Genomic DNA, 54,224 nt, shown 5'->3' on the forward strand with positions numbered 1-54,224 from the left:
CGATCCTGTCTGCCGGGCAAGAGGTGGCGGTCTCCGACGCCCGCGCCGTGGTGCTGTCGGGTGAGGGTAAAAGCTTCTGCGCCGGTCTCGACATGGCCAGTTTCGCCAGCATGGCCCACAAGGGCCCAACCGAATGGCTGATGAACCGCAGCCATGACGACGCCAACGAAATGCAGGAGCTTGCCTTGATCTGGCGCCGTGTTCCCGTTCCAGTCATCTGTGCCATTCAGGGTGTGGCCTATGGTGGCGGACTGCAAATCGCACTGGGCGCGGATATCCGCATTGCCCACCCCGAGGCGAAATTGGCGGTGATGGAGATGAAATGGGGTATCATTCCCGACATGGGCGGCATGGTTCTGCTGCCCGAGCTTGTGCGCTCGGACGTGCTGCGCTTGCTGACGTATACTGCACGTCCAATAGGCGCGCCGCAGGCGGCTGATTGGGGGCTGGTCACGAAACTCTCGGACGATCCTTTGACCGAGGCGCTGGCTCTGGCTGAAGACATCGCAGGCCAAAGCCCTTCAGCCATCCGTGCCGCCAAGCGCCTGATCGACGTGGCCGAAACCCGTTCGCGAGCCGACGTTCTGCTGGCCGAATCTGCCGAACAGGTGGAGCTGATCGGCAAACCCGATCAGATGGAGGTTGTCATGGCGCAGATGCAGGGTCGTAAGCCGAAGTTCAAGTAGTCACCACATGAATCCCGATGCGCATCGCGGACCTGCGTGTCAGGCAGTGGGGTGTAGGCTTTGCGCATCTTTTCCAGCGTTACATGAAACGAATTCTCTGGGTTGGACTTTGGTCTGTGCTTTCTTGACCCGGCGTTCCACCAGAGTTCCCAATGATCCAAATTTAAGCTGGTTTTGCTTTGGCTGTGGCCTCAAGGCTAAGCGGCTATCGCAGCCGGTTAGTCACCAGATAGGCAATGCCACCAGCCAGCAAACCCCAGACCGCGGCCCCCAGCCCGAAGACTGTGATACCGGACGCAGTGATAGCAAAAGTCAGGATCGCCGCCTCACGCTCGGCCACAACCTCCAGCGCAGCGTGGATCGCATTTGCCAGCACGCCGATCAGTGCGACCCCGGCCAGCGTCCCCACCAGCAACGGATCGGCATGGGCGGCAAATCCGGTGATGGCCACGGCAAAAATACCAAACAGGCAATAGAATACGCCACCCATGATGGCCGACCAATAGCGCAGCGCAGGATCGGGATGACTATCCTGATTTGAACACATCGCGGCAGTGATGGCGGCAAGGCAGGTGGCGGGGGCTCCGAACGGGGCGGACAGCAGGCTGGCCCCTCCGACGGCCGAGAACAATTTGCCCGGCACGGGCGCAAAGCCAAAGCTGCGCATCACCGCGATGCCGGGGATGTTCTGTGTCGCCATAGTGACGATGAACAGCGGCATTCCGATCCCTATGGCCGAGGCCAGCGAGAATGTAGGCATGGCCCAGATCGGTGCCGCAACCAGACGCTCGGGCATGATCGTTGTATCCCCGGCGTTCAGGATGACTACAACGGCTGCTGCGATCACTGCCGCGGGAACCGCAAAAAGCCGGTTGAACCGCCCCGCGATGAACCATGTCAGGATTACGGGTAGCGCCTGCGACGGAATCTCGACGGCCGCTTTGAACGGGAGGATACATAGCGGCATCAGAACCCCGGCAAGCATTGCCTGCGCTAACGTGGTCGGGATTGCAGCTGCCAACCTTCCCAGCGGTTTCCACAACCCAGCCACAATCGTCAAAGCGCCAGCGCACAGGAACGCACCGATAGCTCCTGAGAACCCCTCGACAGGTGTAGCGGATACAGCCAACAGCGCGACACCCGGCGTGGACCAGGCGACACTGATCGGCAACTTGTAGCGCAAGCTCAGCACGATGGCGGCCAGCCCCATGGCGATGGCGGCGGTCATCAGGCCCGATGCGGCCTCCTCCGGTGACGCGCCCATCGCATCCAGCCCCTGCAATACAATGGGGAATGAGCTGAAAAAGCCGACGATGGCCACAACCAATCCGGTTGAGATGGTCTGCATTGGTGGAAATGCACGTGTCATTCTGCCCTCAGCGTTATCAACCTGCACTTGCTAGCAATCGTAAGCGGAGGTGAACAGGGCGAAATCCGGGCCGGGGAACGAAAACCCCGCCAACGCGGGCGTGGCGGGGTCTGGTATCTTGAACGGTTTGGAGCAGACGAAGATCAGGCGATTTCGGCCAGACGTGCCAGCGCCTCGTTCAGTTTCACCTCTTCCTCTTCACGGGCGGCGAGGTTGGCTTTGGCTTCGGCGACAACCTCTTCCGGGGCCGAGGCCACAAATTTCGGATTGTTCAGACGACCGCGCAAACCACCCAATTCCTTGGCAAGTTTGCCCTTGGCCTTTTCCAGTCGTTCCTTTTCGGCGCCGATATCGATGATATCTGCCAGCGGCAAACCGAACGTCGCACCCGGCGCGGCAATCGAGATCGTTCCCTTGGGAAATGCATCCACTTTGGTCAGGCTGTCGATCCGCGCCAGCCGCTTGATCAGCGCCTCGTTACGGTCCCATGCAGCTTGGCCATGCGCGTCAATCTCTGTCACCAGCATCGGTACATAAAGGCCCGCCGGAACCCGCATCTGCGCACGAGCTGAGCGCGTGTTCTCGATCACCGAAATCACCCAGTTCATTTCGCGATCCGCCTCTGGGTCGACCAGTTCGGTGCCGTAAGTCGGCCAGTCGGCGTGTACGACCATCTTGGCGCGCGTGCCTGTCAGCCCCCACAGTTCCTCGGTAACGAAGGGCATGATCGGGTGCAGCAAGACCATGCACTGGTCCAGAACCCAGCGCATGGTAGCGCGGGTCTCGGCCTGTGCTTCGGCATCGTCACCCTGCAGCAGCGGTTTGGAGAGTTCAACGTACCAGTCGCAGACCTTACCCCAGACAAAGGCGTAAAGCCCGTTGGCCGCATCGTTGAAACGATAGCTTTCCAGTGCGGCGTCGACCTCGGCCCGTACGCGGGCAGTTTCGCCTATGATCCAACGGTTTACGGCGGCCTTGGGTTTCAGATCGGCGACGTTTAGTTGCGGTACGGCGTCGGTGAAGACCTCGTTCATCTCGGCAAAGCGAACAGCGTTCCAAAGTTTTGTACCAAAGTTGCGATAGCCGGTGATGCGTTCGCGAGACAGTTTCAACACGCCGCCAATCGCCGCCATCGAGGCATTGGTAAAGCGCAGCGCGTCGGCGCCGAATTCGTCCACGATCTCCAGCGGGTCGATGACGTTGCCGGTGGTCTTGGACATCTTCTTGCCCTTCTCGTCGCGGACGAGCTGGTGCAGGTAGACGGTGTGGAACGGGATCTGATCGACCACCGCCAGTTGCATCATCATCATCCGGGCGACCCAGAAGAACAGGATGTCAAAGCCGGTGATCAGAACGTCCGTGGGGAAGTAGCGTTCCAGCTCCTCGGTCTGCTCGGGCCAGCCCAGCGTGCCGATGGGCCAGAGGCCGGAGGAAAACCAGGTGTCGAGAACGTCGGGGTCACGCCAAACCGGATAAACCAGCTTCGTCGGGTCTTGTTCAACTGCATACTGAGCAAGGCTTTCGGCGAATTGATGGATCGCTTCTTGCTTATCGGCAACTTCGATTACAGTTGCGTGGCTTAGCGGGCTGGGAATGTTTGCATTATCGTCCAGGAATTTTTCAGTCACTGCCTCCAGACTCGACGCGCATTCCATGACATTGCCACGATGCAACATACCACCTTCGTTCAGCAAACGACCCAATTCGACCAGATCAAGGTTGCCGTCGTTTTCGTCATCTTTGAAGTTTTCGGCCGACAGGTCGAGACCATACCAAACCGGAATCTGATGCCCCCACCACAACTGGCGCGAGATGCACCAGGGCTCGATGTTTTCCAGCCAGTGGTAATAGGTCTTCTCGCCCGATTCCGGGATGATCTTGACCGTGCCGTCCTTGACCGCGTCCAGCGCGGGGCCGACGACTTTTTCGGCATCCACGAACCACTGGTCAGTGAACATCGGTTCGATCACGACCTTCGAGCGGTCGCCAAAGGGCTGCATGATCGGTTTGCTCTCGACCAGCGGGACGAGTGCAGCCGGGTCGTCGTCCTCACCCAGCTTTGTGCCCAGAACCGGATTATCGGCGCGGGTCATGACGGCCAGACCGTCGGCGGTGATCTCTTCGACAACCTTGGCGCGCGCCTCGAACCGGTCGAGCCCGCGCAGGTGGTCGGGGATCAGGTTGATCGCGTCGATCTCATTCTCGGTGAATGCTTTGCCGCGTGCGTATTCCTGCGCTTTGCCCGCCTCCTCGGCGTAAGGCACTCCATCGGCCCGCATTGCGCCACGCGTGTCCATCAGACGGTACATCGGAATACCGCCACGCTTGGCGACCATGTTGTCGTTGAAATCATGCGCGCCGGTGATCTTCACCGCGCCCGAGCCGAAATCGGGATCGGGATAGTCATCAGTAATGATCGGAATCTGGCGACGATGTTCCTTTGGTCCAACAGGAATTTCACAGAGTTTGCCGATGATTGGCGCGTAGCGCTCATCTGACGGATGAACCGCAACCGCGCCGTCGCCCAGCATTGTTTCGGGCCGTGTCGTGGCGATTGAGATATAGTCGCGCTGTTCCTCAAGCACGATATTCCCGTCCTCATCCTTTTCGACATACGTATAGGTCTCACCACCCGCCAGCGGGTACTTGAAGTGCCACATATGGCCCGCGACTTCGATATTCTCGACCTCAAGATCCGAGATTGCGGTCTCAAAATGCGGGTCCCAATTGACCAGACGCTTGCCGCGATAGATCAGGCCCTTTTCGTACATTTCTACGAAGACCTTGATGACGGCATCGTGGAAATTTGCAGAATTCTCATGCCCTGTGCGCGGGTCACCCGGTGCACCTGCCATGGTAAACGCGTTGCGCGACCAATCGCAGCTGGCGCCAAGACGCTTGAGCTGTTCAATGATCGTGCCGCCGTATTCACCCTTCCATTCCCAGACTTTCTCAAGGAACTTCTCGCGCCCGAGTTCACGCCGCCCTTCGTTGCCCTGCGCCGCCAGCATCTTTTCAACCTGCATCTGCGTGGCGATGCCTGCGTGGTCCTGACCGGGTTGCCAAAGCGTGTCGAAGCCGCGCATCCGGTGCCAGCGGGTCAGGATATCCTGCAGCGTGTTATTGAACGCGTGTCCCACATGCAGCGCCCCCGTCACGTTGGGTGGCGGGATCATGATGGTAAAGCTTTCATCGCGCGATCTGTTCGCGCCCGCCTTGAAGGCTCCGGCCTGTTCCCAGGCCTCGTAAATGCGGGCCTCGGCCTCGGCCGCGTTGAATGTCTTTTCCATCGCCATTGGATGCGTCCTGCGTCAACAAATTCGGGTTAGCGCTTGCAATATCGAAAGGATAGCAAAAGGGAAAGGGCCAAGCGCCGGGGCTATGGACAATGATGCATCGCAGCCTAATGTCGCCTAGAGGCAGAGACAGGAGCGCGCGGTGGAAAAGTTTGGCAAAAGCCAGCCCGTCAAACGGACCGAGGACCAGCGGTTTCTGACCGGGCAGGGGCATTTTATGGACGATGTCCTGCCGCACGGGGCTTTGCATGCGGTATTCGTGCGATCCCAGGTGGCACATGGGGTGATTGGGGCGCTGGATCTGGATGACGCGCACGCGGCCGAAGGGGTGCGGCTCATCATGACGCTGGACGACCTGAAGGCCGCCGGGATCGACACGTGTATGAATGCGGCCATCCTGAATAACCGAGACGGTTCGAAAGCCGTTGCGCCGGACCGGCATATGCTGGCCGCGGATCGCATACGGTTTGTCGGAGAACCCGTCGCTGTAGTCATTGCCGACACCGCCTTACAGGCCCGCGATGCGGCCGAGCTGATCTGGGTCGAAACCTCAGACTTGCCCGTAAAACTGGACGTGTGTGCGGGCGGAGAAACGCTGCACGCGGAAACTCCGGATAATCGGGCATTTGACTGGGCGCTGGGCGATGAGGCGGCAACTATTGCTGCGTTTCAGCAGGCGGCTCATACCGTTGCACTGAATGTGGAAGACAATCGAGTGATCATCACGTCGATTGAACCGCGGGGCTGTCAGGCGCATTGGGTTGATGGGCGGTTGCACTTTTCCTATGGCGGGCAGGGGGTTTGGGCCATGCGTGGTCAGCTGGCGCAAAAGTTGCGACTCAACCCCGAAGATATCCGCGTCACGACCCCGGATGTCGGTGGCGGGTTCGGCATGAAGGTCATGCCCTATCCTGAATATTTCTGTGTGGCCGTAGCTGCGATGAAGTTGGACCAGCCTGTTCACTGGATGTCTGACCGTTCCGAGGCAATGTTGTCCGATCACCATGGCCGCGACCTGTCTTCGCTGGCCGAGCTGGCATTTGACAGCGATCACCGGATCACCGCCTATCGGGTGCACAGCAAGGTAAATCTTGGGGCCTATAACAGCCATTTCGGCCAGGCGATACAAACCAATCTCTTCAGCAAAGTGTTGATGGGCGCCTATGATGTACAAACCACCTTTCTGCGGGTCGAGGGGTTCTTTACCAATACAACGCAGGTTGACGCCTATCGCGGCGCAGGACGGCCCGAGGCGATATATGTCCTTGAACGCGCTTTCGACCGCGCGGCCCGAGAACTGGGAGTGGATCCCTGGGAGTTGAGGCGCAAGAATTTCATCCGGCCTGAGGCATTTCCTTACAAGACCGCGACCGGCGAAACGTATGATGTCGGCGATTTCGACATGGTCCTGTCCCAAAACCAAAGACAATCCAGCGGCTTTGCCGCCCGCAAGATCGCCGATGCTGAACGCGGTTTGTTCCGGGGGCAGGGGATTTGTTACTATATCGAAAGCATTTTGGGCGACCCTTCCGAGAACGCAAAGATCGAGTTCGTTGAGGATGGCACCTTGAAACTTTTTGTCGGAACCCAATCCAACGGGCAGGGGCACGAAACGGTCTATGCTCAGTTCCTGTCTGACCAAACCGGGGTTCCCCTGGATTGCATCACCGTAGTTCAAGGTGACAGCGACCAGCTTCCGAATGGTGGGGGAACCGGGGGATCGAGATCAGTTACGGTGCAAAGTACAGCGACGCTTGCCACGATCGACGTCATGGTTGCCGCATTCACGCCCTATCTCGCAGATAAGATGGGGGTGGAGGAAAGCGACGTGCGCTTTGATTTTGAAACCTTCCGCGCGCCGGGATCAAACCTGACGCCCACTTTGACCGAGGCCGCGGATATGGCCCGTGCCGACGGGCGCGTTGATTTGTTGCAGCATCAGGCAAGCATCACGCTGGACGACCGTAGCTATCCCAACGGGGCACATGTTGTCGAAATCGTGATTGACCCTTGTACCGGCGAAACATGGGTAGACCGCTATACTGTGGTCGATGATTTCGGTAATCTTATCAATCCGATGCTGGCCGAGGGGCAAGTTCATGGTGGTGTCGCACAAGGCATCGGTCAGGCGCTGTCCGAACATGTTGTCCATGATGCGCAGGGGCAACTGCTCACGGCATCGTTGATGGATTACGCCTTGCCCCGCGCAGCCGAGATACCCATGATTAAGTTTACCTCGGCGCCGGTACCGTCAACCTCTAACCCGTTGGGAATGAAAGGATGCGGAGAGGCCGGCACCGTGGGCGCGCTGGCTGCAGTGGCAAATGCGGTTCAGGATGCGCTCTGGGATCACGAGGTGCGGCAGGCCGATATGCCTTTTACGCCGCACAAAGTATGGGAACTGCTGAACGATGCAACTGTCGCGGCTGAGTAGAAAGGTACTGGGGTGGCTTGGACGGCCGCTGCGTTCCGAGCATTCGGCCGAAACGCGCCATCGCGAACCTGTCAGCCATGTCATCATTCTAGACGGCACCATGTCGACGCTTGAGCCCGGATATGAAACTCATGCGGGGCAGGCGCTGCGGCTGTGCTGCGAGATGGGAAGCAAGGTATCCGTCTTCTATGAGGCCGGCGTGCAATGGGAAAGCTGGAAGTCCTCGTTGGATGTGATGATGGGGCGGGGGATCAATCGCCAGATACGCCGGGCCTATGGCTATCTGGCCTCGCGGTATAAGCCCGGCGACCGTATCTATTTCATCGGCTACTCACGTGGGGCCTACGGTGTGCGCAGCCTTGCGGGTGTGATCGACATGATTGGCCTGCTCAAGGCAGAGCACGCGACCGTAAGGAATATCAAACAGGCCTACCGCCACTATGAATGCAATGCCAATGGTAGCGCCGCCGCTGCGTTTCGCCGGCAGTTCTGCCATGAAGATGTTGCAATCGAAATGATCGGCGTGTGGGATACAGTAAAAGCGCTGGGCTTGCGTCTACCGCTGCTTTGGCGTTGGGCCGAGGATCGCCACGCCTTCCACAACCATCAGCTTGGTCCCGCTACACGCCACGGCTACCACGCGATGGCGCTGGATGAAACGCGCGAGGTATTCGAGCCGGTCCTGTGGAAATGTACCCCCGATTTTAAAGGCCATATCGAGCAAGTCTGGTTCCGAGGCACCCATGGCGATGTGGGTGGCCAGTTGAACGGGTTTGAAGAAGCCCGCCCCCTTAGCAACATCTCGCTGGTTTGGATGCTGGACAAGGCAGAGCTGCACGGCCTGCCGTTGCCGGAGGGATGGAGAGACCGCTTTGTGATCGACCCTCATGCGCGTTCGGTCGGCACATGGCGCGGTTGGGGTAAGATTTTCCTACTGCGCAAGCACCGCAAAGTAGGCCGCGACCGATCCGAGCGGCTGCATGTCTCGGTTTCGCCAAACGAACTGCCCGGTTGGGTGCCGATGTTGGATTTGCCATCGCATCCAGCGCAGTAATTCGGTTCCAGCTGCGAACAAAAATCACTGGGAACATTTACTGGTTAGTGAGACCCTAGTACTCATATATTGAAACAAGTATCGGATCATCATACTCACGCCGAACACAAAGGCGAATTGACATATGGCAGACCCATATTTTTCCGAACTCAAGTACCTTGGAGGCCCACCACAGGACTTTATCGAGGTCGCTGTTGACGCGGGTGCGGATGTTTCTGGGCTTGTTGTTACGATCTACAACTCTGACGGATCCATCCGCAGCACTAACACGCTTGATGGGATCACCCCGACGACAGTCGCAGGCCGGGACGTCTATGTAATTGACTCAGCCAGTTCCGCCACCTTTACCGGGCTCGGTAAAACCAATGGTATCTCTTTATCCGACGGGTCAACGGTTTATCAGTTCAGCTCTTTCAGCGATCCCCCCAGCCCCGGCCCGATAACGGCGACAGCTGGCCCCGCCAATGGGATGAGCTCGACGGTCATCGGCGAGGCCGGGGCGGGAGATTCACTTATTTCCACCGACGATGGTGGAACCTATTCGGTGAACACCACTCCGACACCGGGCACCATACCGTGCCTTACGGCAGGAACGTTGATTGCGACCGATCAGGGCCCTGTCCTGATCGAGAGTTTGAAGCAAGGTGATCGTGTCTTGACGGATCATGGTTGCACGCAGCCTTTGTCACAAATCATTCGGCGACATGTCAGCGCGCGGGATTTGCGCCGCCATCCCAAGCTTTACCCAGTACGCATTTGCGCTGGCGCGCTAGGGCAGGGCCTGCCCAGACGCGACCTGCTCGTGTCCCGTCAGCACCGGATGCTGATATCCTCGGCGATCGTTAAGCGCATGTTTGAGTGCCCCGAGGTTCTGGTCTCAGCTATAAAGTTGGTCGAGCTTCCGGGGATATACGTCGACGACAGAATTACAGAAGTTACTTATTTCCACCTGGTGTTTTCTGAACATGAGGTAATTTATGCAGATGGCGCCCCGACCGAGAGCCTTTTGCTTGGCGATGAAGCACTGAAATCTCTACCGGCAGCAGCCATGGAAGAGCTTGTTACGCTGTTCCCCGATCTTGTCGAAACCCCGATGCAAAAGACCAACTACAAAATCCCAGAGGGGGGGCGGCAAAAGCGATTGATCGCTCGGCATGCACGGAACCGGCGGCCGCTTTTGGCAGATTACGACTCTTCTTCGATTCCAGTGTGATCGCTCTTAGATGACGCAGAGCCAAAACAGGTGTATTACCTACATTCCGGCCTGCTGCGGGCACCGCGCTCTTTTGCTAGGTGCCTGCCTTCGTCAGAGCCTTACCGCCGCCGGTCGCGACGTGAGCTCATAGGCTGGAACGCCACACCCACATGCGCTTCGCAATAAGGTTTGCCTGCCTCAACGGGCAGACCGCAAAACCAGAAATCCTCGGTCGCGGGGTCGCCGACGGGCCATTTGCAGGTCTTCTCGGTCAGTTCCATCAGTGTCAGCTTTTTGGCTTTCTTCTCAACCTCGTTGACCTTGGCCAGCGCCTCGGGGCTGATCTCGTTCGCTGAAGGTTGCGGCGGCAGCGGTTGACCGGCCGGGATGATCTGACGGCGGGCCGGAACAGCGGGCTTGGCCTCGGCTGCCGGCGCTGCGGCTGGACGTGCCGGTTCCGTCTTGGGCGTGGGTTTGGGCTTGGCCTCGGCCTTGGGCGCGGGCGCTGGTTTTTCCTTTGGCTCAGCCTTGGCGGGGGTCGCGCCGGTTGCGCGATTCGACAGGCCCAGCCGGTGGACTTTGCCGATAACCGCATTGCGGGTCACACCGCCCAGTTCCTTGGCGATCTGGCTGGCCGACTGGCCCTCGCCCCACATCTTTTTAAGCAGCTCTACACGCTCGTCAGTCCAGGACATCATTTGCCTTTCAAAAGCGGAAAGCGGCCCCGGATTCGGGCCGCCTTGGGAATTCGTCTCAGCCCCCTATTTTAAACACTGCGGTCCGAGTTACAAGCGGTCTTCGAATCAGGTAGAGGGCAGATCATGCAGAATCTCATGGATCAGGAGGCACGCCGCTTTGGTGCGGTGAACTGGATGGGTCTCTATACGCTGGCCCGGCGGGAAACTTTGCGGTTTATGGCAGTGTGGACGCAGACACTTTTGGCACCGCTGGTGACTGCGGGGCTGTTTCTGCTGATCTTCAACATCGCTATCGGGCCCAGCCGGTCTGATGTGATGGGCGTGCCATTTTTGACCTTTCTGGCGCCGGGCATCATGATGATGACGGTGATCCAGAATGCGTTTGCCAATACGTCGTCCTCGATGGTGATCTCGAAAGTACAGGGCAACATCGTCGATACCCTTATGCCGCCGCTTTCGCCGTTAGAGATTCTGCTGGGATACCTTGCGGGCGGCATTGCCCGTGGCTTTCTGATCGCTGTCGTCGTTGCAACCGCGCTGGCGCTGGTGCTCGGTATTGTCCCGCAGAACCCACTGATCGCCATGATCTTTGTAGTGCTGGGAGGGGCCTTTATGGGCGCGCTGGGCCTTTTTGCCGGGATATTCGCCAATAAGTTCGACCAGATGGCTGCGATTACCAACTTCATCGTCACGCCTTTGGCGTTTCTTTCTGGAACCTTTTACTCGGTCGAGGCATTGCCGCCGGTTTTGTACCGGCTAAGCCACGCCAACCCGGTTTTCTATCTGATCGACGGGCTGCGCTATGGTATGATTGGGGTTTCGGACAGCTCGCCCTACCTTGGGATGTTGATCTGCACGGCTGCAACACTGGTGGTCGGTGCACTGACCTGGCAGATGCTGCGAACGGGCTATCGGCTCAAGGCCTGACGGTGCCGCGCCTCGCGCCACACAAGAATCAACCCTCCGGCCAAGATGATGGCAGATCCAATCAGGCTGACCGCGTCGGGGACCACATCGAATATCGCAAAATCATATAGCGCAGCGAACAGCAGTGTCGCATAGCTTATCGGCGCTACGAAAGACGCATCTGCCCGCGCCATGCCGTTAACGAAACAGGCCTGTGCGCAAGCCATCAATGCGCCGATCCCCGCAAGGGCCGCCCATTGCGCCGGGTTGGGCATCTGAAACACGAAACTCACCGCGACTGATGCGATGGTCAGGCCCATCGCGTTGTTCACCAATAGAATTTGGATCGGGCTCTCTCGCCCTGACAGCTTTTTGATAAAGATCAGCTCCATCCCAATGACGACCGCCGCCGCCAGCGCCAGTAACGCCGCAGGTTGGAAGCTCGCAGGTGTCGGGCGCAGCAGAACCAATGCCCCGATCAGGGCCACCGCCGCCGCCAGCCAGCGCCAGGGGCCGACGCCTTCTTTCAGCAAGGGAATGGCCAGAACCATCGCAAAGACCGGGTTCAAGAACGAAATCGCCGTCGCATCCGCCATCGGTATGAACGCGACCGATGCAAACATCAGCGTGATTCCCAGCCAGCCAAAGCTTGTCCTACCGATATGCAGCCCCCAATGGGGCCGCCGCAGGGTAGGGCGCATGATGCCCACTGCCGAAACGATGACCAGGAAGGCGAATAGAAACCGCCCGTGGCTGATCTGCATTGGATGCAAAGGAGCACCTAGCGTATCTGTCCCCAAAGCTTTGGCCAGCAGGGTAGTTGCTGCAAGGAATGCACTGGCGACAAAAATCAACAGTGCCGCTAGGGGCGGGTTATGCGCTTTGGGAACGAACATGCGTAAGCGGTGCTGTACGGGTGGACGAAAGGCAAGGGGTAAAACGGTCAGGGCTGTCCCGACGGTGTAGCAAGAGCCTGTTTGGCCTGTCGCAAGCTGTCCAGAAAACGATTTGCGCGCTCGATCCGCGCCTCAACCTCTTCGATCCGTTCCTGAAGAAATGCTACGCCGTCAAAGGTTTCGGGATCAGCCGCACCAAGTTGCCCCAGCAGGGTTGCAAGTTGGGCGATACTGATCCCCGCCGCCTGTGCATCGCCGATCTGTTCCAGCGTGATCAGCGTGTCATCCGGGTAGTCGCGATAGCTGTTTGTCGCTTCTGGCCCGGGGCGCGAGGCAATCAATCCGTGCCGCTCGTAAAACCGCAATGTGTCGCGGGGCAACCCGCTTCGGCGGGACAGTTCTCCGATACGCATATGTAAAACCATTGACTATACTCTATGGTTTTGATCTTATGGTCCGTGGTCAAAGCCTGCAAGGGGAAAGATGATGGGATCCAAATGTCAAAGCTGCGGCATGCCTCTTAGCAAGGATACCGAAGGGGGCGGCAGCGAAACGGACGGAACCCGCAGCACACGGTATTGTTCACTCTGTTACGCGGACGGTGCGTTTCGACATCCCGATGCCTCGCTCGAGGAATTTCAGTCCCATTGTCTGGATGCGCTGGTGAACAAGGGCATGCCCCGCATTCTTGCCTGGGCTTTTACGCGCGGTATGGGGCGATTAGACCGCTGGAGCGAAGGCTGATACGGGGGTTGCAGCGTTGCAGCAACAAAGCCCTTTTCATCGCAAAACTTCGGCGCTATACGGCACCCATGATCAAACACGCTGATATCCTGCGACTTCGACGCCGACGCTTTGCCGCGTAACCGGCCCGTTTGATCCTTTTGCGCTGTCCAAATCGGCGCATCTCCCACCAAATCAGTTGACGAACATGGCCCTCGTGTATCACTCACGGGGCTCAACATATCGAAAAGGATGATCCGATGATCCCGTCCGTTCTGCCGACCTATAATCGTGCGCCCCTGACCTTTGTGAAGGGCGAAGGCGCTTGGCTGACCGAGGCGGATGGCCGACGTTTTCTGGATATGGGCGCGGGGATTGCTGTGAATGCACTGGGCCATGCGCATCCGGCGCTGGTGAACGCGCTGACGGAACAGGCCCACGCGCTGTGGCATGTGTCGAACCTTTATAACATCCCTCAGCAGCAGGCGCTGGCTGATAAGCTGGTTGAACATACCTTTGCCGACACGGTGTTCTTTACCAATTCAGGCACGGAAGCCTGCGAGCTGGCTGTGAAAATGGCACGCAAATATTTCTACGATAAAGATCAGCCCGAACGGGTCGACATCATCACCTTTGACGGTTCGTTTCACGGTCGGTCCTCGGCAGGCATCGCCGCTGCGGGGTCAGAGAAGATGACCAAAGGCTTTGGCCCGCTGCTGCCCGGCTTTGTACACCTGACATTTGGTGATCTTGACGGTGTCACCAATGCGATCTCGGACAAGACCGCGGCGATCTTGATCGAACCCATTCAGGGCGAGGGCGGTATTCGCCCCGTCCCTGATGCCGAACTCAAAGCGCTGCGTCAGATCTGCGACGACAATGGCCTGTTGCTGATCCTCGACGAGGTCCAATGCGGCGTTGGGCGTACCGGTAAACTTTTTGCCCATGAATGGGCGGGCATCACGCCTGACATCATGATGGTCGCCAAGGGCATCGGTGGAGGGTTCCCTCTGGGTGCGGTGCTGGCCACCGAAGACGCGGCCAGCGGCATGACGGCAGGTACGCACGGGTCGACCTATGGCGGCAACCCTCTCGGTTGCGCGGTGGGCTGCGCGGTGATCGACCAGGTTGCAACCCCCGCCTTTCTGGACGGGGTCAATCGCAAGGCGGGTATGTTGCGCCAGAAGCTCGAAGGATTGATTGCAAATCATCCGGACGTGTTCGAAGAGGTGCGCGGCGCAGGGCTCATGCTGGGTCTGAAATGCAAGGCGACCAACTTGGATGTGGTGAATGCGGGATATGATAACGGCCTCATCACCGTTCCCGCCGCTGACAATGTGATCCGCCTATTGCCGCCTTTGACCCTCACAGAGGACGACATTGCACAGGCGGTTATTCGTCTGGAGAAAACGGCCGCGCAGGTCGAAAGCAATCTGGCGTCTGCCTGAGCCCACCCGATTAGAAAAGCGAAACGACATGAAGCACTTCCTCGACATTCACAAAACCAATGCCGCCGCTTTGCGGGGCATGATCGACCAGGCTGCTGCCATGAAGCAGGCGCGTCTGGGGCAGCCAAAGGCGGCACCGGATGACGAATTGGCACTCAAAGACCGCATGGTCGCCCTGATCTTTGAAAAACCGTCAACCCGGACGCGCGTGTCCTTTGATGTAGGCGTGCGCCAGATGGGTGGTCAGACGATGGTCCTTTCGGGCAAGGACATGCAGTTGGGTCACGGCGAAACCATCGCTGACACCGCCCGCGTGCTGTCGCGCTATGTCGATATGATCATGATCCGGACTTTTGACGAAACCATCCTGACCGAGATGGCGGAATATTCCGATGTGCCGGTGATTAACGGCCTGACCGACCGCACCCACCCCTGCCAGATCATGGCCGATGTTCTGACGTTCGAAGAGCACCGTGGCCCGATCGCCGGGAAGAAAGTCGTTTGGACTGGCGATGGTAACAATGTGTGTGCCTCGTTCCTTCACGCGGCGGGCCAGTTCGGGTTTGATCTGACTTTTACGGGCCCGGCGCAATTCGACCCCGAAGAGGATTTCATGGGTTTTGCCCGTCAAAAAGGGTCCAAGATTGTTGTGGAACGGGACCCCTACAAGGCTGTAGATGGGGCCGATCTGGTTGTCGCCGATACCTGGGTTTCGATGCACGACTCTCAATCCGCGAAAGAACGGCGCCACAACCTGCTGCGTCCTTATCAGGTAAACGCCGAATTGATGGCCCATGCCAAACCCGATGCGCTGTTCATGCATTGCCTTCCCGCGCACCGCGAAGAAGAAGCGACATCCGATGTCATGGATGGGCCGAACTCGGTCATTTTTGACGAGGCCGAAAACCGACTGCACGCCCAGAAGGCCGTTATGCGTTGGTGTCTGGGCGTCTGAACACATGAAAATGGCAAGAGAGAGCCGCGTGCTCTCTCATGATTTCCGGAGTGCACAATGCCCCATATAGTCCTCGAATTCTCTCAGGGTCTTGAAGAGAAACATGATTTCCACGCGGTCTGCGAGAAGTTGTTTGCGGTGCTTTCTGAACATGCTGAGTTTGATGCACCGGCCCTTAAGATCCGTGCCAATCCGGTTACCTATTTTCGGATCGGGACCGAACCGCAGACCTTTGTCCATGCGACGCTTTTATTGATGCAGGGCCGGGATGAGGCTACGCGAGCTGAACTGAACGCTACCGTTTTGGATGTTCTGACTGTTGCCATGCCCGAGGTTGGCAGCATCACGGTGCAAGAGGTCGAACTGAACCATGCGTCTTATGCCAAACGCCTGGCGTGATTGTGTTTGGCAATTTGTCTATCTGAAGCACGGCGACTGACACCTTCTTTGGCCGCAAGCAACATTCCTTTGCAGGGCAGCAAAAATGCCCTGCATTCCCCGTCAAACAGGTGATCGGATAGCGAGCTGTCTGGATGGTTCTTTTCTCAGGTGGAATTTCTGTTAGAATTGTTATGTAATAACATTAATGATATGTCATAACGGACAAAAATCCACCGGAGTTGTGCAATTATTGAGGTTTCTTTCAGGTGCAGCGGCCTGCATCTTGCAGGGGCGAACCGTTGCCTGCCGAAAAAGGGAGAAACTGGAATGAGCTGGAACCCGTCTCACAACCCCGATCGTTTGACTGAGAACCCGTCTTTAGAGGCACTGATCATTCCTCGCGCACGTGATCTGGGTGGGTTCGAGGTGCGCCGTGCGCTACCCTCGGTCAAACGACAGCTTGTTGGCCCGTTCATTTTCTTTGACCAGGTCGGCCCTGCAGAATTCATCACAGAAGGCGGTATAGACGTCCGGCCTCACCCTCATATCGGGTTGGGCACGGTCACCTACCTGTATAAAGGGGAATTTGAGCATCGTGATAGCTTGGGTACCCATCAGATGATCTATCCCGGTGAGGTCAACTGGATGATTGCAGGACGTGGCGTGACCCATTCTGAACGCACCAGCAAGGAAACGCGCAGCAAAAGACACAGTCTTTTTGGCATTCAGACCTGGATCGCGCTGCCAGAGGACCAGGAAGATATTGCACCGGACTTCGAACATCACAAACAATCTGCGCTGCCCCATATTCAGGATGCTGGGGTCAGCGCTCGTCTCATCCTTGGCTCGGCTTATGGTGAAAGCAGCCCGGTCACGACACTGTCTGAAACCTTCTATCTGGACGTGCAGCTTGCCCCCGGGGCCTCTTTTCCTTTGCCTGATGATCAGGAGGACCGCGGTGTTTATGTGACGGAAGGAACGGTTGAGATTGCCGGCGATCAGTTCACCCAAGGTCGTATGATGGTGTTTCGGCCAAGGGATCGCCTTTCCGTTCAGGCAGGGCCGCAGGGTGCGCGGCTAATGTTGCTTGGAGGTGCGACGTTGAACGAGGATCGTTATATCTGGTGGAACTTCGTGTCGTCCTCAAAGGAAAAGATAGAAGCAGCCACCCGCGAATGGAAAACGGCGGACTGGGCCAAAGGGGCTTTTCAACTGCCTCCGGGGGACGATCAAGACTTCATCCCGATTTCAGAAGACCTTGAACGCACCCGTCCGAGGCGCGCGCGCTGACCTGGCGTCAGTTGGCCTTGTCTGACAGGCGGATCGCGGCAATCTTTGACCGAAGGGGAGGGGCGTCATGAGGATCGCAATCGCGGGGGCGGGCAGCATTGGATGTTACTGCGGGGCTTTGCTGGCCCGATCCGGTCACGATGTCACCCTGTTGGGGCGGGCACGAATCCTCGACCCGATCCGGGATAAGGGGCTGATGGTCACAGATTTTTCAGGCCTGCGGTGTCATGTAACCAACCTGTCCCTGACCGAAGATCCGGCGGAACTGAGTGATGCTGAAATAGTCATTGTCACGGTAAAGACCGGCGCGACGGAAGAGATGGCGAAGGATATCGGGAAACACGCTCCAGACGCTGTGATCCTCTCCTGGCAAAATGGACTGGAAAACGCAGGCACCTTACGTACGATGCTTCCGCACCACGATGTCCGCGCCGGTATGGTGCCCTTCAACGTCGTCCCGACAGATACTGGCGGATTTCATCGCGCGACTTCTGGTGAAATCGTTATCCAATCCGGCCTCGGCGATTTGGGCGCAAAGCTGACTGGTCCCGACCTACCGGTGTCAGAGAGTGACCAGATCGAAGCCGTCCAATGGGGCAAGCTGGTGATCAATCTCAATAACGCGCTGAATGCGTTGTCCGGGTTGACGTTGAAACAGCAGTTGCTGGACCGCAACTGGCGCCAACTGATGGCGGATCAGATGTCCGAGGCTCTGACCGTGCTGCACTCCGCCGGCCAACCGATTGTGTCAATGACGCCGCTGCCCACATGGATGACACCGTATATCCTGCGCCTGCCGACGCCCTTGTTTTCGCGGGTTGCCTCCCGGATGCTGAGCATTGACCCCTCGGCGCGCACCTCTATGGCCTATGACCTGATGGCAGGGCGCCCAACGGAAATCGACAGTCTGCAAGGCGAGATCATCCGTTTGGGCGAGCAGCAAGGCATTGCGACCCCAATCTGCGCGCAGGTTCGCGAAAAGATTGCACAGAACCCAAAATCCCCGCTTACTCCCGAGCAAATCCGAAGCTGATGGGTTAGAGAAAAGCCGTCAGTGTCCAGAAGATAGCGGCTGATAACACTGCGGTAGCGGGGACCGTTATGATCCAGGCAGCCACGATCGTCATGAAATGCGAGCGACGGACGAGTTTCCGGCGTTTTTTCTCTTCCTGTGCCTGGCGCCGCTCGGGCAGTCGTTGGTGGTTCGCGTTCTTTCTGCGCCGCTCGGCATGCCATTCGCGATAGAAGCCCACTCCGAAGACCGCGCCCACTGCGATATGGGTGGAACTGACGGGCAGGCCCAGCCAACTGGCCAGGATCACAGTGATCGCCGCAGAAAGGGCGACACAGAATGCGCGCATTGGGTTGAGCTTGGTGATCTGACTGCCGACCATCCTGATCAATTTTGGGCCAAACAGGAACAGCCCAAAGGAAATTCCCAGCGCTCCGATCACCATCACCCAGGTTGGAATTGCGACTTGTGCAGCGAAATCCCCGAACTGCGCCGTATGCACGATTGCCGCCAACGGACCAACCGCATTTGCCACGTCATTGGCGCCGTGGGCAAAGCTAAGAAATGTTGCTGAAATAATAAGTGGTAGCCCAAACAGCGTTTTCAGAGACTTCGTTCTGTTTTCAAGTCCTTCTGATCTGCGATGCACCCAAGGGACTGTCACCAGCCATGTCAGAAATCCGGTGGCCAGACCGAACAGCAAAGCGACTTCAAGCTCAACTTTGACCAGATTGTTCAGGCCTTTGACGGCCAAATAGGTGGTAAAGGTACCTGCCATGACAGCAACGAGTATCGGCACCCAACGGCGGGCAGCGGCGATCTTGTCGTCCTGATACTGAATTTTGGCATTGATCAAAGCCAGAAAGCCAGCGGCAATAGTTCCACCTAACACAGGAGAGATGATCCAACTGGCGGCAATGGCGCTCATCGTGGTCCAACTGACCGCGCTTAGGCCAGCTGCTGCGACGCCCGCACCCATGACGCCCCCCACGACAGAGTGTGTGGTCGACACCGGCGCGCCGACCCAGGTGGCCAAGTTGACCCACATGGCCGAAGAAATCAGAGCCGCCATCATCGCCCAGATAAAGACGGTGCTGTCGTGAACCGATGCCGGGTCTATAATCCCTTTCGAAATCGTCGAGACGACATCCCCACCTGCCAGCAAGGCCCCCGCGCTTTCTGCGATGGCTGCGATGACGATTGCGCCGGTCATGGTCAGCGCGTTGGCCCCGACAGCGGGGCCCATGTTATTGGCAACATCATTTGCGCCGATATTGATGGCCATATAGGCCCCAAAACCCGCTGCCGCGACAACGATCAACCCGCCATCAGCCCGCCCAAAAACCACTGCGGCCGTCAGCCCGGCCAGCGCAATAAAGGCGAAGGCGATACCCGGCGCCAGCATGGGGCGTGCCACATGGGCATTGGCATACTCAACGCGTGAGATGCGCGCCAGATCGCTGTCCAGCGATTGCCAACGGGGTTTGGAGCTTGGGTTCGACATCAGGCTATTGCGGGCGGTTTCCAAAAGAACACCCGCGGCTATACGGTTTCGCTCAGACGAGCAACCGTGGCGTCATCACTTTTTGTGGAGGTGTCACAGCTGCAGCAGCAAAGCGCGCAGTTCGGGCTCCTGAACACGTCCGGCCGCTATCACGGGCGAAACCCACTCGCGGGTCCTTTCCTCGGCCTCGGGGTAGATATCGGCCAGTTCCTGCACTTCGATCCGATAGACATTGGTCACCACAGTCTGGCTGGCCCCGTCTTTCAGGATCTTGTCATAAGTATATTGCCCAACTGGGTCTTTGGATAGGGATTGGGCGCGCACGCCGGCTTCTTCCCAGGCCTCTTGCCGGGCAGCCTCAGCGCCATCCAGGCCATCAATCGGCCAACCTTTGGGGATGATCCAGCGTCCGGTGTCCCGGCTGGTGATCAAAAGAACCTGCAGCCCGTCCTGTGTTTCGCGGGTGCACAAGGCGCCAAACTGCACCCGATGGGGGCGCAGGAACAGAGGCCGGGCGACCTCTTCCCAAATATTTCGCAGCCATTTTGTCATGTTTGTCGTTCGCGTACCCGGGTTTTACCTGAGCAGCCCACATAGCAATGAAACAGATAATCTTCAATGAACGCCCGGAATCGCCGTGCTTTCCGCATCTTCATGCCAAGAATTTTCGACGAAAATTCCCGACGGCCGCCTAATTTCGACGTTTTGCGCGCAGGGTGGGGTCGGCCTTGGTCGGATCTTCGGGCCAAGGGTGTCTGGGATATTGCGCGCGCATATCTTTGCGCACATCCGCGTATGACCCAGCCCAGAAACCGGGCAGGTCGCGCGTGATCTGGATGGGTCGTTGGGCCGGGGAAAGAAGCGTGATCTTAAGGGGCTCGCCGCCGATGACCGGATGGTGCGTGACGCCAAACAGTTCCTGCAGCCGCACCGAGATTTCCGGTACTGCACCGCCATAATCTATCGGCACCTTTCGCCCCAGAGGAGTTTCAAACGACCCTGGAGCGCGCCGGTCCAGTTCCTGCGTCTGGGCCCAGTCCAGTCGGGCGCGCAACGCTGGCAACAGGTCGAACCGTTTCCAGTCTTCAGCATTGCGGACGCCGGAAAGCATCGGCAACAGCCAGTCTTGCAGCGTGTCGGTCAACCCCTCGATCGAGAAATCAGGCAGCTCTGCGCCTTCGGTCCGGACCAGTTCCACCCGTGCCGCCAATCGCGCAGCGGCCCCGTTCAGTCGCAGGCCAAGATCACGGACGCCATCCAGCATCGCCAATGCGACCGCGTCGTCCGGAACCTCTTTCCAAACACGATCACTCAACGTGATTGCGCCTAGCCGTTCTTGTTTGCGCGCAACGACACGGCGGTCACGTTTTGACCAGTCGCAGACCTCGATCCAGGTGATCTGATCCTCGAACAAGTCACGAATTTCCTTTTCCGAGATCTGTGCGGCCATGCGCACCTTTGCTTCGCGGGGGTTGCCATCGGTATCGGTCACAACCAGATAAGGCGCGGCAGCCAGCGTATCGCTGCCATCCAGCACAACACCCTTCCCTCCTGACAACACATAACGCGGCTCATCCCCTTTGCGCCGTTGTCCAATGCGATCGGGATAGGCGAGTGCAGCTGTTGCCGCTGGGCTGAAGTCGGACAGGTTGCCTTTGGTTTGCAGCCGCTTGGTCTCGGTTTTTATCCGTTCTAACGCACCAATGTTGACCTGCCAGACACGGTTGCGTTGAAAGGCGCGCATATCTCGCATGGCTTCGAGCCTAAGCAACATATCCACCGGAGCACCCCGTAAGGGATCGCGCTCGGCCATGAGAGCGGCCAAAGGTGCGGCGGCGGGGCCGACCTGTTCCAGCATATGTCCCAATCGCGGGTGCAGAGGTAGCGCCGCTAGTGACCGCCCGTGGTCGGTGATCCGTCCCTTCCCATCCAGCGCGCCCAGCATCATCAGCAACGTGCGTGCCTCTGTCATCGTGCCCTCGGGTGGAGGGGTCAGGAAAGACAGTTCTTCGGGGCCCGCCCCCCAAAATGCCAGTTCCAGCGCCAGCCCGGTCAGGTCGGTTGCTTCGATCTCGGCCGGGGGATAGGCGGCCAGCGCGCCTTCTTCGCCCTTCGACCATAAGCGATAGCACTTGCCTTCGGCGACACGACCAGCGCGGCCAGCGCGCTGCGTTGCCTCGGCGCGCGTCACCCGCTCGGTCACTAGTCTGGACATACCCGAACCCGGATCGAAACGCGCCCGCCGAGCCTGTCCCATGTCCAAGACCACGCGAATGTCTGGAATGGTCAACGAGGTCTCGGCAATGGACGTAGCCAAAACCACTTTGCGACCGGTTTCGACCGGTGCAATCGCTTGGCGCTGGGCAGCAAAAGGCATCGCGCCGAATAGTGGTCGCACCGTAGCTTTGCTGGATAGCCGGCCAGCCAAGGCTGCCTCGGCCCGGCGGATTTCGCCTTCTCCGGGCAGGAACACCAACATCCCACCTTCTGTTTCGCGCTCGGCCTGAACCACAAGATCGACCAATGCGTCCAGCTTTCGCGCCTGTTGTCCTAGCGGTCGGTCCAGCCAACGTGTTTCGACCGGGTAGCTGCGCCCTTGGGACGTAACAACGGGGGCCTCCATCAACCGCCCCACGGGTTCAGCGTCTAGCGTTGCCGACATTGCCAGCAGGATCAGATCGTCCCGCAATGCCCCGGCGACCTCAAGGCACAAGGCCAGGCCGAGATCCGCGTTCAGGGACCGTTCATGGAATTCATCGAAAATCACCGCACTAATGCCGGGCAGATCGGGTTTGACTTGCAGCATCCGGGTCAGGATACCTTCGGTGACGACCTCGATCCGGGTCGATTTCGATACCTTCGCCTCGCCCCGCACGCGATAACCAACTGTGTCGCCCACGCGCTGTCCCAGCGTATCGGCCATGCGCTCAGCAGCAGCCCGGGCCGCCAGGCGGCGTGGTTCCAGCATCACGATCTTGCCATCGCATAGCCCCGCCTCGAATATCGCCAGCGGCACTCGTGTTGTTTTCCCCGCGCCCGGAGGTGCCTGCAGCACTGCGCGGCCCGAAGCCTTTAGGGCGGCAAGAAGGTCAGGAATAGCGTCGTCGATGGGCAGGCGTATCATGCGGGCTTTATCCGCCAACGGTACGACAAGGTCCAGTTCCGTCTCTTATGCCCGGAGAGCACATATCCCAGAGGTAAATTCTTGTGCGCTCTGGTCTGGACAAACCCCTCATTGGGACGGCAACTAGAACTGCCGCAACTGATTGGGGGCGAAATGGAACTGGACAGCCTGAGTGACAGGATTTTGAACGGAGACCGGCGCGCGCTGGCCCGTGGTATCACGCTGGTGGAAAGCGGTCGCGCCGATCATCGTGCGCAGGCGACGGAACTGCTGACCAGATTGACCAAAGAGGGCCGCCAGGCCCTGCGGATCGGATTGTCAGGAACGCCCGGCGTCGGCAAGTCCACGTTCATCGAAAGCTTTGGTATGATGCTGACAGGGCAGGGGCTGCGTGTTGCAGTTCTTGCAGTAGATCCCAGCTCAACTCGGTCGGGCGGGTCCATTCTGGGGGATAAGACCCGGATGGAACGCCTGAGCCGCGAGAAAAACGCCTTTATCCGTCCATCACCCAGCCAGTCGCACCTGGGCGGCGTTGCCCGCCGCACACGTGAGGCCATCGCTTTATGTGAGGCCGCTGGGTTCGATGTTGTTTTGATCGAAACGGTTGGTGTCGGGCAATCGGAGACGGTTGTCTCCGAGTTGTCGGATCTGTTTATGCTGTTGCTTGCCCCGGCGGGCGGTGACGAACTGCAGGGCGTCAAGCGCGGTATCATGGAAATGGCCGACATGATCTTGGTCAACAAGGCGGATGGTGACCTGAAATCTGCCGCCACTCGCACCTGCGCCGATTATTCCGGGGCGCTGCGTCTGTTGCGTAAACGCCCCCAGGACCCGGAAGGGTTTCCCAAAGCGATGACTGTCTCAGCGGTCGAGGAACATGGGCTGGCTCAAGCCTGGGAGGAGATGCAGTCCCTCAGTAAATGGCGCCGTGAAAATGGCCACTGGGAGGTCAACCGCGCCACGCAAGCACAATATTGGTTCGAACAAGAGGTTCGGTCTGCCCTTCTGGCACGCCTGGCGACTCCACAAGCGCGCTCGGAAATGGAGCGTCTGGGCTCGCAGGTCAGCACTGGTCAGCTCAGTCCGTCGGTTGCGGCGGAACATATGTTGTCTGCTTTAGTCGCTGGCTAAGGCCTTATTCAAGCCTTTGATCTCATTCTCTTTCTGATTTCGGATCGGTGGGTTATCGCCCATAGGTTGCAAGTTGACCCAAACTTGATGCAAACTCAGGTTAAGGCCGCGCATCTGTCGCCAGGCCGGATATGCGGGAACCGTCAGCTATGCCCGATATTACTGGGACCAACGGCAACGACGATATCGACGTTAACAATGACACGGGGACCCTGAACGGTTCACCGGCTGGAACTCCGATTGATAATATCCGCGGCCGGGGTGGCGATGACGACGTCGACATCAATAACAGCACGATTACCGGGAATGTCATCGGCAATGCCGGCTCCGACACGATCACCGTCACCAGTAGCACCATTGGTGGCAGGATTGCCAGCGGGTCGGATGACGACACTGTCGATATCAGTGGCTCGAGTGTTGGAAACATCCGGCTGGGGAGCGGCAACGATACCCTGAATTTCACCAGCACCAGCGTCAGTGGCGATTTGCGTGGCGGCGGCGGGACCGACACGTTGAACTTGCCGGTGGGTACCGTCATCACCGATACCAATTTTGGCGTCATTAACGTCGTAGATGGCGTAGGCTATACCCTGTCCAGCGGGACATTCACCCTACCATCCGGTATCACGGTCACATATTCTGCCTTTGAGAACGGAAGTGGCGTTCCTTGTTTTACCCGCGATACGCACATCCTGACACAGGACGGCATGAAAGCAATCCAAGCGCTGCGGATCGGGGACATGGTCCCGACCATGGGGTGCGACCCTCAGCCTATACGCTGGATCGGTCGTCGACAGTTTGACCGCGCCGCCTTGCTGGTAAATCCCAGGCTCTTGCCGGTACGAATCCTTGCAGGTGCGCTGGGCGAGGGGTTGCCGCATCGCGATCTTCTGGTCTCACGCCAGCACAGGATGCTGGTGCAGTCCAGAATCGCGGATCGCATGTTTGGCACCACCGAAGTTCTGATTCCGGCGATCAAACTGACCGCACTGCCGGGAATCTATATCGATGAGGCCGTGCAATCGGTTGAGTATTTTCACCTGCTATTTGATCGCCATCATGTCATCTTTGCCGAAGATGCCCCAACCGAAAGCCTGTTCACCGGAGTCGAGGCCCTGAAATCCCTCGGATCGGAGGCGCGGCAAGAAATTTTCGAAATCTTTCCGGAACTGATCGAAAATCATGGTGAAAACCCGGCCCGGTTCATACCATGTGGACGCCAACAGTCCCACCTGATCCAGCGGCATTTGAAGAACAACAAACCCTTGCTTCAACGCAATGGCGCCTAGGTCTTATAGAGTTTAAGATGGGTGCAAAGATTTCGCACGGCCCGTCTTGACCCTTCCTGTGATTCCCACTAAACGCATCCAACCAGTTTTCGGGCGCGACTTCGGGTTGCGCCCCTTGTGATTTGGCCACGGGTCCTGTACCCAGCCCGCAGATACAAAGGAAGAAACCATGTCGCGCCGTTGCGAACTGACCGGAAAAGGCCCGATGACTGGCAACAATGTCAGCCACGCCAAAAACAGAACTCGTCGTCGTTTTCTGCCCAACCTGAACGACGTAACCCTGCAGTCGGAAACCCTGGGTCGTGGCGTCAAGCTGCGTATCTCGGCCGCTGCCCTGCGTTCAGTTGACCACCGTGGTGGTCTGGATGCGTTCCTGGCCAAAGCCAAGGATGACGAGCTGTCCACCAACGCACTGAAAGTGAAAAAAGAAATCGCCAAGGCTCAAGCTGCGGTCTAAACGTTCTTTTTCATCAAAGATTTCGACCCTGTACCCGAACGGTGCAGGGTCTTTTCTTTTGTCTGATTGAGTTTAGACGATTTCGCCGTCAGAGCGTGATCTTGTTCACATACAGTGTTCTGATGTTTGAATATGTTTGTTCATATTCTATTGGCGGAGTTCGATCTCATGTCTTTCAAATCCTTTGATTTCCTCTCCCTGTTGGCGGCCTTTTTTGGCAAGACGTTTGGGACATGTGTGCGGATGCAGCGTCAGGTGAACAGGTTGCATACCAGCCTGACCAAAGGGTCTGTCAAACGTCCTGGATTGGACAACTGACCTCGTACTGACCAAAATGACCCGAGGGCTTCTGGCGCATTCGATTGTGCTTGAAGCCCTTTTTGTCTCGGGCGTATACCGAAGGCAGGATGAAACACTTTCGGAACAGATTTCTATCATTTGCCCTGTCGCTGCTGGTCATTCTGACCGGTCAAGGGGTGGCTGCGTCGCGTGGCGTTGATACCGCAGTCGGGCAGATGGTGCTGTGTACTGGTGTTGGTCCTGTTGTGATCTATATGGATGCCGAGGGGCAACCGGCAAAGCCCCCGCATTTCTGCCCCGATTATGCGCTGACGTTGCTGGGTGCTATTGCTGTCGTTTCACATGTGCTGCCCGATGCACCAAGTTATGCCGGGCCATTTTTAGAGCGCGGCGACAGGAGCCTAATAGCAGCGCCCGTTCCGTTTCAGCCCGCCCGCGCGCCACCTGCAAGAGCCTGATTAAATTTAACTTTTTCAGACACTTGACATAGGAGAGGCGCAATGTCCCTCACTTCCAAACTTTTGGCAGCCCTGGCTGCGGCCGCATTTGCCACCACTGCAATGGCGCAGGAAACCATCACACTAGAAGATGCCTATGCGCGCTCCGCCGGCAAAACGGCGAAAGCGGGCGCGGCCTTTATGGTGATTCAGAACACGGGCGAGGCGGATGACCGTCTTGTTCGTGCGGAATCGGAGGCGGCTGCACGGGTTGAGCTGCACACGCATCTGATCGATGCCAACGGCGTGGCGCAGATGACCCATGTCGAAGAGGGATTCGTCATCCCAGCCGGTGGTGCGCATGCGCTCAAGCGCGGGGGCGATCACGTGATGTTCATGGGATTGGTTGCTCCGTTTGAACATGGTGCAACTGTGCCTGTAACGCTGGTTTTTGAAAAAGCCGGTGAGGTTGAGATCGACGTGCCGGTTGATCTGGAACGAAAAGACATGGGCGCCCACTCGAACTAAGGTCACGTCAACCTTCAAGCCGCTATGCGGCCGTCATCCACGCGTCAGGCCGGGCTTTGCCCGGCCTGTTTGCCTATCGCTTCAACGGTTAACAACCCGCATCGAAACGCGGTCATGCGCCCGTTTGAAGCGCACTGCCAGAAAGAACATCACGGCGGCGAAAGCCAGAGCGGAAAAGGCAATGGCCCACCCCAGTGCGACCATGCCACTGCCGGGCCAGAACAACAGCACCAACCCAATGATCAGCGCAATGATCCCCGAGTTTCGCACCATCACGGCATCCGGGTTGTTGCTGGGTATCTGTCGCCATGCCAGCAACGAACCGATGCCGACGATCAGCGCCCAAGCACCCAGCAGGAAAAACGTCAGCCGCGCAACGCCCTCGGGCCAGATCAGCAGGACAAGCCCGATCAACAGTGCCCCTACACCGAAGCCTCCGATCAATCCGCGCCGTCCAAAGCCCAGTAGGGTCAGGCCGCCATCTAGAACCAAAAGCAGGCCGACCAGTCGCAACAGCAAAGAGATACTGCCCGTTGGCCAAAACAGCGCGGCGATCCCCAATGCTCCGGCCAGACATCCGCGTAACAGGAAGGTCCACCACAGATTTGCCAGTTGGTCGCCAAATGTATCGCGGCCCTCCATACTGGAATCGTCCAGGATTTCTTCGCGCGTGTGGTGGGGGTCGGTCATGGGAGCCTCTTATTTCGATTGTCGTATCAATAATTTTGGTGCCGGTCTGGCGGGTTAAGATTCGCGCAGTAGCTTTTGAACCCAGCGTGGCACGGTTTCGGATGCAGGGCCAAGTATCACCTGATCGAAACTCGAGGCGCCGGATGACGGATCCAGGTTCAACTCGACGGTTCGTGCGCCTGACATTGTCGCCTCGTGCACAAATGCTGCGGCGGGGTAGACCTGACCCGAGGTGCCGATTGAAGCGAAGATTGCAGCATTGGCCAGGTGATCGTAGATCAGGTCCATAAAATAGGGCATCTCACCGAACCATACAACATCGGGTCGGGCGGTTGGGCCACCGCAGGCGGGGCAGGGTTCACCCACCGACATCTCGGGCGGGGCGACCCAGCGGTGATCGCAGGTGGTGCATAAGGCCCCAGCGAGGGTGCCGTGCATATGGATCACATTCTCGGATCCTGCGGCTTCGTGGAGGCCGTCGACATTCTGGGTCACGATGATAACCTCGCCGGGCCAGTTGCGTTGCAGATGGGTCAGCGCGGTATGGGCCGGATTGGGTTGCGCCTGTGCAGCCTGCACACGGCGCGCGTTGTAGAACTTTTGCACCACCGCCGGATTGCGGGCAAAGCCATCGGGCGTGGCGACATCCTCGATCCTGTGCTGCGCCCACAGACCTCCTTCGTCGCGGAATGTGCCCAGCCCGCTTTCGGCGGAAATCCCGGCACCGGTCAGAATGACGATCTTTTCCATTTCCGCCTCACGCGTTACACCCGGTTGTATGACACACCGTATCCTTTTCGTCTGTTTGGGCAATATCTGCCGGTCTCCGGCCGCCGAAGGTGCCTTTCGCGCCCGTGCGCCGCATCATGCCACCGACAGCGCCGGAACCTCTGGCTGGCACATCGGAGACCCGCCTTATGGCCCAATGCAGCAGGCTGCTCATGACCGTAGTATCGACATCAGCGATCTGCGCGCGCGCAAATTCGTGGCCGAAGATTTTGACCACTTTGACCTGATCATCGGAATGGATGCAGAGAACCTTATCAATATCGAAAACTTGCGCCCCCGTGGCAACGAAACTCCGGTTCGCTTGCTGACTGATTTCGCTACTGAGACAGGCGCGGATCATGTGCCCGATCCGTATTACACCCGTGATTTCGAGGGCACGCTGGATTTGATCGAAAAGGCCGTCGCAGGTCTTGACGCACATCTGAGGGCTTAGTTGTAGACGCTCTGATGTCTTCGACATTCAGGTGTAAAATCAATCGACGCCTGCATCGGGGCCAAGCTCACCTGTTTGGTTCTTTCGAAATCACAGTGGATAAGGTGCGTGTCGTCCGGCTTCTGGTGATCGCAATCGCACCCAAAACCAAAGCGCAGGCTACGGCCTGTGGTGTTGTGATTGCTTCGCCAAAGGCAAGAAAGCCTACAGCAAACATTGTCGGCAATTCAATGCTGCCGACGACCGCAGTTTGAGAAGCGCCGATCAACGGCGAGCAGATCGTATAAATGAGCTGTGGCACAAGCGCTGTGACCAGGCCAATTCCGACGATCAAAATCCAGTCGGATTGCCCTTGCGGGAGCAACTTGGCAACATCGGCGTTCAACATCAGCGGCAACAGCCCGAGAACCGATCCCAAGGAAACCGAAGCAATGCGCGCAAGCGGTGCGATGCGGGACAACCTGTGAACCAAGACACATATGCCGAAGCCGAACCCGATTGGGGCTGCTAGCGACATCAGAAGCGTTGGTATGTGCTGTATCGGAACAGATGCGGGCGATCCTGCAATGAGTGCCGCCAAGGTAATGAGGCCCGAGGCGAACAATGCGCGCCTTGTGGGTGTATCGGCGAACAAAGCCCAGGCAATGATCAGCGTGAAAACCGGATAGGTCATATAGAGAACGCCCACAGTCGATGCGGGTAATGTCTCCAGCGCCGTCACATATCCAATCCATCCAAGGCCCATTACCGCGCCTGCCGAAAGCCCCCAAACAATCTCGCGCCAAGCGTTTCGGTGTATAAAAAGAACAGGCAGCAGCAGAATTGCCGTAACGATGTAGCGATAGAACGCGACTGCATAAGGCGCGACGCCTTGCTCGGTCAGCCCTCGGCTAAAAAAGGGAACCAACCCGAAACAAATTGAGGCGAAAAGAACGCCGGCAACCGCAATCGGATAGGGAATAGTTGGTCTCGTCTGTGTTGATATCGTTGCCATTCCAATTTGCTATCACAGGTTTGCGACTGCTGTAGCAGAGATTCGTCGAGCGGTTGCTTCGGTTCGCAAAGCTAACCCTAGTTCGGTTCTGTATGAAGATGGTGGCAGAAACACACGGCGCGTTGGTAATTATGCTTCCAATTTCTGCGGTGCCCTACACTAACTCATCACCTTCAACTGCCCGCCCAGCCACGGCACCTGCGCGACTGCCGGATCAACAATCTGGCTCCGCATCAGCCGTCGGATCATGTCTGCAACCTCTTTGGGTACTTGGTCCGACCAGTCAGAGCGGGTGAACAGCGAAATTGTGCGGGCGAAGTCACCGAACGGGACCGGGTGCGCCTCCATCCCGTCATGAAACCGCGTCGCACGCATATATCCCAGTGGTGTTGTGATCGCCCAGCCAAGCCCCTGTGCGACCATTGCCATCAGCGCCAGGTGCGAGCCGATTTCAAACCGTTCCTCGAACTCCATTTGCTGGCGCGCCAGATGCGCCTCGATCTGGCGACTGATCAGCTGATCTCGGGCGTATCGCAGAAAGGGCAGGTCCTGTATTGAATTCCCCATACCCTTTGGGGTCACCAGAATGAAAGGGTCCTGAACCAGAGGGTATTCAATCACACCCTTCAGGACCTCTCCGGAATGCGCGGATACAGCCATATGCAGCCTCTGCGCCTCCAGCTCGGCGAACAGGTTTAGACTGGGCAACGTGATCAGTTTGAATTTCGACCGGGTCAGGCTGTCGGCCAGCAAAGTCGCCAGCCGCGGGGTCAGATCGTTGTCGAAATCGTCTATCAAACCGATGGAGAGGGTGGTCAGATGCCCCAGATCCATCACGGTCAGTTCGCTTTGGGCCATTTGCAGTTCGGCCAGCACGACCTCGGCCCGCGCCAGAAAGCTGCGGCCGGCTTGCGTTAAACGCATTGGTCGTCGCCCGTGATCGACCAGATCAGTGCCCAATGCCTTTTCCAGATTGCGCAACTGCTGAGAAACCGAAGGCTGGCTGAGCCCCGTAATCTCGGCGGCCTGTGCCACCGATCCTGTCCGCGCCAAAGCCTCGAACACCTCAAGGCCCCGCAGGGTCAGCCCTTTCATTACCATCTGATACACCTTTCGCTGCGCCATTTCTGAGGTGCAGTGCGCATCAGGTCAAGCAGCGTGACCGGCTTAGTTGCAGATTGCCTGCGCCATCTGGCCAAAGTTCTTATACCGATCCCACAGCGCATCATCGCGCGAAGTCTGCGACATCTTCAACTCCTGCGCCTGATGGGGGTCGGTGAACCACTTGGCGACGGTCTTCTGATCGCCCCGCGTCAACGCCTGATCTGCGACGCGCTGAATGCAGCTGCACCGCGCCCGCGTCGCCGCCGACCGGTCCGACGCCAGACACGCCCGTTTGATCTGCGCAGCCTCGCTGGGTACCGGAGCCATCGCCGTCAGCGATGCCGCACAAAATGCGATTAGGAGGAACTGTTTCATGCTCTTGCCTCGTTTTTGCCTGCCCGGACGGGTCTGATGCCCCTCTCGGTCTGTGGCGGAGTATGAATCAAAGTGGATTTCGGATCAATCATGTGCTGCGAAAAAGTGATTGCGCACATAATTGATGTCGCGTTTTCTGGCCTGACTTCGCTTAGAACTCTAGCGTGAGACCAAAATGCTAAAGAAATACGGGCGTACATTCCACTTGCCGCAATCTCCCGGTGCTACGAGCGATGACAAGATCATGTCGAGTGTTGATGAGTTGGCATCAGCGGACGAAGTCGTCTTTACCGAAAAGATGAACAGTGAGAATACGACCATCCACAGTCAAGGCTGTCACCCTCGCAGTATCGACGCCAGATATCACCCGTCGCGAGACTGGGTGAAGGCTTTCGCAGCTGGTATCGCACCGCAACTTACTAAGGATGAGCGCATTGTTGGCGAATATCTATTCGCACGTCATTCCATCGCGTATTTGGAATTGCCGACTTATTTTTTGGGATTCGCGTGGATCAAAGCTGGCGTCGTTCAGCCATGGGATGCGACGCTGTCACGCTTTACAAAACTTGTAATCAGCCCTGTTTCCGAACTGTATCGGGGACGGTTCTCAGCTCAGGTCGTCGCTGATGTAATTGCAGTCCTAGATCTAGACACACAAGAGGGGTTTGTCGTTCGCACAACAGCAACATTCGAGGAAGAAAACATGCCCACTCATCTCGCGAAGTACGTACGTGAAGGTCATGTGCAAAGTGAGACGCATTGGATGAATGCTGAACTGGTTAGAAATGGGCTGGTCTGATCGGATCGAAGCCTAGCAACTAAAGGGTTTCGTCGGGTCTCGTCCTACCTTGACCGCAGCCCATTTCCGACGCATATCCCCAACCCATGACAGACCTCGCTCACATCCGCAATTTCTCCATCGTCGCGCATATCGACCATGGCAAATCCACCCTTGCTGACCGGCTCATCCAAGAGACCGGGACAGTCAAGGATCGTGACATGAAGGAACAGCTGCTCGACAGCATGGATATCGAGCGCGAGCGCGGCATTACCATCAAGGCCAACACGGTCCGCATCGACTACACCGCTGACAATGGCGAGCAATACGTGCTGAACCTGATCGACACCCCCGGCCACGTGGACTTTGCCTATGAGGTTTCGCGGTCGATGCGCGCGGTCGAAGGCTCGCTGCTGGTTGTGGACTCGACCCAGGGGGTCGAGGCGCAGACGCTGGCCAACGTGTATCAAGCCATCGACGCCGATCATGACATCGTGCCGGTGCTCAACAAGATCGACCTGCCTGCGTCCGATTGCGACCGCGTGGCCGAACAGATCGAGGATGTGATCGGCATCGACGCGTCCGAGGCGATTCAGGTCAGCGCCAAGACCGGGCAGGGCATCCATGAGACGTTGGAGGCCATCGTCACCCATCTGCCGGCCCCCAAGGGTAATCTGGATGCACCGCTCAAGGCGATGCTGGTCGATAGCTGGTACGACGCCTATCTCGGCGTCATCGTTCTGGTCCGCATCATGGACGGCACCCTGAAAAAGGGCATGCGCGTCAAGTTCATGTCGAACAACACCCTGCACCATGTCGACCGCGTCGGCGTCTTCCGGCCTGAGATGGAGATGGTCGACAGCCTCGGTCCCGGCGAAATCGGCTTTCTCACCGCCTCGATCAAACAGGTCCGCGACACGCGCGTTGGTGACACGATCACCAATGACCGCAATGGCGCAGAAATCGCGCTGGACGGCTTTAAACCCGCGCAACCGGTGGTGTTCTGTGGCCTCTTCCCCGTCGACAGTTCCGAATTCGAGGACCTGCGCGATGCGATTGACAAACTGGCGCTGAACGACGCCAGCTTCAGCTTTGAGATGGAAACCTCGGCAGCACTTGGCTTTGGCTTCCGCTGCGGCTTCCTTGGCCTGCTGCACCTTGAGGTCATTCGCGACCGGATTGAGCGCGAATATGATATCGAGCTGATCACCACAGCGCCCTCGGTGATCTATCACGTCTTCATGAAAGACGGCGAGATGATCGAACTGCACAACCCCGCCGACATGCCCGACCCGTCAAAGGTCGACCATATCGAGGAACCACGCATCAAGGCGACCATCCTTGTGCCGGACGAATTCCTGGGCGACGTGCTGAAACTGTGTCAGGACCGCCGCGGCATTCAGATGGACCTGACCTATGCGGGCAGCCGCGCGATGGTCGTCTATGACCTGCCACTGAATGAGGTCGTCTTTGACTTCTACGACCGCCTGAAATCGGTGACCAAGGGCTATGCCTCGTTTGATTATCAGATGACCGGCTATACCGAGGACGCGCTGGTCAAGATGTCGGTGCTGGTGAATGACGAACCGGTCGATGCGCTGTCGACCATGGTTCACCGTGACCGGGCCGAGATGCGGGGCCGGGCGATGTGCGAGAAGCTCAAGGACCTGATCCCGCGCCACATGTTCAAAATCCCGATCCAAGCCGCAATCGGAGGTAAGGTCATCGCCCGCGAGACCCTCTCGGCCCTGCGCAAGGACGTGACCGCCAAATGCTACGGAGGCGACGCCACGCGGAAACGCAAACTGCTGGACAAGCAGAAGGCGGGTAAGAAAAAGATGCGTCAGTTCGGGAAGGTTGATATACCTCAGGAGGCATTCATCTCAGCGTTGAAAATGGATAGTTAAGGTATCTCACATGATATTTGGGCACCCCAATCTTTGCAAAAGTGGGGTGCCAGCTCGTGGAAGGTTGTTATTCTAAGGGTTCATCTTGCAGGTTTTTATCCGTTTTGGGTGTGATCTCGTATCGACCGTCAACTTCAACGCAGTCCAGTCCATTTGCGTCGCAAATAGATTTTATTCCCTTCACTAGGCCATATCCAGCAAGGCCGGCCGCGACCGGAATGGCAGCTACTAGGCCAATCCCACCGAGCATTGTTCCTCCACCAATTGCTGCAAGGCCCGACGTAATCCCCGCAGCAGATAATCCACTCACGGAACCGGCCACCGAAACTGCCGCTACAGATCCAGCTATTCCTGAGGCAGTTCCCCCGACCGCGCCAAGTGTATCAAGGAGAGTTTCTCTTTCGCTGTCCGTCAGCTGGCTGAATTTGTGTCGACCGATAATAACTAGCGCCTTTAAAAGATTCATAAACTCAGGCGTTGCAGCGCTTTTCTTGGTTTCAAGTCGATAAATTGTCGATTCCGAGCATTCTAGCACCTCCGCGAGCTCTCTTCGCGACAGGCCAGAAACTTCTCTTACCAATTTCAATTTTTCCCCACAGTTGTCAGGTGTAATAGGTCCTTCCATGGCTGCTTTTTGCCTTTCATCTTCATAGCCCCACATTGAAAATTTCCTTCACAAACCCTCTCAACTCCAGTCATTTTACATTCAAAGATATGTCAAGATCAAGTCATGTCACAGTCAGTGATCAGTCATGCTCGGTTATTTGCCGATCTACGCGATGGGTTGGTCTCCAATAATGGACTGGAAATCAATGTGATGCATTCTACTCACATCGCCGGGCGGCGTCATGCTGAAAGCATGCCTCCGGAATGACCCGCCCCCGTCAAACCGAAGGTTTGCCTGCGGCAAAACTGGCGGCGCGTTTGCGCCCTGGGGCTCCGCCCGTTCGACCCTGAAACGGTCCATTGGACCATTTCCCAGACGGGCCTCACCCCCTCGGGCCGGCGCTGCCCTAACCTCTGTTGACTGAGCGTCGCAAGAGCTTTTACGAGCCAGGGCTCCGCCCGTTCGCGGCTGAATTCGTCCACTGGACGAATTCCAAGACGCCGCTCACTCTGACCCAGATCAAAGACCGCGTGTGCGCTCAATCCTAGGATCCGCGAAAGTTGAATCCCTGATATGAGGCCCCCATGCTTCCCCTGATGCTGATCGTACATATCTTCCTTGGCTCCACCTTTGCCGGGTCCGCTGTCATTGCGGTTCTGTCGATGGGGTATACGACGCTATACCCGATCCTGATCGCTGCCGGAGCTGGCTTTATTGCGGCGTTTCCGGTTTCGTATCTGGTGACCCGAAAGATCGCGGGATAAGGCCTGTTCGACCCATTGTGACCAACCTCACAGCCGCATCCCGGCTGACCTGCTAGAGTTTACCCTGCGGAACCCTAGCAGGAGGCGCAGATGTCCACATCCATGATCCCCTTCATTGCCCTCGGGTCAGCGGGTCTCTATTCCGTTGCCATGGTCGCGATGAAGTTCTGGTGGAAAATCCCTGGCTTGGGGCTTGGCCTGCTGATCGTCGCGACCCTGCTGGCCGGGGCCACGCTGGAACTCGCCGCGCTGCGCGACGAACGGTTGGGCATAATCTATACTGGCATTCTGGGGGCCGAGGTCGTTCTGATCGCCATCGCCTCATTCTTTCTGTTTGGCGAAAATTTCTCGCATCGCGAAGTGTTTGGCATTTCCCTGGTCGTGATCGGCACCGCGCTGGCCTGGGCCTAAGCGCGACAATCTGGTTAGGCTTTTTTAAAGCCTTCATGAAGCTTCCTTCAGGTAAGTTGCAACCGGCACTCAGCCACCCAATCTGTGTAAAAGGCCAGCGAAAGGCCCAGCACAGGAGGTGAGCCAGTGACAGCAAATTCAACTATCGAAGCGGTAAATGCCCCTTCATTTAGGTTGGCTGCGTGGGCTGGCGCAAGATCCTTGGGCTGTATGTAATTTTGAATTTGCGTAGCCTGCGCGATCGAACGAGTTCCGGGCTCGTCTCTGGTCTCCAGGTGAACTGAAGCGTCTCTGGTCCGGTTGGAATTTAGGGGGTACTGGCTGCGAATTGCCGCAGCGCTTAGTAGGTAACCCAACCGGGTCGGAGCGCTTCTCAAATTCAGAACAGGCTTTCAGCGCAATGTGCGGGCAGGTGGCCCTGATTGGTCAGAAAATGCCTCGGTCCTCGGAGGCCGTGGCCAAAGAGCGACCCGTTCAAGGCGGGTTTGATTCGAAATATCAGGGATCGGATCGGCGCAATCGCTCACCAAAACCCCCAGAAGGGTCGTGCAGCCCGTTTGCGCCTGCAGAAAGAGTCCAAAATCCCGGGCCAAGCACGCAATTTCACTTGTCCATTGGCAACTCTGCGCAGGAACGTAGAATCTAGAGTTATCCACATCACTCTCCAGCGAGATATCAACAGTTTATCCCCGGCTATTTTTTATGCTGCAGTGCTATTTTCTTGCCCGTTTATGACCGCGATGTAACAGTCAGGTTACCGCAGAGGTTCTTAGGATCCTGGGTGGGACGCAAAGGCCAAGGGGGTCGCTGCGGTGAAGGGAAATCTTAGGATTTTGTTCTACTGCAAAGACTTACCGGTGCGTGATCCGCTGATTTGGGCGTCAAGTTTGAAACAGGTGATCAAGCTCTCAGAAGGTTAATGCGTGCTGTGCGGGCCCCTCGGGCTCTGTTCAGCGGCTGTGGCCCCTTAGGGGGACAAAGCAACTGGATCGGGACGTCCCTCGGGCGTGTCGAACCGGTAAGGCGTCAGGGGTGTCCTTTGGGCACGTGCAAAGACCGCGTCTGCGCACCTGACGCCTTTTCCTTTTTCCGGGCCCCGGATTCATACAGGCAGCGATTTAATTCCCCCTAAAACGGGAACGGGGTTCTAGCGTTTAAGCAAGAACCCCGTGATCGTGTCAGAAATGCAATGCCGCGTCTATGCACCTGTGTCCGCAAGGATAGCGGGTGTGGGTGCAGAGGGCAACCATATCTTGTATGTCGCCCGATCTTGATCGCTACATTCCGAATGGAATCAGATGTTTTCCTGAACCTCGGTGGCTGCGCCCTGAATTGCGTCACCTGCTTTTTCAATATCTTTACCGGCGCCTTTCGCAGTTTCACATGCGGCGAGTGTGCAAAGGGCCAGTCCAATAAGTGCGGCTCGGATCATAGGTCTCTCCTTTTGTATAAGTCCCGATTTTCGTAGCAGTTTTGCTAATGGTGAACCAGAGTTTTGAACCGGCATTCTATTCTTTGCGAAAAAGTGGCCCGATGGCTGCTGTCACCAGAAAGATCACAGCTGCGGCGCAGACGATGCTGGGCCCTGCCGGAGTGTCGGCAAGATACGCACCGCACAGCCCGACAAGGGCGGCAGCTGATCCGATGATGGCGGCCCCGAACGCCATATTTTCAGGGGTTCTCACTAAAGACCGCGCGCCGGCTGCCGGGATGACGAGCAGGGCGGCAATCAACAGAACCCCTACCACTTTGATTGCCACGGCAACGGCCAGCGCCATGGTCAGCGTCAACCACACCTCCTCGCGCTTTGGGTCAATGCCGGATGCATAGGCCATGTCCGGGTTCAGCGTGGCGACAAGTAGGGCTGACCAGCGCCAGATCATGACTGCCAGGATCAACGCGCCGCCGCCCCAAATGGTTGCCAAATCGCCTTTGGTGACAGCCAGGATATCACCAAACAGAAAGGCATTTAAATCCAGCCGGACGTCGGACAGCAAGGCGACGGTGACTAGTCCTGCGGCCAGGGCTGTATGCGCTATTACGCCTAGTAATGTATCCATCGCCAACCCCTTGCCACGCAAAAGCGTGACGGTAAGCCCCATGGCAAGCGCTGACGCCACAATCGACGGCAGCATCGGAAGCGAAAACGCCAGAGACAGTGCCACACCCAGAACAGCCGCGTGCGCTGTGGCCTCGCCCAGATAGGCCATCCGGCGCCATACCACAAAGCACCCCAAAGGGGCCGCCGCGAGTGCAACGCCAATACCCGCCAGCGCCGCACGAACCATAAAATCGTCTAACATCAGTTGGTTGTTTCCTGGTCGTGGTGGTGGTCATGGTCGTGCGAATGGCTGTGTTGATGTTGGTAAAGGGCCATCATGCCCTTGGTTCCGCTGCCAAATAAGGCCCGGTATTCAGGTGCGTCCGCGACGGTATGAGGCGACCCCTCGCAGCATATATGTCCGTTCAGACATAGCACACGGTCTGAGGCCGCCATGACAACGTGCAGATCGTGACTGACCATCACGATCGCGCAACCAAGGTCGCGTCTGACCTGCTCAATGCGTTGATAAAAGGCAGCTGCACCCGGTTGATCCAGGCCTTGCGTCGCTTCATCCAAAAGCAAGACCTGAGGATCATCAAGGAGTGCGCGCGCCAGCAGAACTCGTTGAAATTGACCGCCCGAAAGCTGGGTCATTTGCCGGTTGCGCAGATCCGGGACGCCCGCTCGTTCTAGTGCATCCAGCGCTTTGCGGGCCGAGATCCGTTTGGGTAAGCCCAGGAAACGTTGCACGGTCATCGGTAAAGCGGCGTCCAAAGCCAGTTTTTGCGGGACATAACCGATGCGCAGGCCGGGTGCGCGGCTTACCTGGCCTTCTGATGGGGCAATGGCCCCAATGATCGCCCGTAAAAGAGTCGACTTACCAGATCCGTTGGGCCCCACAATGGTCACGATCTCTGCTTCGGAAACTGCCGCATTCACATGTTCAAGGATCGTGCGGCCGTCGATCCGAATGGACATGTTTTTCAATGAAATAAGGGGAGTATTCATGCCGCCGAACCTACGCATTCGGGACATAGGCCCTCGGCCTCGACCACTACTCGTTCGATTTGAAACCCCGAGGTGTTCGCCGCAGCGCCCAATCGACCCTGTGTCAGCTCGGTTTCCGTTTCAGCCACCGCTTTGCAGGACCTGCAGATCAGAAACGCGGGGACATGGTCATGGGTCGGGTGGGCGCAGGCTGTATAGGCATTCAGTTGCTCGATACGATGCACGAACCCGTTTTGCACAAGGAAATCCAGTGCACGATACGCGACCGGAGGTTGCGACCCGAGCCCTTCTGCAGCTAGCACAGCCAGGATATCATATGCGCCCATTGCCCGGTGCTTTTCCAACAGGATCTCAAGAACACGGCGTCGGACAGTGGTGAACTGCAGGCGCTTTGTTCTGCACTTGTTTTCGGCCTGAGACAGCGCAGTGTGAACGCAGTGGGCGTGATCGTGTTGTCTGAATCCAACGGTGCTCATAACGGGGCTCCAATGATTTTGAACTTGATATGTAATAACGTCCGGATTAACAAGCGCTCAACGAATGTAATAACATATCAATTTGGAGGGAAAATGTTCCGATCTACACTATATGTGTGCTCACTTGCGTTTGCGGGCCAGGCAATCGCCGAGGCGCCAAGCGTGGCCGTCGATATTGCGCCTGTCCATTCGCTGGTCGCCCGGGTGATGGACGGCGTGGGTGAGCCCAGCTTGATCATTCCACCCGGCGCGTCTCCGCATGATCACGCGATGCGGCCTTCTGAGGCGCGGTCTTTGCAATCCGCCGAGATCGTATTCTGGACTGGAGAAGAGCTGACCCCTTGGCTGGCTAAACCCTTGGGTGCGCTGTCGCCGGATGCACTGCATGTCTCTTTGTTGAATGCCGATGGAACGATACTCTATGATTTTCGCGATGCGACTGATGGTGCGGATCATGATGACCATGCAGATCACGACGACCATGCGGACCACGCAGATCACGACGACCACGCGGACCACGCAGATCATGACGACCATGCGGACCATGACGACCATGCAGACGAACATGACCATGATCACAAAGGGATCGATCCTCATGCCTGGCTGGATCCCGAGAATGCGCGTATCTGGGTTCAAGTGATTGCTGCAACACTCTCACAGGCGGACCCCTCAAACGCCGAAACTTACCAGCAGAACGCGGAAACCGCAGATCAGGAACTGGTTGAGCTGAAAGAAAATATCATGACAGATCTGACAGGTATGCAGACGCTGTCATTCATAACGTTTCATGATGCCTATCAGTATTTCGAAAAGCGATTTGGGCTGGAGTCATCCGGCGCAGTCAGTCTTGGCGATGCGTCCTCTCCCGGGCCGGCGCGATTGGCGGCTTTGCGTGAAAAGGTTGAGCATGAAGGAATTGTTTGTGCCTTTTCCGAGCCGCAATTTGACACAAGGCTGGTGCGGACAGCGATCGAAGGAACCGGGGCCACGATCTTTGAATTGGATCCCGTAGGCGTGAGTTTTGACACGGGAATTTCGCACTATGATAGTTTGCTAATGGCCATGTCCGCCGGCTATCAAGACTGTTCCAAAAGTAAGTCGTAAGTAGCTGGGATAGCGGATTGCTCTTATTCTTCGTTGCAAAAGAGTTCGTAGACAACCTCTAACATCCGGCGCGGCCGTTCATCGGCCAGTCTATAAAAGATCGCCTTGCCTTCGCGGCGAGGCGTCACCAACCCTTCAAGTCGCAACCGCGACAGTTGTTGCGAAACAGCGGCTTGCCGCGCCGAAAGCAGCTCTTCCAGTTCTGTTACTGACTTTTCTCCCGATACCAGGTGGCACAGGATCATGAGACGCCCTTCGTGGCTGATGGCCTTGAGAAAATTTGCAGCATGCGTTGCATTCTCAACCATTTTGTCGAAATTTTCCGGAGATATTTCCTGTGAAAGTTGTGGAAGGGCCATCCTCTGTTTCCTTACCAGCCCACACTTTGGGCGCCTGTTTGTGTTGCTGCCTAGAGAAGGTCGCAAGTCAGCTAATTATGAACATTTACTCTCATATGCATGAATCAAAATGAGGTGAGGGGAAAAGGGGAACTTGTGAGAGTTCGACGCAGATTTCGACTTTGAAGAGCGTATCGCTTTAGTCACCGCTGAATATCAATTTGCATTTGCAGGGCATGAAGTTTCCTGCACCCCTTGCAGCCCCACTGTGGCGATACTAAGACTCAGGTAACAGATTTTCGGGTAGTGTCCCGATCCATAGCAAAGCAGGCAGGTTTCTTATGTTCGATCCCGTTGACACATACATGAACACGCTTGTCCCAATGGTCGTTGAGCAGACCAGCAGGGGTGAGCGCGCATATGATATCTTCTCGCGCCTTCTGAAAGAGCGGATCATCTTTATCAACGGCCCGATCCACGACGGGATGAGCCATCTTGTGGTTGCTCAGCTGCTGCACCTTGAGGCGGAAAACCCGAACAAGGAAATCTCGATCTACATCAACTCGCCGGGTGGCGTGGTCACCAGCGGTTTGTCGATTTACGACACAATGCAGTATATCAAACCGAAATGTTCCACATTGGTGATCGGTCAAGCGGCCTCGATGGGGTCGGTTCTGCTGGCCGGTGGCGCGAACGGGATGCGCTTTTCCCTGCCGAACAGCCGCATCATGGTGCACCAGCCCAGTGGCGGATACCAGGGTCAGGCAAGTGATATCATGATCCACGCAGCTGAGACGCAAAAGCTGAAGGATCGCCTGTATGATATCTATGTACGCCATACTGGACAGACCAAAAAGGCCGTTGAAAAGGCGCTGGACCGTGACAACTTCATGAGCCCGGAAGAGGCTAAGGAATGGGGTCACATCGACGAGATCGTTGAAAACCGCGCCAAGATGAGCGGCGAAGAGAGCTAAGCCCAGACCCCTCGTGTCGCCGATACGGGGGGTATTTTGAGATTGTAGCCGCCACAGTGCTGGCCTAAGCTGCACGAACAGGCGCAAGCGCGGCCCCGCAAGGGGCATAGGATGGAGCCCGAAAGGTAGATCATGGCGACGAATTCAGGCGGTGACGGCAAAAACACGCTCTACTGCAGCTTCTGTGGCAAAAGCCAGCATGAGGTGCGTAAGCTGATTGCAGGTCCGACCGTGTTCATCTGTGATGAATGCGTCGAGCTGTGTATGGACATCATCCGCGAAGAGACGAAAGCCAACGGGCTGAAATCTTCTGACGGAGTGCCGACGCCGAAAGACATCTGCGAAGTTCTGGACGATTATGTGATCGGTCAGGCTACGGCCAAGCGGGTTCTGTCAGTAGCGGTTCACAACCACTATAAACGATTGAATCACGCTCAGAAGGCCGGCAGCGATATCGAGTTGGCCAAATCCAACATCCTGTTGATCGGCCCGACAGGCTGCGGCAAGACGTTGTTGGCGCAAACTCTGGCGCGCATTCTGGATGTGCCCTTTACCATGGCCGATGCGACCACGCTGACCGAAGCCGGTTATGTGGGCGAGGATGTCGAAAATATCATCCTCAAACTGTTGCAGGCCAGCGAATACAATGTCGAACGCGCGCAGCGCGGCATCGTTTACATCGATGAGGTCGACAAGATCACGCGCAAATCTGAGAATCCCTCGATCACGCGCGACGTGTCGGGCGAGGGCGTGCAGCAGGCGCTGCTGAAGCTGATGGAAGGCACCGTCGCCAGTGTTCCGCCGCAAGGTGGACGCAAGCATCCGCAGCAGGAATTCCTGCAAGTGGACACGACGAATATCCTGTTCATCTGCGGTGGTGCCTTTGCGGGTCTGGATAGAATTATCGCACAGCGCGGCAAAGGCTCGGCCATGGGCTTTGGTGCCGATGTGCGGGACAATGATGACCGCGGCGTGGGTGAGATTTTCAAAGAGCTGGAGCCTGAAGACCTGCTGAAATTCGGTCTGATCCCGGAATTTGTCGGACGTCTGCCAGTTCTGGCCACGCTTGAAGATCTTGACGAGGATGCGCTGGTCACCATTCTGACAAAACCCAAGAACGCGCTGGTCAAACAGTATCAGCGTCTGTTCGAACTGGAAGATGCCGAGCTGGGCTTTACCGACGATGCGCTCAAGGCTATCGCCAAACGCGCCATTGAACGCAAGACCGGTGCACGCGGGCTGCGCTCGATCCTTGAAGACATCCTTCTGGACACGATGTTCGAATTGCCTGGCATGAAGAACGTGACCGAAGTTGTCGTCAATGAAGAGGCTGTATCCTCGGACAAGCAGCCGCTGATCATCTATGCGGATGCGGCGGAATCAGCTTCGGCCGGGTAATCACTGAATTTGAATTGCAACAGATGGCGCGGTGATCCCGCGCCATTTTGTGTTTGGGAGGGCAGGATGACGATAAGGCGAATTTCCTCGGGCGGTCAATATGAGGCCAAAGTCGGCTATTGCAGGGCAGTGGTTGCAAACGGTTTTGTCTTTGTTGCCGGAACCTGCGCACAAGGCGAAATCATTCCCAAAGATATCGTCGGACAGTGCAAATCCGCGCTGCAGGCGATTGAAAAGGCCTTGGATGAGGCTGGATCAAATTTGGCGCATGTGGTTCGGGTAAACTACTACCTTCCGGACATGTCGGAATTTGAACTGTGCTGGCCCTTGCTGGTTGAGGCATTTGGTGAAAACCCGCCGGCGGCGACAGTGACCGAATGCAACCTGATCACGCCAGAGGACCGCATCGAGATTGAAGTGACCGCAGTTTTGCCGGATTGATGCGCAACGTTACCCTAGCACTGGACCTTGGCGGACCTTTGGTCCATATCTGCAGAGACAAAAATGCCGGAGGCAGCCGATGGGAATCCTGAACAGTCTTTTGCGCGCCGTGACCTGGTGGAACGGGGCCACCCTGAACACCCAGATTTACACCGCGCGCAAAGGCGTGAAAGTCGGTGAAGATAATGAAGGCAATATATTTTATCGTACCGCGGATGACAGCAGGCGTTGGGTGATCTTTAACGGCGAGGCCGAGGCCAGCAGGGTTGATCCCGATTGGCACGGTTGGTTGCACCGCACCTGGGACGAACCGCCAACCGACAAACCTCTGGCACATAAATCCTGGGAAAAACCGCATCAGGAAAACCTGACAGGAACCGCGCTTGCTTATGCACCGGCGGGGTCTTTGCGCCGCCCGGATCCGGTCGAGCGTTCGGATTATGAGGCCTGGAACCCGGAATAAGACGAGGCGAGCAATGTCATCTTACAAAGTTTCAGAAGTTTTGGTCGGAGGCGCTGTTCTGGCCGGGGCAATAGCGTTTGGCGTCTATGCGAGCCAGTCGACAGGCCTGTCCCAGGGCGGTTCTGGTTATGAGCTTAACGCCTCTTTCCGCTCGCTCGAAGGCGTCGGCGTCGGAACGGACGTGCGGCTTGCCGGGGTCAAAATCGGCACCGTGACAGGAGTGGCCCTGAACCCGGAAACCTACCGGGCGGACACGACTTTTGCGATTTCTGATGGAATTTTGGTCCCCGATGACAGTGCTATCGTGATCTCATCCGAAGGGTTGCTGGGTGGTAACTTTGTAGAAGTCATGCCAGGCGGATCGCTCTTTAACTTTGAACCGGGCGATCAGGTCGAGGATACACAGGGCGCAGTCAGCCTGATTTCGCTTTTGGTTAAGTTCGTCGCCGGAGATGGCGGCGAATGAGGCGATATGCTCTGATCGCGGCAATACTGGCAGCCTCTGGGGTAGCGGCACAGCAAAAGGTTCAATCCGGACCGGGTGCAATGCTCAGAGGGCTGGATAAGGTCAATGGCCAGACCGTTGATGTCGAACTGCAAAACGGCCAATCCAAGACAGTCTTTGGGCTGGATGTCGCGCTGGGTGATTGCCGCTATCCTGCAGATAACCCAACAGGGGACGCGTTTGCCTACCTGACCATTTGGGAACAAGGCGGAACGGATCAGCTGTTTGACGGGTGGATGATTGCCACATCGCCAGCCCTGAATGCGCTTGATCATTCGCGCTATGACGTCTGGGTGATCCGCTGTATCACGCCATCCGGCGATTGATCGAGATCAGCAGAGAAATCTGCTGCAATAGTCACTGCCTCTTCCAGCGCGTTCCGATACTGTGCCCGTGGCACCTCGATCGCGCCGAGCGAGGCGAGATGCGCGGTTAAAAACTGTGTATCGAACAGTTTGAACCCGCAGGACCGCAACCGGTCGACCAGAAAAGCCAGCGCAATTTTTGAGGCATCCTTGCGTCGGGAAAACATGCTTTCTCCAAAGAAGGCAGCGCCAAGAGTAACGCCATAAACGCCCCCAACCAAATTCGAGCCGTCCCAGATTTCCAGCGAATGGGCGTGACCGGATTGGTTCAGCTTTTGGTAAAGGGTGCGAAGTTCCTGATTGATCCAGGTATCCGTGCGATCAGCGCAGCCATCAACAACGCCGGCAAAATCTCTGTTGATTGACACCGTGTACCCACAGTTCCGAATCCTGCGGGCCAAGCTGCGTGAGATGTGGAATCCGTCCAGAGGGAAGATGCCGCGAAACTTAGGATCAACCCAGAACAGGTCCGGATCATCGCGATGTTCAGCCATCGGGAAGATACCGATGGAATATCCATGGAGCAGTAATTCCGGGGAAAGGCTCATGCCAGGCGCCTCAGGGTCGGAAAGCGGTAACCTTCCGACCCAGCAGAGTTAGTCGGCCATATTCTCCGCAAGCCAGTGCTCCAGCCAGTGGATGTTATAATCACCGCTTTGGACGTCACTTTCTTGCAGAAGTGCGTGGAACAAGGGAACCGTCGTGTCGATTCCGTCCACGATCAACTCTCCCAATGCGCGTTCCAGACGGGCCAGTGCTTCGGGTCGGTCGCGGCCCTGCACGATCAGTTTGGCGATCAGTGAGTCGTAGTAGGGCGGGATCGTGTACCCGTCATACAACGCTGAATCCATCCGCACACCCAGACCGCCCGGCGCATGGTAGGCCGAGATTTTTCCGGGGCAGGGCGAGAAGTTTGGCAATTTCTCGGCGTTGATCCGAACCTCGATGGCGTGACCATTGATTTTCAGATCATCCTGACCGAATGACATTGGCTGACCAGCCGCAACGCGGATTTGTTCGCGCACCAGATCCACGCCAAAGATGCCCTCAGTGACCGGGTGTTCGACCTGTAGGCGGGTGTTCATCTCGATGAAATAGAAGTCGCCATTTTCGTACAGAAATTCGATCGTACCTGCACCGATATAGTTGATCTTGGCAACCGCATCGGCACAGACCTTACCGATCCTTGCGCGTTCTTCGGGGGTGATGCAGGGGCCGGGTGCCTCTTCGAATACCTTTTGGTGGCGGCGCTGCAGGGAACAGTCGCGCTCGCCCAGATGAACCGCTTGGCCCTTGCCATCGCCAAAGACCTGAATCTCGATGTGGCGCGGTGTGGTCAGATATTTCTCAATATAGACCTCGTCATTACCAAATGCGGCTTTGCCTTCGGCGCGCGCGGTCATAAAGGCGCTTTCCATCTCATCCGCACTCATCGCGACTTTCATGCCGCGTCCGCCGCCACCGGCGGTGGCCTTGATGATGACAGGATAGCCGAATTCTTCACCGATCCGCTTGGCTGCGGCCAGATCCGGCACGCCACCATCTGAACCAGGCACACAGGGAACGCCCAAGGCTTTCATCGTGTCCTTGGCTGTGATCTTGTCCCCCATCACGCGGATATGCTCAGCGGTGGGGCCAATGAAGGTGATGTCGTGATCTTCGACGATCTGCACAAACTCGGCATTTTCAGACAAAAAGCCGTAGCCCGGGTGGATCGCCTGAGCGCCAGTGATCTCGCAGGCTGAGATGATCGCAGGCACCGACAGATAGCTTTGTGGGCTGGGCGGGGGGCCGATACAGACCGATTCGTCCGCCATGCGTACATGCATCGCGTCACTGTCTGCGGTTGAATGGACGGCGACTGTCTTAATCCCCATCTCGCGTGCGGCGCGGATGACGCGCAGGGCGATCTCGCCTCGGTTGGCAATCAGGATCTTGTCGAACATGGGGCCGCCTTACTCAACAATGACCAGAGGAGTGCCGAATTCCACAGCGTCGCCATCACCCACCAGAATACGTTTGATGGTGCCCGATTTGGGCGCGTGGATGTGGTTCATGGTTTTCATGGCTTCGACGATCAGCAGCGTGTCGCCTTCGGAAACGCTGGCGCCGACGGAGATAAAAGACGGCGCACCCGGCTCGGGCTGCATGTACACGGTGCCGACCATGGGCGAAGTCACAGCGCCCGGATGGCTGGCTGGATCGTCACTTGCTGCGGGTGCTTCAGCTGCTGCAGGTGCGGCTGCCGGGGCTGCGGCTGGCGCGGCCGCCGGGACCGCAACCTGGACCGGAGCGGCGACGGGTGACATGCGGCTAACGCGTACGTTCAGGCTGTCATCTTCGCCATAATCACGCTTTACCTGCAACTCGGTCAGGTCGTTTTCCCGCAGCAGTTCGGCCAGTGCCTTGATAAACGCCACATCCGCTTCGTGTTTGGTATCTGTCATGAGTGTCCTCGACGGTTCCCCTTTGGCCCGTCTGTTTCGCGCGGGCTTTGGTCTGATTACGCAGCGTTATAAGCTAAGCGTACGGCCATGAAAAGCACAGTCTCGGCCTGTCAGATGGGGGTTTTGCTGAAGATTACCAGTGGTAAACAGCGTTACAGCGGCATTCCGGAGAGTTTCGCAACCAGTTCAGGCAGTTTACGTGCCCCGAATTTTTCGAGCAGCCGCGCACGGTAGGCTTCGATTGTACGATAGCTCAGGTTTAGTTCCGCACCGATTTCCTTGGCCGACAAGCCCTTGCAGGACAGAATGGCAACCTCGCGCTCACGGCTGGTTAGCTCGACCAAAGGGCGTTCCTCGGAAATATCCGAAAAACTCCAGATGCCATGGCGGAATGGATCTTCAGGCGTTAGCGAACGTCCACGCGCGCGGCACCAGAATAAGTCGCTATCGCGGCGACGCATGACCCTCTCATCCGTATAATATCCGGTGTCGCGCATGATTTGCAGGCTCCGTGCGCCGATACGTTCCCAATCTGCGACAGAAGGGTAGAGGTGTAGCAGGGGCATGTTGCGGTAATCGGCCTCTTCACCGCCGAAAGTGCGTGCGAACTGCAGATTACACCGGCGGATCACGCGGTTCTCCAACTCGACCAATCCGATCGGCGCATATTCAAAGGCTGGGTCGCTCATATGTCCATGGTGCAGGTGTTTTGCCGAAAATAGAAGGGGAAGGCCTGTGATTTTCGAAATATGCAAATGGGTTACACCGTGGACCGGGTGTTTGGAATTGCGGGATGCGTTTGTGAAGAAAGTAAATTGCTCAAGAAAATTAATTGCTAAAGACTTATATTTAAATAATAGTTTTGAAAATGCTTCTGAGGTTGACCAAAGGAGCCAGCGGAAAAAGAGGAAATTTTTGCGGGACACGTTAACAGGCAGCCGTATTCGCGAAAGGCGGCAGATCGCAGGATTGCGTCAGGCCCAGCTTGCACGGCAGGTTGGAATCTCGGCATCCTATCTGAACCTGATCGAGCATAACCGCCGCAGGATCGGAGGAAAGCTGCTGGTGGATATCGCTGCGGCTCTGACCGTTGAGCCTTCGGTGCTAACCCAGGGGATCGAGGCGACGCTGATTTCTGCGCTGCGCGAGGCTGCGGCAGATGCTGTTGGCCAGAAAGCCGAGGTGGACGGGCTTGAGGAATTCGCAAGTAGGTTTCCAGGGTGGGCGGGCGTTTTGGCGCAAATGCACAGCCGAGTGGTGTCGTTAGAGCGAACGATTGAAACCCTGTCGGATCGTTTGACCCACGATCCGCATCTGGCAGCATCCATGCACGAGGTCCTTTCGACAGCCGCCGCGATTCGTTCTACCGCTGCCATTCTTGCTGAAACGCAAGAGATTGAACCCGAGTGGCAAGACCGATTCCACCGGAACCTGCACCAGGATGCCGAACGCCTGGCCGATAGCTCCAAATCGCTGGTGGCCTATCTGGATGATTCCGAGGGGGCCGAGGATCGTCGCGGGGTCCCTCTGGAAGATGTCGAAGCATTTTTTGACAGGCATGATCACCATTTCCCGGAAATCGAATCCGGAGGCGGAAGCGCAGATGTTAATCTGAATGAGATAGATTCCTCTGCCGCGCGAAAAGTGGCGCGGGATATTCTGGACGCTTACGAATCCGACGCTCGGCTTTTGCCTCTGGATGCGCTCAAAAGGGCTTTGGATCGGGGAGTTACAGATCCTTTGCTTTTGGCAGCAGAGTATTCAGTCGACGTTGCCAGCGTACTGAGGCGGCTGGCCGCCTTGCCTAAAGGGTATTTGTCGCGCCCGACCGGGCTGGTGATTTGTGATGCCTCGGGCAGCATTTTGTTCAGCAAATCGGTGCCCGGTTTTGCCATGCCCAGATTCGGCGAGGCGTGTCCTCTGTGGCCGCTGTTTCAGGCGCTGAACCGGCCGCTGGTTCCGATCCGAAAACGGATCGTCCAGTTGGGGCGAACGGCTGCGGAATTCGATTGTTATGCCTATGCCTGGCCGCAATCCATTTCCGGCTATGACGATGCGCCGGTTTATCGTTCGGTCATGCTGGTTCGATCCGTCGAAGAAAGCCCTCAGGGCAGTCAGGCGGTTGCCCATGTTGGCCCAAGTTGCCGGGTCTGCCCCAATAAGGACTGTGAATCGCGCCGAGAGCCCTCGATTCTGAGCGAAGGTTTTTGACAGTTTCGTGACACTGCGCATAAGCTGTTTCGGACAGGTTGACAGTGGTGCAGCCCGTCTCGGGGAGGAATGAAATATATGAGCCGAAAGGTTCTGTTGATCGAGGATGAGCCGAACATTGCTGAAGCCATTCGGTTTTTGCTGACCCGCGAGGGATGGCAGGTTGAAACGCATGCTGAAGGGACGGATGCGCTGCTGGTGATACAGGGCGCGAAGCCGGATCTTGTGATTCTGGATGTGATGCTGCCGGGCAAAAGCGGGATGGAGATTTTGCGCGACTTGCGCGAACTCGAAGAACTGCGAAATCTTCCGGTTCTGATGCTAACGGCTCGTGGCCAATCGAAAGATCGTGAGATGGCCGAGAATGCAGGGGTCAGCCGGTTCATGACAAAGCCGTTTTCCAATGCCGAAGTTCTGACCGCCGTCCGCGATTTGCACGCGCAGGCCTCGCGGTCATGAGCATGCAGGACGACCGCCAACCATCTGGTGCGCGGCCGTCGCTGTTTCTTGAACGTCAAAGTTACCGCCGACGCAGGCTGACCGACGCCGCCCGATTGCTGCCCATTCTGGGGGGCGCGCTGATTGCGATTCCGTTGCTGTGGCCGCGTGGGGGCGATGCAGCGGACGGGGTGCCGCTGTCTTCTGCGATTCTCTATATCTTCACATGCTGGGCGGTTTTGATCGTTGCCAGCGTTCTCTTTGGGTTCGCCGCAAGACGCATATCAACCGGCGATGATTCCGAGCCAGGTCAAGACTGATGGCAACGCTGAACGTGCTGATCCTGGTTTGTTTGGGCTATGTGGTGCTGTTGTTCAGCGTCGCATTTGCCGCCGACAGAATGGCCGCGGCGGGCAGGGGGGCGTGGCTGCGATCTCCGTTGATCTACACGCTGTCGCTGTCGATCTATTGTACCGCCTGGACCTTTTATGGCGCGGTAGGGAACGCCGCCCGGTCGGGGCTGGAGTTCGTAACGATCTATCTGGGCCCCACGCTGGTCATGATCTGTTGGTGGTGGGGATTGCGCAAGCTGGTTCGGGTTGGCCGCAGCCAGAGGGTGACCTCAATCGCTGACCTGATTTCGTCTCGCTATGGCAAGTCGAACACTCTGGCGATTTGCGTCACAATTCTGGCCGTGTTGGGCGGGACGCCCTATATTGCGCTGCAACTTCAATCCATTACGCTGTCATTCTCAATCTTTGCCGAGGCCGACCCAAGCGGTCTTTACCGCGAAGGGTCCAGTGTGTTCTGGGTTGCGGCGGGGCTGGCGGTTTTCGCCATTCTGTTCGGTACCCGCAATCTGGATGCCAACGAACGCCATCATGGCGTTGTCACAGCCATCGCATTGGAATCTGTCGTTAAACTCTTTGCGCTGCTGGCCGTGGGCATTTTCGTTGTCTGGGGTATAGCCGGAGGAGTCGGTCCGATGATGGACCGCATCGATGCCTCTGAGATCGGGCAGTGGAATGTGAATGCCGGACGCTGGACCACGTTTGTATTTCTATCGGCTGCGGCCTTTGTGTGTCTGCCGAGGATGTTTCAGGTGATGGTGGTCGAGAACGCCGATGAAGGGCATCTGAGGACAGCCGCATGGGCCTTCCCCCTGTATCTGCTGTTGATGAGTCTCTTTGTCGTGCCAATCGCGGTCGTAGGATTGGACCTTTTGCCCGAAGGATCGAATCCGGATCTGTTCGTGCTGACAGTGCCCCTGTCGCAGGGCAATGAATGGCTGGCGATGCTGTCCTTTATTGGCGGCTTTTCATCCGCCACATCGATGGTGATTGTCACGGCAATGGCCCTATCGACCATGGTGTCAAATCACGTCGTGATGCCGATCTGGTTTAGCCGGCAGGAGGGCACTGGCGCCGTATCCGGTGATGTCCGCAATGTGGTTTTGTTGTCCAGGCGGATTTCAATCGCCGTGATCATGGTGCTTGGGTTCTCGTATTACCGCATTTCCGGCGGTGGGGCCGCGCTGGCCTCGATTGGTCTGGTGGCCTTTGCCGGGATTTCCCAGATTTTGCCTTCGCTGGTTGGCGGGCTGTTCTGGCGCGGGGCGACGCGAACAGGGGCTCTGATCGGACTAACTGTGGGATTCTTGTTGTGGATCTACACGCTTTTGTTGCCGGGAATGGGCAGCGCGATTATGTCGGATAGCGTCTTGCAGAACGGGCCGTTCGGATGGGGCTGGTTGCGCCCGCAGGCCCTGTTCGGAATCGACGGAATGGACCCGATGGTGCACGCGGTGTTGTGGTCGCTTTCTCTGAACACATTGGCATTTTGCGCGGCCTCTTTGCTAAGTTTTCCAAGCCCGCTCGAACGTTTGCAGGGGGCGCAATTCGTCAACGTATTCGACCATTCGGTCGCGCTGCGCGGTTGGACCGGATCGGTAGCGCAAAGCGAGGACCTGATGATCATGACCCAGCGCATTTTGGGCGCAGGTCCGGCGCAAGAGTTCTTTCAGGCGCAGGCGGAACAGCAGGGTGGGCGTTCCAGCCTGCCCGAACCTACGCCTGGGTTTTTGGAGCGGTTGGAACGTGAACTCAGCGGCTCGGTCGGGGCGGCGACAGCGCATGCGATGATCGGGCAGATTGTTGGTGGTTCCTCCGTTTCGGTCGAGGATTTGCTCGCTGTGGCCGACGAATCCGCGCAGATGTTGGAATACTCCAGCCAACTGGAAGCGAAATCCGCTGAACTCAGCCGTACGGCGCGCCAACTGCGCGAGGCAAACACCAAACTGACCCAGATTTCCGAACAGAAGGACGGGTTCCTTAGCCAGGTCAGCCACGAATTGCGAACCCCCATGACCTCGATCCGGGCATTTTCCGAGATCATGCGGGATACAGAAGGCCTGACCGGCGAAGAGAGAACGCGTTACGCTGCCATCATCCATGACGAGGCGCTTCGGTTGACACGGCTGCTGGATGACTTGCTGGACCTGAGTGTTCTGGAAAGTGGACGAGTCAATTTGAACAAGAGCGGTGACACCCTGCGGTCGGTCTTGGACCGTGCCGTGTCCAGCGCCTTGGCTGGAAACAGCCAAAGACTGACCGTTCGGCGGTCTAAAACCTCCGAACGCGTTGTCCTGCATACGGATTTGGACCGTCTGGGGCAGGTGTTTATCAACCTGATTTCGAACGCTCAGAAATATTGTGATGCCAAAGAACCGGTTCTGACCATTTCCGCGCATGATGTCGGGGGGCAGGTCGTCATTGATTTTGCTGATAACGGCACTGGCATTCCTCCAGATGCCCGGCAGATGGTTTTTGAGAAATTTGCCCGCGTCGGAGGCGACAAGGCAGGTGGTGCGGGGCTGGGATTAGCGATCTGCCGTGAGATTATGCAAAGACTGGGGGGCGATATCAGCTACTTGCCCGGCCATGGTGGGGCTGCGTTCCGGGTCAGGCTGCCACAGGCCTACCGACAGGCTGCGCAGTGACGGCTGTATAAACAGGTTGGTAACTATCGCCGGGTTAGACCTGAAAGAGAATGCAGGAACAATCAGCGGTTTTAGGCATGACGCAATCTGTCAGCGCGGCTCTGGCGCGCAAGCTTTCGATCAGTCAGGAGGAAAAGGGTGACAAGCCTCGCTCGATCCTACGTGCGCTGCGTCTGGCTTTTGCCCGCGCGGCAGAGGATCGTTTGCAGATGCCGTTGTCGGTTATCGGCGCCAAACAATCCTGTCGGCCACCAGGTGGGCTGATACAGTCTTTGGATGAGGATTGGATATTGCTGCTCTTTTCAGGCTCTGACAACAGCTTGGCTGCGATCTGCATGGATATAGGGTTAGTGTCGGCTGTCGTGCAGGCTCAGACAATAGGCGAGGTGATGCCCGAAGCGCCTTCTGCGCGGGGGTTCACCGATACGGACGCGGCCATGGTGTCCCCTTGGATCGAAGAGGGGCTGTCCCGCGCGGCATCACTTGTCGAAACGGCGAGTGACCGCATGTGCCTGATCGGTTTTGAGTATGCTTCGCGCCTTGCAGATCTGCGAACTTTGACCCTAGCGATGGTGGAGGAGGAATACCGAGTTTTTGAACTGACGGTCGAACTTGGCGGTGGGCTGAGACAAGGTCAGCTTTCAGTACTGTTGCCCATCCGACCGGCTGAAACGGCCGAGACGGAGGTGATTCATGATGAGCCAGAGGGCAGGCTTGATCAGGCATCGGGCGTGTTGAGGGCAGATTTGAATACGGTGGTCTGCCGGATGCCCTTGTCTCTGGCGACGCTTACAGAACTGGCGGTGGGGGATGTGTTGCCATTGATCGGGGCGCGGCTGGATCGTACCGAGATTGTGGCGATCGACCGCAGCCGGGCCGCGATCGGACGACTCGGCCAATGCGGAGGGCTGCGTGCGGTGCGCCTGAACGAAACCTACCAAACTCAGACATTTTCCCAGCCCGAAGCAAATGAGTTCCTTGAGGCGAGTTCAGCCAGTATACACGAAGAGGGGCCAACCGAACACGGGCAGGAAATAATGCCATTTTCC

Annotated in this window: 57 protein-coding genes (2 of these 57 cut by a window edge); 34 read left to right on the plus strand and 23 right to left on the minus strand. The window is 57.3% G+C overall.

What is annotated here, in order from left to right:
- Positions 1 to 686 carry the 3' portion of a crotonase/enoyl-CoA hydratase family protein gene (locus AC2FIP_RS19355; RefSeq protein ID WP_496787781.1) on the plus strand. The gene continues 97 nt to the left of window position 1, outside the view, so the window shows 686 of its 783 coding nt (coding positions 98–783); its start codon lies off the left edge, out of view; the stop codon is at positions 684 to 686.
- 205 nt (positions 687 to 891) lie between these two features.
- Here the strand turns inward: AC2FIP_RS19355 and AC2FIP_RS19360 are convergent, their stop codons facing one another.
- Both AC2FIP_RS19360 and AC2FIP_RS19365 read right to left on the minus strand, forming a co-directional pair.
- Positions 892 to 2,055 (minus strand): benzoate/H(+) symporter BenE family transporter, encoded by a 1,164-nt coding sequence (locus AC2FIP_RS19360; protein WP_496787783.1) that lies wholly within the window; start codon positions 2,053 to 2,055, stop codon positions 892 to 894.
- 143 nt (positions 2,056 to 2,198) lie between these two features.
- Entirely contained in the window at positions 2,199 to 5,351 is a 3,153-nt protein-coding gene (locus tag AC2FIP_RS19365) for a valine--tRNA ligase (RefSeq protein WP_496787785.1), read from the minus strand.
- A 142-nt stretch (positions 5,352 to 5,493) separates the two neighbouring features.
- On the opposite strand from AC2FIP_RS19365, the gene AC2FIP_RS19370 reads away from it, so the two are divergent.
- The 3 genes from AC2FIP_RS19370 (at position 5,494) to AC2FIP_RS19380 (ending at position 10,052) form a co-directional block, all read left to right on the plus strand.
- Positions 5,494 to 7,785 carry a xanthine dehydrogenase family protein molybdopterin-binding subunit gene (locus AC2FIP_RS19370; protein ID WP_496787786.1) on the plus strand — a complete coding sequence of 764 codons (2,292 nt, stop codon included), beginning with the start codon at positions 5,494 to 5,496 and terminating at the stop codon, positions 7,783 to 7,785.
- On the plus strand, positions 7,763 to 8,839 hold the full coding sequence (locus AC2FIP_RS19375) for a T6SS phospholipase effector Tle1-like catalytic domain-containing protein (protein ID WP_142638056.1): 1,077 nt from the start codon (positions 7,763 to 7,765) through the stop codon (positions 8,837 to 8,839). The genes AC2FIP_RS19370 and AC2FIP_RS19375 overlap by 23 nt, the downstream gene beginning before the upstream one ends.
- 124 nt (positions 8,840 to 8,963) lie before the next feature.
- A complete protein-coding gene (locus tag AC2FIP_RS19380; RefSeq protein ID WP_496787788.1) occupies positions 8,964 to 10,052 on the plus strand; it encodes a Hint domain-containing protein in 1,089 nt (362 codons plus the stop codon).
- Positions 10,053 to 10,153: 101 nt separating this feature from the next.
- On the opposite strand, the gene AC2FIP_RS19385 is transcribed toward AC2FIP_RS19380, so the two are convergent.
- On the minus strand, positions 10,154 to 10,729 hold the full coding sequence (locus AC2FIP_RS19385) for a GcrA family cell cycle regulator (RefSeq protein ID WP_142638060.1): 576 nt from the start codon (positions 10,727 to 10,729) through the stop codon (positions 10,154 to 10,156).
- Positions 10,730 to 10,855: 126 nt separating this feature from the next.
- Here AC2FIP_RS19385 and AC2FIP_RS19390 point away from each other — a divergent pair, with 126 nt between their 5' ends.
- Positions 10,856 to 11,659 carry an ABC transporter permease gene (locus AC2FIP_RS19390; RefSeq protein WP_142638062.1) on the plus strand — a complete coding sequence of 268 codons (804 nt, stop codon included), beginning with the start codon at positions 10,856 to 10,858 and terminating at the stop codon, positions 11,657 to 11,659.
- Here the strand turns inward: AC2FIP_RS19390 and AC2FIP_RS19395 are convergent.
- On the minus strand, positions 11,641 to 12,534 hold the full coding sequence (locus tag AC2FIP_RS19395) for a DMT family transporter (RefSeq protein WP_496787789.1): 894 nt from the start codon (positions 12,532 to 12,534) through the stop codon (positions 11,641 to 11,643). The two genes, AC2FIP_RS19390 and AC2FIP_RS19395, sit on opposite strands and share 19 nt — an antisense overlap.
- Before the next feature lie 47 nt (positions 12,535 to 12,581).
- A complete protein-coding gene (locus AC2FIP_RS19400; RefSeq protein WP_496703360.1) occupies positions 12,582 to 12,959 on the minus strand; it encodes a MerR family transcriptional regulator in 378 nt (125 codons plus the stop codon).
- A 61-nt stretch (positions 12,960 to 13,020) separates the two neighbouring features.
- Between AC2FIP_RS19400 and AC2FIP_RS19405 the strand changes: the two genes are divergently transcribed.
- The 6 genes from AC2FIP_RS19405 to AC2FIP_RS19430 all read left to right on the plus strand — a co-directional run bounded on the left by AC2FIP_RS19405 (position 13,021) and on the right by AC2FIP_RS19430 (position 18,364).
- On the plus strand, positions 13,021 to 13,278 hold the full coding sequence (locus tag AC2FIP_RS19405) for a zinc ribbon domain-containing protein (protein WP_496787791.1): 258 nt from the start codon (positions 13,021 to 13,023) through the stop codon (positions 13,276 to 13,278).
- A gap of 239 nt (positions 13,279 to 13,517) precedes the next feature.
- On the plus strand, positions 13,518 to 14,705 hold the full coding sequence (locus tag AC2FIP_RS19410) for an aspartate aminotransferase family protein (RefSeq protein ID WP_496787792.1): 1,188 nt from the start codon (positions 13,518 to 13,520) through the stop codon (positions 14,703 to 14,705).
- A 28-nt stretch (positions 14,706 to 14,733) separates the two neighbouring features.
- Positions 14,734 to 15,660 (plus strand): ornithine carbamoyltransferase, encoded by a 927-nt coding sequence (gene argF / locus AC2FIP_RS19415; protein ID WP_271950442.1) that lies wholly within the window; start codon positions 14,734 to 14,736, stop codon positions 15,658 to 15,660.
- A gap of 57 nt (positions 15,661 to 15,717) precedes the next feature.
- Positions 15,718 to 16,059, plus strand: coding sequence for a 5-carboxymethyl-2-hydroxymuconate Delta-isomerase (locus AC2FIP_RS19420; protein ID WP_496787794.1), 342 nt, complete (start codon positions 15,718 to 15,720; stop codon positions 16,057 to 16,059).
- A 309-nt stretch (positions 16,060 to 16,368) separates the two neighbouring features.
- Complete coding sequence (locus tag AC2FIP_RS19425; RefSeq protein WP_282027759.1) at positions 16,369 to 17,331, plus strand: pirin family protein; 963 nt, start codon at positions 16,369 to 16,371, stop codon at positions 17,329 to 17,331.
- Positions 17,332 to 17,398: 67 nt separating this feature from the next.
- Positions 17,399 to 18,364 carry a 2-dehydropantoate 2-reductase gene (locus AC2FIP_RS19430; protein ID WP_496787796.1) on the plus strand — a complete coding sequence of 322 codons (966 nt, stop codon included), beginning with the start codon at positions 17,399 to 17,401 and terminating at the stop codon, positions 18,362 to 18,364.
- Between the two features lie 4 nt (positions 18,365 to 18,368).
- On the opposite strand, the gene AC2FIP_RS19435 is transcribed toward AC2FIP_RS19430, so the two are convergent.
- From AC2FIP_RS19435 to hrpB, 3 genes are all read right to left on the minus strand, one after another.
- A complete protein-coding gene (locus AC2FIP_RS19435; RefSeq protein WP_496787797.1) occupies positions 18,369 to 19,847 on the minus strand; it encodes an inorganic phosphate transporter in 1,479 nt (492 codons plus the stop codon).
- Positions 19,848 to 19,940: 93 nt separating this feature from the next.
- Positions 19,941 to 20,399 (minus strand): NUDIX hydrolase, encoded by a 459-nt coding sequence (locus AC2FIP_RS19440; RefSeq protein WP_282027762.1) that lies wholly within the window; start codon positions 20,397 to 20,399, stop codon positions 19,941 to 19,943.
- Positions 20,400 to 20,538: 139 nt separating this feature from the next.
- The gene (gene hrpB / locus AC2FIP_RS19445) at positions 20,539 to 22,971 is read right to left on the minus strand and encodes an ATP-dependent helicase HrpB (protein WP_496787799.1); all 2,433 of its coding nucleotides are present in this window, start codon (positions 22,969 to 22,971) and stop codon (positions 20,539 to 20,541) included.
- A gap of 153 nt (positions 22,972 to 23,124) precedes the next feature.
- Between hrpB and meaB the strand changes: the two genes are divergently transcribed.
- The 6 genes from meaB (at position 23,125) to AC2FIP_RS19475 (ending at position 27,113) form a co-directional block, all read left to right on the plus strand.
- A complete protein-coding gene (meaB, locus tag AC2FIP_RS19450) occupies positions 23,125 to 24,102 on the plus strand; it encodes a methylmalonyl Co-A mutase-associated GTPase MeaB (RefSeq protein WP_142638208.1) in 978 nt (325 codons plus the stop codon).
- 149 nt (positions 24,103 to 24,251) lie between these two features.
- Positions 24,252 to 25,391: a Hint domain-containing protein gene (locus AC2FIP_RS19455; RefSeq protein ID WP_496787800.1), complete on the plus strand. Its 1,140-nt coding sequence runs from the start codon at positions 24,252 to 24,254 to the stop codon at positions 25,389 to 25,391.
- Positions 25,392 to 25,560: 169 nt separating this feature from the next.
- Entirely contained in the window at positions 25,561 to 25,848 is a 288-nt protein-coding gene (gene rpmB, locus AC2FIP_RS19460) for a 50S ribosomal protein L28 (RefSeq protein ID WP_142638086.1), read from the plus strand.
- A 168-nt stretch (positions 25,849 to 26,016) separates the two neighbouring features.
- Positions 26,017 to 26,166, plus strand: coding sequence for a hypothetical protein (locus tag AC2FIP_RS19465; protein WP_496787801.1), 150 nt, complete (start codon positions 26,017 to 26,019; stop codon positions 26,164 to 26,166).
- Between the two features lie 89 nt (positions 26,167 to 26,255).
- Positions 26,256 to 26,606, plus strand: coding sequence for a hypothetical protein (locus AC2FIP_RS19470; protein WP_142638088.1), 351 nt, complete (start codon positions 26,256 to 26,258; stop codon positions 26,604 to 26,606).
- Positions 26,607 to 26,648: 42 nt separating this feature from the next.
- Positions 26,649 to 27,113: a copper chaperone PCu(A)C gene (locus AC2FIP_RS19475; RefSeq protein WP_496703371.1), complete on the plus strand. Its 465-nt coding sequence runs from the start codon at positions 26,649 to 26,651 to the stop codon at positions 27,111 to 27,113.
- A gap of 81 nt (positions 27,114 to 27,194) precedes the next feature.
- Here the strand turns inward: AC2FIP_RS19475 and AC2FIP_RS19480 are convergent, their stop codons facing one another.
- Both AC2FIP_RS19480 and AC2FIP_RS19485 read right to left on the minus strand, forming a co-directional pair.
- Positions 27,195 to 27,803, minus strand: a complete 609-nt coding sequence (locus AC2FIP_RS19480) for an HdeD family acid-resistance protein (protein WP_271950402.1) — start codon at positions 27,801 to 27,803, stop codon at positions 27,195 to 27,197.
- 54 nt (positions 27,804 to 27,857) lie between these two features.
- Positions 27,858 to 28,553: an NAD-dependent deacylase gene (locus tag AC2FIP_RS19485; protein WP_271950400.1), complete on the minus strand. Its 696-nt coding sequence runs from the start codon at positions 28,551 to 28,553 to the stop codon at positions 27,858 to 27,860.
- 28 nt (positions 28,554 to 28,581) lie between these two features.
- On the opposite strand from AC2FIP_RS19485, the gene AC2FIP_RS19490 reads away from it, so the two are divergent.
- On the plus strand, positions 28,582 to 29,025 hold the full coding sequence (locus AC2FIP_RS19490) for a low molecular weight protein-tyrosine-phosphatase (RefSeq protein ID WP_496692854.1): 444 nt from the start codon (positions 28,582 to 28,584) through the stop codon (positions 29,023 to 29,025).
- A gap of 67 nt (positions 29,026 to 29,092) precedes the next feature.
- On the opposite strand, the gene AC2FIP_RS19495 is transcribed toward AC2FIP_RS19490, so the two are convergent.
- The 3 genes from AC2FIP_RS19495 to AC2FIP_RS19505 form a co-directional block, all read right to left on the minus strand.
- Positions 29,093 to 30,019, minus strand: coding sequence for a DMT family transporter (locus tag AC2FIP_RS19495; protein ID WP_496787802.1), 927 nt, complete (start codon positions 30,017 to 30,019; stop codon positions 29,093 to 29,095).
- 159 nt (positions 30,020 to 30,178) lie between these two features.
- Positions 30,179 to 31,120 carry a LysR family transcriptional regulator gene (locus AC2FIP_RS19500; protein ID WP_282022114.1) on the minus strand — a complete coding sequence of 314 codons (942 nt, stop codon included), beginning with the start codon at positions 31,118 to 31,120 and terminating at the stop codon, positions 30,179 to 30,181.
- Between the two features lie 66 nt (positions 31,121 to 31,186).
- Positions 31,187 to 31,498, minus strand: coding sequence for a hypothetical protein (locus tag AC2FIP_RS19505; protein WP_496787803.1), 312 nt, complete (start codon positions 31,496 to 31,498; stop codon positions 31,187 to 31,189).
- 175 nt (positions 31,499 to 31,673) lie between these two features.
- Here AC2FIP_RS19505 and AC2FIP_RS19510 point away from each other — a divergent pair, with 175 nt between their 5' ends.
- Complete coding sequence (locus AC2FIP_RS19510; RefSeq protein WP_496787804.1) at positions 31,674 to 32,297, plus strand: RNA ligase family protein; 624 nt, start codon at positions 31,674 to 31,676, stop codon at positions 32,295 to 32,297.
- An 86-nt stretch (positions 32,298 to 32,383) separates the two neighbouring features.
- Entirely contained in the window at positions 32,384 to 34,183 is a 1,800-nt protein-coding gene (gene lepA, locus AC2FIP_RS19515) for a translation elongation factor 4 (protein WP_142638105.1), read from the plus strand.
- 67 nt (positions 34,184 to 34,250) lie between these two features.
- Here lepA and AC2FIP_RS19520 read toward each other — a convergent pair whose 3' ends face one another.
- Entirely contained in the window at positions 34,251 to 34,844 is a 594-nt protein-coding gene (locus AC2FIP_RS19520; RefSeq protein ID WP_142638107.1) for a helix-turn-helix domain-containing protein, read from the minus strand.
- Positions 34,845 to 35,374: 530 nt separating this feature from the next.
- On the opposite strand from AC2FIP_RS19520, the gene AC2FIP_RS19525 reads away from it, so the two are divergent.
- Together AC2FIP_RS19525 and AC2FIP_RS19530 are read left to right on the plus strand one after the other, a co-directional pair.
- Positions 35,375 to 35,554, plus strand: a complete 180-nt coding sequence (locus AC2FIP_RS19525; protein WP_142638109.1) for a CTP synthetase — start codon at positions 35,375 to 35,377, stop codon at positions 35,552 to 35,554.
- Between the two features lie 90 nt (positions 35,555 to 35,644).
- Positions 35,645 to 35,965 carry a hypothetical protein gene (locus AC2FIP_RS19530; protein ID WP_142638110.1) on the plus strand — a complete coding sequence of 107 codons (321 nt, stop codon included), beginning with the start codon at positions 35,645 to 35,647 and terminating at the stop codon, positions 35,963 to 35,965.
- A 1,294-nt stretch (positions 35,966 to 37,259) separates the two neighbouring features.
- Here the strand turns inward: AC2FIP_RS19530 and AC2FIP_RS19535 are convergent.
- The 4 genes from AC2FIP_RS19535 to AC2FIP_RS19550 all read right to left on the minus strand — a co-directional run bounded on the left by AC2FIP_RS19535 (position 37,260) and on the right by AC2FIP_RS19550 (position 39,493).
- On the minus strand, positions 37,260 to 37,397 hold the full coding sequence (locus tag AC2FIP_RS19535) for an entericidin A/B family lipoprotein (RefSeq protein ID WP_142638111.1): 138 nt from the start codon (positions 37,395 to 37,397) through the stop codon (positions 37,260 to 37,262).
- Between the two features lie 76 nt (positions 37,398 to 37,473).
- The gene (locus AC2FIP_RS19540) at positions 37,474 to 38,268 is read right to left on the minus strand and encodes a metal ABC transporter permease (protein WP_271950389.1); all 795 of its coding nucleotides are present in this window, start codon (positions 38,266 to 38,268) and stop codon (positions 37,474 to 37,476) included.
- On the minus strand, positions 38,268 to 39,017 hold the full coding sequence (locus tag AC2FIP_RS19545) for a metal ABC transporter ATP-binding protein (protein WP_496678354.1): 750 nt from the start codon (positions 39,015 to 39,017) through the stop codon (positions 38,268 to 38,270). Before AC2FIP_RS19545 ends, AC2FIP_RS19540 begins: the two co-directional genes overlap by 1 nt.
- Positions 39,014 to 39,493, minus strand: a complete 480-nt coding sequence (locus AC2FIP_RS19550; protein ID WP_142638114.1) for a Fur family transcriptional regulator — start codon at positions 39,491 to 39,493, stop codon at positions 39,014 to 39,016. The genes AC2FIP_RS19545 and AC2FIP_RS19550 overlap by 4 nt, the downstream gene beginning before the upstream one ends.
- A gap of 93 nt (positions 39,494 to 39,586) precedes the next feature.
- On the opposite strand from AC2FIP_RS19550, the gene AC2FIP_RS19555 reads away from it, so the two are divergent.
- On the plus strand, positions 39,587 to 40,597 hold the full coding sequence (locus tag AC2FIP_RS19555; protein ID WP_496787805.1) for a zinc ABC transporter substrate-binding protein: 1,011 nt from the start codon (positions 39,587 to 39,589) through the stop codon (positions 40,595 to 40,597).
- Between the two features lie 23 nt (positions 40,598 to 40,620).
- Here AC2FIP_RS19555 and AC2FIP_RS19560 read toward each other — a convergent pair whose 3' ends face one another.
- Positions 40,621 to 40,956, minus strand: a complete 336-nt coding sequence (locus tag AC2FIP_RS19560; RefSeq protein WP_496698088.1) for an ArsR/SmtB family transcription factor — start codon at positions 40,954 to 40,956, stop codon at positions 40,621 to 40,623.
- A gap of 320 nt (positions 40,957 to 41,276) precedes the next feature.
- Between AC2FIP_RS19560 and AC2FIP_RS19565 the strand changes: the two genes are divergently transcribed.
- The 6 genes from AC2FIP_RS19565 to AC2FIP_RS19590 all read left to right on the plus strand — a co-directional run bounded on the left by AC2FIP_RS19565 (position 41,277) and on the right by AC2FIP_RS19590 (position 45,042).
- Positions 41,277 to 41,909 (plus strand): ATP-dependent Clp protease proteolytic subunit, encoded by a 633-nt coding sequence (locus tag AC2FIP_RS19565; protein ID WP_496698089.1) that lies wholly within the window; start codon positions 41,277 to 41,279, stop codon positions 41,907 to 41,909.
- Positions 41,910 to 42,041: 132 nt separating this feature from the next.
- Positions 42,042 to 43,307 carry an ATP-dependent Clp protease ATP-binding subunit ClpX gene (gene clpX / locus AC2FIP_RS19570; RefSeq protein WP_142638118.1) on the plus strand — a complete coding sequence of 422 codons (1,266 nt, stop codon included), beginning with the start codon at positions 42,042 to 42,044 and terminating at the stop codon, positions 43,305 to 43,307.
- Between the two features lie 66 nt (positions 43,308 to 43,373).
- On the plus strand, positions 43,374 to 43,748 hold the full coding sequence (locus AC2FIP_RS19575; RefSeq protein WP_142638120.1) for a Rid family hydrolase: 375 nt from the start codon (positions 43,374 to 43,376) through the stop codon (positions 43,746 to 43,748).
- A 79-nt stretch (positions 43,749 to 43,827) separates the two neighbouring features.
- Complete coding sequence (locus AC2FIP_RS19580) at positions 43,828 to 44,211, plus strand: NADH:ubiquinone oxidoreductase subunit NDUFA12 (RefSeq protein ID WP_142638122.1); 384 nt, start codon at positions 43,828 to 43,830, stop codon at positions 44,209 to 44,211.
- 13 nt (positions 44,212 to 44,224) lie between these two features.
- Positions 44,225 to 44,677: an outer membrane lipid asymmetry maintenance protein MlaD gene (gene mlaD / locus AC2FIP_RS19585; protein ID WP_496703388.1), complete on the plus strand. Its 453-nt coding sequence runs from the start codon at positions 44,225 to 44,227 to the stop codon at positions 44,675 to 44,677.
- Positions 44,674 to 45,042, plus strand: coding sequence for a DUF2155 domain-containing protein (locus AC2FIP_RS19590; protein ID WP_496750722.1), 369 nt, complete (start codon positions 44,674 to 44,676; stop codon positions 45,040 to 45,042). The genes mlaD and AC2FIP_RS19590 overlap by 4 nt, the downstream gene beginning before the upstream one ends.
- Here AC2FIP_RS19590 and aat read toward each other — a convergent pair.
- The 4 genes from aat to AC2FIP_RS19610 all read right to left on the minus strand — a co-directional run bounded on the left by aat (position 44,997) and on the right by AC2FIP_RS19610 (position 48,217).
- On the minus strand, positions 44,997 to 45,629 hold the full coding sequence (aat, locus tag AC2FIP_RS19595) for a leucyl/phenylalanyl-tRNA--protein transferase (protein WP_496787806.1): 633 nt from the start codon (positions 45,627 to 45,629) through the stop codon (positions 44,997 to 44,999). The genes AC2FIP_RS19590 and aat overlap by 46 nt on opposite strands.
- 48 nt (positions 45,630 to 45,677) lie before the next feature.
- Positions 45,678 to 47,027 carry an acetyl-CoA carboxylase biotin carboxylase subunit gene (gene accC / locus AC2FIP_RS19600; RefSeq protein ID WP_271950374.1) on the minus strand — a complete coding sequence of 450 codons (1,350 nt, stop codon included), beginning with the start codon at positions 47,025 to 47,027 and terminating at the stop codon, positions 45,678 to 45,680.
- A 9-nt stretch (positions 47,028 to 47,036) separates the two neighbouring features.
- On the minus strand, positions 47,037 to 47,528 hold the full coding sequence (accB, locus tag AC2FIP_RS19605; protein WP_281995796.1) for an acetyl-CoA carboxylase biotin carboxyl carrier protein: 492 nt from the start codon (positions 47,526 to 47,528) through the stop codon (positions 47,037 to 47,039).
- Positions 47,529 to 47,680: 152 nt separating this feature from the next.
- On the minus strand, positions 47,681 to 48,217 hold the full coding sequence (locus AC2FIP_RS19610) for a helix-turn-helix domain-containing protein (protein WP_142638135.1): 537 nt from the start codon (positions 48,215 to 48,217) through the stop codon (positions 47,681 to 47,683).
- A 226-nt stretch (positions 48,218 to 48,443) separates the two neighbouring features.
- On the opposite strand from AC2FIP_RS19610, the gene AC2FIP_RS19615 reads away from it, so the two are divergent.
- The 5 genes from AC2FIP_RS19615 to AC2FIP_RS19635 form a co-directional block, all read left to right on the plus strand.
- Complete coding sequence (locus AC2FIP_RS19615; RefSeq protein WP_496787807.1) at positions 48,444 to 49,739, plus strand: helix-turn-helix domain-containing protein; 1,296 nt, start codon at positions 48,444 to 48,446, stop codon at positions 49,737 to 49,739.
- Positions 49,740 to 49,817: 78 nt separating this feature from the next.
- Positions 49,818 to 50,198: a response regulator transcription factor gene (locus AC2FIP_RS19620; RefSeq protein WP_142638139.1), complete on the plus strand. Its 381-nt coding sequence runs from the start codon at positions 49,818 to 49,820 to the stop codon at positions 50,196 to 50,198.
- Complete coding sequence (locus AC2FIP_RS19625; RefSeq protein WP_496690133.1) at positions 50,195 to 50,497, plus strand: hypothetical protein; 303 nt, start codon at positions 50,195 to 50,197, stop codon at positions 50,495 to 50,497. The genes AC2FIP_RS19620 and AC2FIP_RS19625 overlap by 4 nt, the downstream gene beginning before the upstream one ends.
- On the plus strand, positions 50,497 to 53,175 hold the full coding sequence (locus tag AC2FIP_RS19630) for an ATP-binding protein (RefSeq protein ID WP_496787809.1): 2,679 nt from the start codon (positions 50,497 to 50,499) through the stop codon (positions 53,173 to 53,175). Before AC2FIP_RS19625 ends, AC2FIP_RS19630 begins: the two co-directional genes overlap by 1 nt.
- Before the next feature lie 50 nt (positions 53,176 to 53,225).
- A protein-coding gene (locus tag AC2FIP_RS19635; protein WP_496787810.1) for a FliM/FliN family flagellar motor C-terminal domain-containing protein crosses the window boundary here: on the plus strand, positions 53,226 to 54,224 show its 5' portion. Its footprint extends 120 nt past the window's final position; the window shows 999 of its 1,119 coding nt (coding positions 1–999); it begins with the start codon at positions 53,226 to 53,228; the stop codon falls past the right edge of the window.

The organism is Ruegeria sp. CDSB114 (genome assembly GCF_059611025.1).

Excerpts from the sequence above, each read along its gene's own strand:
- meaB (WP_142638208.1), top strand. The coding sequence starts at position 23,125 with ATGGAACTGGACAGCCTGAGTGACAGGATTTTGAACGGAGACCGGCGC.
- AC2FIP_RS19430 (WP_496787796.1), top strand. The coding sequence starts at position 17,399 with ATGAGGATCGCAATCGCGGGGGCGGGCAGCATTGGATGTTACTGCGGG.
- lepA (WP_142638105.1), top strand. The coding sequence starts at position 32,384 with ATGACAGACCTCGCTCACATCCGCAATTTCTCCATCGTCGCGCATATC.
- AC2FIP_RS19440 (WP_282027762.1), bottom strand. The coding sequence starts at position 20,399 with ATGACAAAATGGCTGCGAAATATTTGGGAAGAGGTCGCCCGGCCTCTG.
- AC2FIP_RS19550 (WP_142638114.1), bottom strand. The coding sequence starts at position 39,493 with ATGAGCACCGTTGGATTCAGACAACACGATCACGCCCACTGCGTTCAC.
- rpmB (WP_142638086.1), top strand. The coding sequence starts at position 25,561 with ATGTCGCGCCGTTGCGAACTGACCGGAAAAGGCCCGATGACTGGCAAC.
- AC2FIP_RS19385 (WP_142638060.1), bottom strand. The coding sequence starts at position 10,729 with ATGTCCTGGACTGACGAGCGTGTAGAGCTGCTTAAAAAGATGTGGGGC.
- AC2FIP_RS19480 (WP_271950402.1), bottom strand. The coding sequence starts at position 27,803 with ATGACCGACCCCCACCACACGCGCGAAGAAATCCTGGACGATTCCAGT.
- AC2FIP_RS19400 (WP_496703360.1), bottom strand. The coding sequence starts at position 12,959 with ATGGTTTTACATATGCGTATCGGAGAACTGTCCCGCCGAAGCGGGTTG.
- clpX (WP_142638118.1), top strand. The coding sequence starts at position 42,042 with ATGGCGACGAATTCAGGCGGTGACGGCAAAAACACGCTCTACTGCAGC.
- AC2FIP_RS19410 (WP_496787792.1), top strand. The coding sequence starts at position 13,518 with ATGATCCCGTCCGTTCTGCCGACCTATAATCGTGCGCCCCTGACCTTT.
- AC2FIP_RS19505 (WP_496787803.1), bottom strand. The coding sequence starts at position 31,498 with ATGAAACAGTTCCTCCTAATCGCATTTTGTGCGGCATCGCTGACGGCG.
- AC2FIP_RS19495 (WP_496787802.1), bottom strand. The coding sequence starts at position 30,019 with ATGGCAACGATATCAACACAGACGAGACCAACTATTCCCTATCCGATT.
- AC2FIP_RS19405 (WP_496787791.1), top strand. The coding sequence starts at position 13,021 with ATGGGATCCAAATGTCAAAGCTGCGGCATGCCTCTTAGCAAGGATACC.
- AC2FIP_RS19470 (WP_142638088.1), top strand. The coding sequence starts at position 26,256 with ATGAAACACTTTCGGAACAGATTTCTATCATTTGCCCTGTCGCTGCTG.
- AC2FIP_RS19465 (WP_496787801.1), top strand. The coding sequence starts at position 26,017 with ATGTCTTTCAAATCCTTTGATTTCCTCTCCCTGTTGGCGGCCTTTTTT.
- AC2FIP_RS19365 (WP_496787785.1), bottom strand. The coding sequence starts at position 5,351 with ATGGCGATGGAAAAGACATTCAACGCGGCCGAGGCCGAGGCCCGCATT.
- argF (WP_271950442.1), top strand. The coding sequence starts at position 14,734 with ATGAAGCACTTCCTCGACATTCACAAAACCAATGCCGCCGCTTTGCGG.
- AC2FIP_RS19500 (WP_282022114.1), bottom strand. The coding sequence starts at position 31,120 with ATGGTAATGAAAGGGCTGACCCTGCGGGGCCTTGAGGTGTTCGAGGCT.
- AC2FIP_RS19630 (WP_496787809.1), top strand. The coding sequence starts at position 50,497 with ATGGCAACGCTGAACGTGCTGATCCTGGTTTGTTTGGGCTATGTGGTG.
- hrpB (WP_496787799.1), bottom strand. The coding sequence starts at position 22,971 with ATGATACGCCTGCCCATCGACGACGCTATTCCTGACCTTCTTGCCGCC.
- AC2FIP_RS19530 (WP_142638110.1), top strand. The coding sequence starts at position 35,645 with ATGTCCACATCCATGATCCCCTTCATTGCCCTCGGGTCAGCGGGTCTC.
- AC2FIP_RS19390 (WP_142638062.1), top strand. The coding sequence starts at position 10,856 with ATGCAGAATCTCATGGATCAGGAGGCACGCCGCTTTGGTGCGGTGAAC.
- AC2FIP_RS19520 (WP_142638107.1), bottom strand. The coding sequence starts at position 34,844 with ATGTGGGGCTATGAAGATGAAAGGCAAAAAGCAGCCATGGAAGGACCT.
- AC2FIP_RS19540 (WP_271950389.1), bottom strand. The coding sequence starts at position 38,268 with ATGTTAGACGATTTTATGGTTCGTGCGGCGCTGGCGGGTATTGGCGTT.
- AC2FIP_RS19580 (WP_142638122.1), top strand. The coding sequence starts at position 43,828 with ATGGGAATCCTGAACAGTCTTTTGCGCGCCGTGACCTGGTGGAACGGG.
- AC2FIP_RS19575 (WP_142638120.1), top strand. The coding sequence starts at position 43,374 with ATGACGATAAGGCGAATTTCCTCGGGCGGTCAATATGAGGCCAAAGTC.
- mlaD (WP_496703388.1), top strand. The coding sequence starts at position 44,225 with ATGTCATCTTACAAAGTTTCAGAAGTTTTGGTCGGAGGCGCTGTTCTG.
- AC2FIP_RS19610 (WP_142638135.1), bottom strand. The coding sequence starts at position 48,217 with ATGAGCGACCCAGCCTTTGAATATGCGCCGATCGGATTGGTCGAGTTG.
- aat (WP_496787806.1), bottom strand. The coding sequence starts at position 45,629 with ATGAGCCTTTCCCCGGAATTACTGCTCCATGGATATTCCATCGGTATC.
- AC2FIP_RS19485 (WP_271950400.1), bottom strand. The coding sequence starts at position 28,553 with ATGGAAAAGATCGTCATTCTGACCGGTGCCGGGATTTCCGCCGAAAGC.
- accC (WP_271950374.1), bottom strand. The coding sequence starts at position 47,027 with ATGTTCGACAAGATCCTGATTGCCAACCGAGGCGAGATCGCCCTGCGC.
- AC2FIP_RS19625 (WP_496690133.1), top strand. The coding sequence starts at position 50,195 with ATGAGCATGCAGGACGACCGCCAACCATCTGGTGCGCGGCCGTCGCTG.
- AC2FIP_RS19380 (WP_496787788.1), top strand. The coding sequence starts at position 8,964 with ATGGCAGACCCATATTTTTCCGAACTCAAGTACCTTGGAGGCCCACCA.
- AC2FIP_RS19535 (WP_142638111.1), bottom strand. The coding sequence starts at position 37,397 with ATGATCCGAGCCGCACTTATTGGACTGGCCCTTTGCACACTCGCCGCA.
- AC2FIP_RS19590 (WP_496750722.1), top strand. The coding sequence starts at position 44,674 with ATGAGGCGATATGCTCTGATCGCGGCAATACTGGCAGCCTCTGGGGTA.
- AC2FIP_RS19455 (WP_496787800.1), top strand. The coding sequence starts at position 24,252 with ATGCCCGATATTACTGGGACCAACGGCAACGACGATATCGACGTTAAC.
- AC2FIP_RS19565 (WP_496698089.1), top strand. The coding sequence starts at position 41,277 with ATGTTCGATCCCGTTGACACATACATGAACACGCTTGTCCCAATGGTC.
- AC2FIP_RS19420 (WP_496787794.1), top strand. The coding sequence starts at position 15,718 with ATGCCCCATATAGTCCTCGAATTCTCTCAGGGTCTTGAAGAGAAACAT.
- AC2FIP_RS19555 (WP_496787805.1), top strand. The coding sequence starts at position 39,587 with ATGTTCCGATCTACACTATATGTGTGCTCACTTGCGTTTGCGGGCCAG.
- AC2FIP_RS19510 (WP_496787804.1), top strand. The coding sequence starts at position 31,674 with ATGCTAAAGAAATACGGGCGTACATTCCACTTGCCGCAATCTCCCGGT.
- AC2FIP_RS19525 (WP_142638109.1), top strand. The coding sequence starts at position 35,375 with ATGCTTCCCCTGATGCTGATCGTACATATCTTCCTTGGCTCCACCTTT.
- AC2FIP_RS19395 (WP_496787789.1), bottom strand. The coding sequence starts at position 12,534 with ATGTTCGTTCCCAAAGCGCATAACCCGCCCCTAGCGGCACTGTTGATT.
- accB (WP_281995796.1), bottom strand. The coding sequence starts at position 47,528 with ATGACAGATACCAAACACGAAGCGGATGTGGCGTTTATCAAGGCACTG.
- AC2FIP_RS19545 (WP_496678354.1), bottom strand. The coding sequence starts at position 39,017 with ATGAATACTCCCCTTATTTCATTGAAAAACATGTCCATTCGGATCGAC.
- AC2FIP_RS19425 (WP_282027759.1), top strand. The coding sequence starts at position 16,369 with ATGAGCTGGAACCCGTCTCACAACCCCGATCGTTTGACTGAGAACCCG.
- AC2FIP_RS19475 (WP_496703371.1), top strand. The coding sequence starts at position 26,649 with ATGTCCCTCACTTCCAAACTTTTGGCAGCCCTGGCTGCGGCCGCATTT.
- AC2FIP_RS19560 (WP_496698088.1), bottom strand. The coding sequence starts at position 40,956 with ATGGCCCTTCCACAACTTTCACAGGAAATATCTCCGGAAAATTTCGAC.
- AC2FIP_RS19490 (WP_496692854.1), top strand. The coding sequence starts at position 28,582 with ATGACACACCGTATCCTTTTCGTCTGTTTGGGCAATATCTGCCGGTCT.
- AC2FIP_RS19435 (WP_496787797.1), bottom strand. The coding sequence starts at position 19,847 with ATGTCGAACCCAAGCTCCAAACCCCGTTGGCAATCGCTGGACAGCGAT.
- AC2FIP_RS19360 (WP_496787783.1), bottom strand. The coding sequence starts at position 2,055 with ATGACACGTGCATTTCCACCAATGCAGACCATCTCAACCGGATTGGTT.
- AC2FIP_RS19375 (WP_142638056.1), top strand. The coding sequence starts at position 7,763 with ATGCAACTGTCGCGGCTGAGTAGAAAGGTACTGGGGTGGCTTGGACGG.
- AC2FIP_RS19620 (WP_142638139.1), top strand. The coding sequence starts at position 49,818 with ATGAGCCGAAAGGTTCTGTTGATCGAGGATGAGCCGAACATTGCTGAA.